Below are 50,292 nucleotides of genomic sequence, written 5' to 3'. Positions count from 1 at the left end.
CTTCAACAACCTGCTTTTTGAATTCATAACTGTATTTTGCCATAAAAATACCGACCTCCAATCGTTAGATTTTTAGGTCTAACTTTTGGGGGTCGGTACATGATGGGAGGCTTTATTTTTGTTTTCCTTTTGGTTCAGCTATATTCGGTAATTACAGGTCAGGGTTGGTATGTGAAGAATTATGGCGAAGGTGCCATGAGCCTTTTATATTTTGGAATAGATATGTTTGGACTTGCGCAGTTTTTCCATACACCAACATTCCTTGCAACTTTTTGGTATATGTCATTAGCGCAAATAATAGTATTTATTATTCCACTAATGATAATGGTATATAGAAAATTTGGAACAGTGACAGTTCTTGCATTATCAATTATGGTGTCAATGCTGTTCCCTGTGGATACGCCATCTAATAAAACATACGCATATCTTCCTGTATACATAGTATGTATTGCAGTGGGAATTCTGGCATCTGATAAAAATTTGTTAGTTAAAATGAAAGAATTTTCTCTAACAAATAATAAGTTTGTTGGAAAGATAATAAAGTTTTTAGTTTACATAATTTTATTGGTGGCAATTTGGTATTACAGAAAAGAAATGCTTGGTACAACTATTTTAAGCGTATTTGAAGGTTTAATGACAATAACACTAATTGGATTTATGTTTGAATTCATCAATCCAATACCTGTTGTTGGGAGAGTGCTGAAGTTCCTAGGAGTATACTCAATGAATATATTTTTAATTCATAATTTCATTAGGGTATGCTGGTATTACGACTTTACATACAGCTTCAAATATCCTGTTTTAATTGTAGGCGTATTATTAGTGGTATCATTGGTAGTTGCCATTGTAATTGACTTAATTAAGAAACTGGTAAGATGGGATAAGTTGATTTCAGTATTACAAAAAAAATTAATTGGAATGGTATCAGAATAATACATAGTAATGTTGATTTTTTAGGTAATATATATTAAAATTATTTGGTTAGTGGGCTTATGTCTGCTAACCAAATTTTATTGTTAGGAGAAAAAAGATGAAATTATCAAAATTAGTGGGAGACAGATTTAAGGAAAGACCTGCGGGCTGCTTAATTGACAGTCATGCATTAATGGTTAGAGGAGGATATATTAAAAACGTAGCAAACGGTATTTACTCACAGTTCCCGCCGATGAAAAGAATTTCACAGAAAATAGAGGCAATTATCAGAGATGAAATGGACAAAATTGACGGACAGGAAGTTTTGTTCCCTGTTGCACTTCCAGGTTCACTTTGGGAAGAGTCAGGAAGATATGAAAGCGTCGGCTCAGAATTGTTAAGATTCACAGACAGAACAGGAAGCAAGATGGTTCTTGGTATGACTCATGAAGAGGCATCAGTTCAGTTAGTAAGAGAATATGCCAACAGTTATGCAAAATATCCATTTATGATTTACCAGATTCAGACAAAGTTTAGAGATGAAGCAAGACCTCGTGCAGGACTTATTCGTGTACGTGAATTTACAATGAAGGATGCTTATTCATTCCATACATCACAGGAAGATTTGGAACAGTATTATCAGAAGTGCTATGATGCATATAACAGAATTTTTGCAAGATGTGGTATTCCTGAAGTAGCTGTTGTAGCTTCAGATTCAGGTATGATGGGTGGTAGCCTTTCACATGAATATATGTTATTAACACCAGCTGGTGAAGATTCAATTGCTATTTGTCCTGAATGTGGATACAGTGCCAATGTTGAAGCAGCACCAAGTATCGTTCATAACGAAAACAAGCTTCCAAAAGAAGAAATGAGAGAAGTTGAGACACCGGGTGTGGGAACTATTGAAGATTTATGTGAATTCTTAAATATTCCTGCTGAAAATACATGTAAAGCAGTTGTATATCAGAGAAATGAAGATGACAGCTACATTGTTGCATTTATTCGTGGAGATTTAGATATTAACGAAACAAAATTGGTTAATGCATTGGGATGTGACATTCACCCTGCTGAAATCACAGCAGATTGTGAATTAACTGCTGGATTTATCGGACCTGTTGGTTTATCAGATAAGATTACAGTTTTATTTGACAATTCATTAAATGGTGTTGATAATTTTGCAACAGGTGCAAACAAAGTTGATAAGCATTATGTTGGATTTAACATTGAAAGAGATTATGGTGAAGTTGAATATTTAGACCTTGCAAAAATTACAGAAGGTGGAACTTGTCCTGAATGTGGCAAGCACACAATTACAATTTCAAGAGGTATTGAAGTTGGTAATATTTTCCAGCTGGGAACAAAGTATTCAAAGGCAATGAATTTCAAATATACAGATGAAAATGGTGAAGAAAAATATCCTATTATGGGATGTTATGGAATTGGTGTAGGTCGTATGGCAGCTTCAATTTGTGAAGTAAGACATGATGATTACGGTCCAATTTGGCCAATTACAATTGCCCCATGGCAGGTTCACCTTTGCTGCTTACGTTCAGATGATGCTGAATGTAAAGAATACGCTGATAAGTTATATGAAACATTACAGAACAAGGGAATTGAAGTAATCTATGATGATAGAAAAGCAAGACCTGGTGCAATGTTCGCTGATGCAGATTTACTTGGCGTACCTGTAAGAGTTGTTGTCAGCCCACGTAACTTAAAAGAAAATGCTGTTGAAATCTCAACAAGAGATAAGCAGATTGACAAGCAGAAGACACCAATGGACGATGCAGTTGCAGAAGTTGAAAGAATTATTAAGAAATTAACAGACGATATTTACGAGCACGTAAAATAATCGAAATGCTAAATAAATTAAACTTCAAAAAAATTAATTTTGGAATAAGATTCAAAACAGAATCTAAAACAAAGTTTTATAACGAAAATTAAAATAGAATTTAAAAAAGAACTTAAATTAAAAATCCTTAGGATTAATGTTTCATTTATAAGAAGTATTTAATCTTAAGGATTTTTCACTGTTATAAGTGAAAATGAGCTACTTATATCGGGCTTTTTAGAGGAATAATTTGTTGCTAAAATCTGTGATAAAATTGTATAATTATAAAAGAATGTACAGAAAGGAGCAAACAATTATGAGTAAATATAAAATGATAGCCTTTGATATGGACGGCACGCTTCTTAACTCACAAAAGAAAGTACGAAAAGAAACTTTAGATGCAATCAATAAGGCTTTTGATGGGGGAAAAGAAGTTATTTTATGTACAGGTAGAGCGTTAGCTGAACTGGAAGAGTATATAGAATTAATTCCAAGAATGAGATATATGGTTATGACAAGTGGAGCATTTGTCTATGACATAAAAGAAAAGAAATATATTTATGCAAATGAAATTTCAGTTGAGATAATGGACGAAATTTTAAATTACATTAAGGATAAAGACATTATGCCACATATGATTACAAAAGAATCCATTGTTCAGAAAAAAGATTATGAGCATATGGAAGATTTCCACATGGGAATATACAAGCCAATGTTCAATGAAGTGGCGGTGAAAGTAGAGAATATGCTTGATTTTTACAATGACAATAAACAACCGGTTGCAAAACTGAATCTTTACCATACAAGTAGTGAAGACAGAGAAGAAACAAGAAAAGCCATAGAAGGGTTGGACGTTGTGTTAGCAAATGCAGAGACAACTTCCCTTGAAGTTTCAGCTAAGAATACAACAAAAGGCTTGGGATTGCAGAAATTGTGCGAGCATCTTGGCATATCAATAGATGAAGCAATTGCTGTAGGCGATGCTGATAATGATTTAGATGTTTTAAAAAGAGCCGGCCTCTCAGTGGCAATGGGAAATGCTAATGACAATGTGAAAAAAATAGCAGATGTAGTAGTTGAAGACTGTGACCATGATGGTTGTGTGCAGGCAATTGAAAAATATCTGCTCCTTTAAGCTCTTTAATGCTTAGTAAAAATTGCGTGAGTGCTGAGAAACAAAGATTTGGAAATATAAAACCCCGTTAGTTGGATTTTTAATCTAACCATCGGGGCTTTATTTGAATTTGAAAAAAATCAAAGATAAATTTTTTCTAATAATGCTTGCCGGCCCATTTACCTTTTTTCTTGTTAGGGTTTGCCTTTTTGATTTTTTGAGTACCGGTTGTAATGGAACCTAAAAACATTGCTATTTTTGTCATGTTGTCTCTGTAAGCTTTTTTGGCATACATAAAATAAACGACAAATACGCAAGCAATGACTGCTATATTGGCACGTTGGTCTTTAAGACCGATAAATAAACCGATGATGGCAATGTAGCAAAGAATAATAGTAATATTAAAAATAGGAGACATACGAATAACTCCTTTAACAGATGTTTTGCCATCCTTTTCTACAATCTTTCCTGTAAAAACTTCTGTAATTGGTGCAAAAAAGTTTTTGTGCTCTACGCCATCTTCATGATATGCAACAATTTTTTTCTTATCACTGTTGTAGGATAAATGGATTCCTAACTGGTTTTTATCAAAATCACCCACATCCCATATGGTATAAGCTTCATCGCCATCTTTGTAATAATTAGCTTTTTTCAAATTATTTTCCACTTTAGTAACAGGAAAATTTGAACTTAACCTTACAAATTTCATAGTTGTTGTCCTAGAATACTATTTTTAGTATTATTGTCCTTTCGTAAAATATAACAATATTATATTACAATATAAATCAAAATACAAAATGAAAATCTTTTTCAAATTCATTGACTTTTTATAGACTCAAGAGTAAAATAAAGAGGCTAAAATGAAAATAGTTTTCAAATTGGTAAAGGAGTGTTAATATGGCAGGAAAATATAAAACAAAACAACAATCTGCTATTTTAGATTGCTTGAAATTACAGGAAAAAGAATACGTAACAGTTACAGATATAGAAAAATATTTAAAAGATAAAGGTTGTGCTGTAGGGCTGACGACCATTTACCGACACTTGGACAAAATGGAAAAGGATGGCATTGTTGCAAGGATTAATGTGGAGAAGCAGCAGGGAGCCTGTTATCAGTATGTAGAAGAGGGCAAAAATCAGGATTGCTTCTATATTGAATGTGAGAAGTGTGGACAGGTTACGAAGATGTCATGTCATTATTTGGCAGAGTTATATAATCATGTGAATGCTGACCATCATTTTAATATTAATCCAAGAAAGACAGTGTTTTATGGTAAGTGCGACAAGTGCTGTATGAAGGATGGGGAAAACTAAATTGTATGAAAATCAAGAAGGAGCATATATGAAGTTAGTAAAAAAAATCGTGGACGTGGCTTTGATTTTTGTTTTGATGGTATCTATGGTTGGTTGCAACACCACAACTAATACTAAAGAAAACAAAAAGAATACCAAGTTAACAATAATGACTACATTGTTTCCGTATTATGACTTTGCAAGAGCCGTAATCGGAGATGTCAAAGATATTGATTTGGAACTTTTGGTTTCACCGGGGCAGGACGACCATTCTTTTGAACCTACGCCAAAAGATGTTGTGGCAATTAATAAGGCGGATTTGTTTATTTATAACGGTGGCTCAATAGAAAACTGGGTGGAAGAGGTGCTTAAATCTCTTGACAACAAGAATCAGACAGCGATGCGAATGATGGACTATATAGATGACCACAAGCTTTTAACAGAGGAAGAAAGTGAAGGAGTTTTTGCTGTAAATGAGCATGATCATGATGAACATTCTCATAGTGAAGAGGAGCATAACCACAGCGAAGATAACGGAGCTAATCATGATGAAGATGAACACAGCGAAGATGAACATAGCGAGGAATATGACGAGCATATTTGGACTTCACCTGTTCAGGCAGCTTTGCTTGTTCAGGCGATTTCTGATGAAATATGCAAGCTAGTGCCGGAGCATAAAGCTGAATTTCAGAATAATACGAAAGCTTACATTAAGAAGATTGAAAAAATAGATAAGGAATTTAGAGAAGTTGTTGCCGGTGCCAAGCATAAGGAAATAATTTTTGCAGATAAATTTCCACTGAAATATTTTGCCAAAGAATATGGTCTTAAATATTATGCAGCTTTTGCCGGCTGTAGTGGAGATACTGAACCTAGTGCTAAAACAGTAGCTTTTTTAATTGACAAGGTTAAGGCGGCAGATGTGAAAGGAATTTTTTATTTGGAACTAAGTAGTACTGCTATGGCAGATACTATTTGCGATGATACGGGAACTAAGAAATACCAGTTTAATTCATGCCACAATGTTACCTTTAATCAGTTTAAGAATGGCGTAACTTATGTAAGCTTAATGGAAGAAAATGTTAAGGTGCTTAAAAAAGCGTTGAATTAAGTAAAAATAAGCAGTTCAGGAAAACATTGAGTTAAGCAAATGTAAAGGTAGCAAAGAAACTATTGAATTAATTAACCTTTATTCATATCAAAATGGAGAGAAACAATGATTTTACAGTTTAAAGATGTAGTGTTAGGCTACGAAAACAAAACAGTGGCAAAGGACATTAATTTTGAAATAAAGAAAGGGGACTACCTATGTATTGTTGGTGAAAACGGTGCAGGAAAGAGTACCCTTGTAAAAACTTTACTAGGATTAATTAAGCCGTTGTCAGGAAAGATTACAATTAATTTGGACAAGAGTAAAAAAGGAATAGGATATTTACCACAGCAGACTGTAGCCCAAAAAGATTTCCCGGCAAGTGTTATGGAAGTTGTGTTGTCAGGCTTTTTAAATAGCGGGCATAAAAGTCCTTTTTATTCAAAGAAGGAAAAGGCAGAAGCGCTGTCTAACATGGACAAATTAGGAATCGCTCATTTGAAAAAAAGATGCTACAGAGAATTGTCAGGTGGTCAGCAGCAAAGAGTATTGTTGGCAAGAGCATTGTGCGCAACAGACAATCTTTTAATATTGGATGAGCCGGTGACAGGTCTTGATCCAAGTGCGTCAATTGATTTGTACGATGAAATCAAGAAGTTGAACAATGAAGGCGTAACTATTATAATGGTTACTCATGACATAAAAAATGCTCTTAGTTATGCATCACATATTTTGCATTTAGAACAGGGCAAGGACTTTTTTGGAACCGTCAAAGAATACAAAAAGTCAAAAATATCGGATTCTTTTTTAGGAGGTGGACAGAATGATTAGTGAAATGTTATCTTATGATTTTATTCAGAGAGCATTTTTAGGTGGCGTTTTAGTTTCATTATGTGCAGCTCTTTTGGGAGTTAGTCTGGTGTTGAAAAGATATTCAATGATTGGTGACGGCTTATCTCATGTATCTTTTGGAGCATTATCAATTGCCATTGCCTGTGGGATTGCACCACTTAAATTTGCTATACCGGTAGTAATTGTTGCAGCATTTTTGCTCTTAAGATTAGCAGAAAACGGCAAAATGAGAAGTGATGCGGCAATTGCCATGGTATCGGCTTCGTCACTTGCAATTGGTGTAATTGTAACATCACTTACAACAGGATTAAGCACAGATATTTACAGTTATATGTTTGGTAGCATTTTAGCAATGTCAAAAGATGATGTTGTAGTAAGCGGCTTATTATCAGTAATCGTAATAATAATGTTTGTGGTATGCTATCACAAGATTTTTGCCGTAACCTTTGATGAAAACTTTTCAAAAGCCACAGGTGTAAAAGTTGGAATGTATAATACATTGATTTCTGTATTCACAGCTATTACTATAGTAGTAGGAATTAAAATGATGGGGGCAATGCTTATATCAAGTTTAATTGTATTTCCATCATTAACATCAATGAGAATTTTTAAAAGTTTTAAATCAGTAACTATCTGTTCGGCAATTTTGTCAGTAGTGAATTTTACAATTGGACTTATATGTTCCTACGGATTTTCAATACCGGCAGGTGCAAGCGTTGTAGTTGCTAATTTGATTATGTATATTATTTTTGCAATAGTTGCAAAAGTGAAAACAATGTAGTTGGAGGAAAACAAATGGATATTAATAGATTTCTTGAAGAACTTGACCGACTATTTGAAGAAAAAAATATAAATGATGTTGAGCCTTTTTTGCGCATAAGCATGGACAAGGCTACAGAAGAAGAAGATAAGTCAGCTCAGTTTACTATTTTAAATGAAATGATGGGATTTTATAGGGATACAAGTGAATATGACAAGTCCATAAAGGCGTGCCAGCAATGCATTGGTCTTATGAAAGAAATGAATATTGAGGGAACAGTGGATTATGCCACAGCTCTTCAAAATATTGCAAACGCTCATAGGGCAGCAGGTTTGCTTGAAGAGTCTCTTAATTATTACATGGAGACTTTTGCAATTTATGAAGAAAATATTGAGCCTGGAGATTATCGTTTTGCAAGTTTAAATAACAATATAGCACTGCTTTATCAGGAAATGGGAAACTACGAGAAGGCCGCCCAGCATTTGAAAAAGGCATTAGCCATTATAGAAAAAATTCCAGGAGCAGAAATCGAAGTTGCCACAACATTGTCTAATCTTGGGGCTTCATTGCTTGAAATAGAAGAAATACAGGAAGCTGAAGAATGTTTAAATAAGGCGTTGGAGATTTTTAAGAAAGACACAGTTAAGAATTTTCATTATAGTGCCGCATTATCTGCAATGGCAGCAGTCAAATGTAAGAAGGAAGATTATGCCGGCGCAATTAAGTTGTATGAAGAAGCATTGCCTGAAATAGAAATAAATATGGGCCAGGGCAGTGCCTATGAAATAACAAAGGATAACCTTGAAAAAGCAAAAGAAGCTTACGAAAAACAGCAGGCAGAAAAAACAGAAAAGTTGCAGGAAAATCCTGAGGAAATAAAACAGGAAGAAATTAATGATAAAAAAGAAAAAATAGAGAAAGAAAATCTTTCAGGTCTGCAGCTGGCGAAAAAGTTTTATGAAGAAGTGGGAGCTAAAATGATACACGAAAAGTTCCCTGAATATGAGGATAAAATAGCAGTTGGTTTTGTTGGCGAAGGCTCAGAAAGATTCGGCTTTGATGACCAATATTCAATTGACCATGATTTTGGACCGGGCTTTTGTATGTGGGTTACAAAAACTGTTTATAGTGAAATTGGTGAGCAGTTACAGGAAGAATATGATAAGTTACCAACAACATATATGGGAATTACTAGAATTAACACTCTTATGGCACAGGGAAGAGTGGGCGTACAGTTAATCGGTGATTTCTATGAAAAGTACACAGGCTTTAGACAAAGCCCTGAAAAGGTAGAAGATTGGATTGACATAGACGATTATAAGCTTGCCACAGTAACAAACGGCGAAGTGTTTAGAGATGATTTAGGAATTTTTACAGATATAAGAAATCATTTTATGATGCAACCTGAAAAAGCAAGACTTGTAAAACTTGCAAGAGAAATATCTGCAATGGCACAGACAGGTCAGGTAAATTATGGTAGGTCTATGGGACGAAAGGACTATGTAACTGCGACTTTGTGCATTGGACAGTTTATGGAGCATACAATGAAGTGCCTTTATATTCTTAATAAAAAGTATGCACCATACTACAAATGGCTCTTTAAGGGAATAGAAAAGTTGCCTATTTTACCGGAACTTGCAATAATGATTAATGATTTGGCAAGACTGCCGGATCAAAGGGAAATGTGGAATGAATATCAATACAACAATACTTCAGTAAATGAAAATGATCAGAAGGCTGTTGTAATTGAACAGATAGCAAGACTTATTATTAACGAACTGAAATCTCAGAAAATAATAGTAAGTGTTAATTCAAATTTCCTAAATGATTATGTTTCATTAATAATGGAAAAAGCAAATTACAACAGAGGAGAATTAATTGACGAAATAATTCATCTGGAATTTGAGGCTTTTGACAAAGTTCAAAATGTGGGTGGAAGAGCAGAATGTCAGAATAATTGGCCATATTTTTATTTGATGAGAAAAAGCCAGTATTTAACATGGACTGATGACATGCTTTTGTGTATTAGAGATTTGTGGCTGGAAAACAAGCAAAAAGGTTGGAACATGATTACCGAGAAATATGGCAGAATGATGGAAAGCACAAGCCCTGAAGAATACAAGGAGCTTGCTAAATACTTTCCTGAAAAGTCAGACAAAACAAGAGCCATAGTAGCCCAAATTGCTGAAATACAGGTTCAGTGGATGGAAGATTTTGCGAAAGAATATCCAAAACTTGCATCACAGGCAAGAAACATTACAAGTGAGACAGACTCTGTATATGACACAAGTTATGAAACATATTTAAAAGGAGAATTACTCACATATTCAGATACGCTACTTAAGATGTACGCTGAGTTTATAATTGACTTGTATAACAGAAATGAAAACCTTGCAAAATTAACCATAGAGAATACAGCTAAATTGCAAGGCTATGATAGTTTAAAAAAGGCTGAAGAAAGCCTTAACTAAATTTAATTTTTTTATGGAATTATAGAGAAATACTGAGGACAAAAATAACGAAAATCATGTCAGTTTATGGCATATAGATGAATGGAGAGTATTATGGGATTTTTACCGATTTCTAAAAAGGATATGAAGGAACAGGGTATAGAGCAACTGGATTTTGTATTTGTAATTGGAGACGCTTATGTAGACCATCCTTCTTTTGGACACGCAATAATCAGTCGTGTGTTACAGGCACATGGATATACAGTTGGTATTATTTCACAGCCTGACTGGAAAGATGACGATAGCATTAATATATTGGGAGAACCAAGACTAGCCTTTTTGGTAATGGGTGGAAACATGGACTCTATGGTAAACCATTACTATGTATCGAAGAAAAGAAGAGACAGTGATGCCTACACTCCGGGCGGTGTTATAGGAAAACGTCCTGACCATGCGGTTGTGGCATACTGCAATCTTATAAGACATACCCATAAGGAGACACCTATTATTATAGGTGGTATTGAAGCCAGCCTTAGAAGAATGGCTCATTATGATTATTGGAGCAACAGTTTTAAAAGGTCTATTTTACTGGATGCACAGGCAAATCTTATTTCCTATGGTATGGGTGAAAAGTCAATCGTTGAAATAGCAGATGCATTAAATAGTGGCATGGATGTAAAAGACATAACTTATATTCCGGGAACAGTTTACAAGACAAAGGATTTGTCGCTGGCATATGATCCAATTGTACTGCCGGCTTATGAAGACATGAAAGCAGACAAGTTAAAGTATGCCGACAGCTTTAGAGTTCAAAGTGAAAACACAGATCCTTTTAACGGTAAAACATTAGTGGAACCATATCCTAACGGTATGTATGTGGTTCAGAATCCACCACAGATGCCATTAACAAAAATGGAAATGGATGATGTGTATGATTTACCATACGAAAGAACTTATCATCCATCTTATGAGAAAGACGGCGGCGTGCCGGCAATTGCGGAGATACAGTTTTCCTTAATTAGTTGTAGAGGCTGTTTTGGTGCCTGTAGTTTTTGCGCTCTTACATTTCATCAGGGACGAATTATACAAACAAGAAGTCTTGAATCAATTATAAAAGAAGCAAAGAAAATTATAGAAATGCCTAATTTTAAAGGCTACATTCATGATGTAGGCGGTCCAACAGCCAACTTCTATCATCCTGCTTGTAAAAAGCAGTTAAAGCATGGTGTATGTAAACACAAGCAGTGCCTATGGCCAAAACCATGCGAGAATTTGGATACAGATCATAGTGAATACTTAAAACTCTTGCGTAAGCTTAGAGAACTTCCAAAAGTTAAAAAAGTATTTGTACGTTCAGGTATAAGATTTGACTATATTATGGCAGACAAGGATAAGAACAGTACATTCTTTAAGGAGTTGGTTCAGTATCATATTAGTGGTCAGTTAAAAGTTGCCCCTGAACATATTTCAGACAAGGTGCTTTCATATATGGGAAAACCGGAAAATTGTGTTTATGAAAGCTTTATTGACAAGTATTATAAGCTTAATGAAAAGGCAGGCAAGAAGCAGTTTGTTGTACCTTATTTAATGAGTTCACATCCAGGTTCTGATATGAAAGAAGCTGTAAAACTTGCAGAGTACCTTAGAGATATAGGATACAATCCGCAGCAGGTACAGGATTTTTATCCAACACCGTCCACAATGTCAACAGTAATGTACTACACAGGAGTTGACCCAAGAACAATGAAACCGGTGTACACACCTAAGAATCCACACGAGAAGGCAATGCAAAGGGCATTAATGCAGTATAGAAATCCAGCCAATTACGAGTTGGTAAAAGAAGCCCTACACATTGCAGGTAGGGAAGATTTAATTGGTTTCGGACCTGAATGTTTAATTAAACCAAGACAGTTTAAGAAAGATAAAGACAGATATCAAAACTACAAAGGAAAAAATAATTCAGGCAAAAAAGATAACAAGAAGAGTTCCAGCAAGAATGGCTCGGGTAAGAATGGTTCGGGTAAGAATTCAGGAAAACATCCTGAAAGAAACCAAGGCAGAAATGCAAAAACAAAGAACTCAAAGAAGCAAAATAGTAAAAATAGAAAAAGATAGTATAAAGTCTCGTAGCAGGTGAAAAAAACATTTGTTATGAGACTTTTTTACAAAAAAAGTGTCGTTCATTCCCCAAAAAGTACCGTTTATCGCAAAAGTGAAAAAATAGCTGAAATGTTTGATATAATGCATACAAGGAGGATGAAGTTATGAATACTTAGAAACAGAAAAAAATTAAAAAAGATGTAGCACGTTTATTAAGCATATTATTGGTGGTTGTTTCGTTAAGTTTTCCACAAAAAAATATATATGCAAGTTATTTAGGTGAATCATTATCGGGTGAAAACGAAAATCTTACAGAAGATGAAATAAGTAGAATAAAAGAAATGGCAAAAGACACTTCTTATATAAGAGATGAAGACGACTTTGATAGCATAGAGGCTTATAATATGTATATAAAATATTGTAAGGAAAGTAAAAACATAAAAAGTCTTTTGCAAAATGTAAATTTTACATTTTCAAACTATTTATTCTGTAAATAAAAGTTATTTCAAAGATTAAAAAGATGAAAGAAAAAATATAAAGGAGGACGACTATGATGAAAAGAATAATATCATTTTTGCTTATATGTTCATTATTATTAATTCCGAACACATATACAAAAGCAGATGGCAAAGTACAGTCGTATGGAGATTTTGAATATGAAATATCCACTAATAACAATAAAGAGAAGGAAGTTGTGATTTGTGGGTATACAGGAACAAATGAAATAGTAGATATTCCGGAAACAATAGCAGGAGAAAAGGTTGTAGGTGTATCTAAACTTGATGGCAGTAATACGAAAATTACAACTGTAAGATTAGCTAAATATGTAGAAAGAGTTAGCAGTTTACTGCCAACTGAAAAATATGAAGTAGTGGAAGATAATCCTAATTTTTCTGTAGAAAATGGCGTTTTATTTAACAAGGATAAAACAAAATTGTTAATATATCCTACAGAAAAAAAGGATGAGAAATATGTCGAACCTGCCAGTGTTATCAAAAGTGAAGGCGCAAACAACAATAAATATGTAAAACAATGGACTTTTTCAAGTAATAAGGAAAATAAAATAATAAAAGATTTTGCATATTCCGGTTGCCCTAATTTAGAGAAAATTGTAATTCCATCAAATATAGTAATTTTGGGAGAATTTAGTTTTGCTCAGTGTAAAAAATTAAAAACAATTGTTTGGAACAAAACATTACAACAAATAGGTGACACAGCTTTTTTTGAGTGCAGTAGTCTTGAGAACATAAAAATTCCAAATACTGTTTTTAACATCGGTAAGAGCGCATTTTCAAAATGTAATATCAAAAACTTAAAACTTTCTAAACGATTAAAGTATATTGAATCTTTTGCATTTTCGGATAACAGTATGCTGAAGAAAGTTGAAATTCCGAATACAGTTGTAAAGATGAGAAAAAATGCATTTCCTAAAACAACAAAAATTAAGAAGGCTTCATACTTAAGTCCTGTTGCAGATAAGGATTATTATTGTGCAAAAGCCATAGTGACAACCACAGTAAAGAATAAAAAGAAAAAGAGAGTCTACAAAGAAGAAAAGATTACCAAAATAAAAGGAAAGAAGAAACAGACTTTACAAAAAGGAAAGTCTGTCAGCTTAAAAACTCAAGTGTACATTAACAAGAAACTAATAAAGAATGGAGCGTTAGGCACAAACATATTAAGTTTTAAGTCTTCTAATCCTAAAGTCGCAACGGTTTCTTCTAAAGGAAAGGTAAAAGCCAAAAAGAGAGGTGCCGCAACAATTTATGTAACACTTATGACAAAGCCTGAAAGTTACGAATATAAAGGGATTAGTGAAGAGGGCACTATCATAGTAGAAAAAATAAAAGAAGCAAAAAAATCATATAAAGTTGTGATAAAAGTAAAATAAGAATATTAAAAAGCAAAGAATAAGTGATGTAGCTGTAAGTTCAAAAAATGAGCTTGCAGCTATTTCTTATTACATAAAAAACGTTCCACAAATGGACTTTTCTAACTAAATATAGTACACTTAAAGGTGGAAATTTTAAAATTATCAAGGAGGATTAGAAAATGGATATTAAGACATTACAAAAAGATATGATCGCAGCAATGAAGGCAAGAGATAAGGCTAGAAAAGAATCAATATCAGCACTTATTCAGGCAGTAAAGAAAACAGCAATTGATGCAGGTTGTAGAGATGATATTCCTGAAGAAATGGTCAATAAAGTAATTTTAAAAGAATTAAAAACAGTTAGAGAACAGATAGATAGCTGCCCTGCTGACAGAACAGACTTAAAGGAAGAATATCAGGCAAGATATGATGTGTTCAATGAATACGCACCAAAGTTAATGAGTGAAGCAGAAGTTGAAGCAGAATTAAAGGAAAAATATGCAGAAGTTTTAGCAACAAAGAATAAAGGACAGATTATGAAAACAGTTATGCCTGCATTTAAAGGACGTGCAGACGGAAAAGTTATTAATCAGTTAGTAGCAAAACTTTGCCAGTAATTGATTTTTCGGAGAAATAATTAGGTAGATACTTATGTAAAAAGCAATGATAAAAAAAGTAACAGCTTTTTTTATCGCAGGAACTATGCTAATCATAGTAGTACCAAGTCATAATAAAGTAACTGCAGAGGCGAAAGTTAATTCAATCAATTATGATTTTTTAAATAATGAACCGGGAATGGCTAGTGGAAAAATCACAATATCCACAACCACTCCGGGAGATTATCAACCATATTGGGCTGATGACAAGGGCAAACCACAGGAAATAATAAAAATAAACAAAACAAAAATTACCAAAATTGGAAAGTCTAAAAAGATTTCCAAAAAGTCTAAAAAATATAAAACACAAATAAAATATAAAAAAATACCAAATGCTTATAAATATGAAATTCAGTATGGAACAAACAGAAAATTTAAAACAGCAAAAACAAAAAGAACAAAAAATACTAAATACACAATAAGCAAGTTGAAAAATAAGAAAACTTATTATATTCGTATAAGAGCATATGGATATCAGTTTGGTGAAAGAGTATATGGTAAGTGGTCCATAACAAAGAAACTAAAGATCAAAAGGAAAAAATAAAAATGAATGATAAAACAACAAAGATACCAAAAGAAGATATATTAGAATTGCTTAATGAATTGGAAAATGAAGAAAAAAATAATGAACCAATTCTTCGTGAAAAAGAAAAAACTCCAAAGAAATCTAACAGAAAAATTAGTACACCTAAGAAGCAGATATCTTTTGAGGGTATTTCATTATTAAAGAATTCTAATAAGAAAAAAGAAAATAGTGACAGCTTAAATATAAAAACAGGGGAAGCAGGTAGGGAAGAACAAAGACGAAAAGGTATGGACAATAGAAAGAAAAAAGTAAAACGTCAAAGAATAATAATCATTGATGTAGTTGTGTTAGTGATTATATTAGGAATGTTTTTGTTTGTTAAGTGCAGAAACAGAGATGCTTTTTCAGATAAAGGTGATTACAAAAACATATCTTTAAATGGTACATGGTACAAAGTTGATATTGATGACATGTATGTTGTGAAATTCACTGATGAAAAATTTCAGGAAGAAGATGTGTTCCATGAAAAATCAAACAAAGGAACCTATGAGGTTGGAAATCATGCAATGAAGATTAACAACAAAGTATACTCAATGAAATATGTTAATGAAAAATCAGACTATGAAGACATGCTGGATGAAAATGAAGGCAACTACGATTTAAAGAATTATTTTTATGTAATTGATAATCAGGGTAATAAAATTTATTACTTTAAGAAAGAAGATGATGCAGCAAATCAGTTGGATTACAATTATCAGACAAATGCTTATTATGAAAAGTCGGGCATGTTTGATGAAAACGGATTTGCAATTGATGAAGACGGTGTGCTTCTTGCATATAACGGTGATTTAAAAGAAGTAACAATTCCAAGTTCAGTAAAGGCAATTGGCGAAAATGCTTTTTCAGCAGATTTTAGTAGAGGCTTAAATACAGAAAAAGTCATTGTGCCGGCAAGTGTCAAAACTATTGAAACCGGAGCGTTCTCTTTTTCAAAAGTTAAAAACGTCGTGCTACAGGGCGGAAGCCAAAATGTAAAACAGGGAGCATACGACGAAAGTGAAATAACGGTGGAGAAAAATTAGAAAATCCTGGATATGTTTATTTGTGGGACAGGGATATTATTGGTGGAAGTTCTCACGAGGATAAGATAGCAGGTAAGTTTAAAATTAAATAAGGTAGTTAAATATAAAGAAGTTCACATTGTGATGTATGGTTCTTTAGAGTCAGATAATGGTATCTGCAAAAGGAAAAATATCACAATGTGGACTTTTTTTGATTTTACATTGGTTTAACATTTCTAAGACTTTTGATTTTACATTAAAGAAATAGTATATAGGTGTGTTGGGGAGAACATCCACACAGAGTAAGTAATTATTAGAGAGAAGAAGGAGTAAAAAGATGAGAAAGAAAATTTTAGCAGTAGTAGCTGCAACAGTAATTACAACATTAGCATTTACAGGATGCGGAAAGTCAAATGAAAGTAAAAGTGGTTCAGATAAAGGAGTAACCGGAGAAATCAATGTTATCTCCAGAGAAGAAAATTCAGGAACTAGAGGAGCTTTTGTAGAGTTGATGGGAATTGTTGATGGTAATGATAACGACATTACAACACAGACAGCAGAAGTAACAAACTCAACATCAGTAATGCTTAGTACAGTAGCACAGAATGAAAAAGCAATCGGTTATGTTTCACTTGGTTCATTATCAACAGATGTTAAGGCTTTAAAGGTAGACGGAGTTGATGCAACAACAGAAAACATTAAGTCAGGTCAGTACAAAGTAGCAAGACCATTTAACTTAGCTTATCAGGATGGTAAATTAACAAAGCTTGATGAAGACTTCATTAAATACATAATGAGTGATGAAGGTCAGAAGATTGTAGATAAGGAAGGCTACATTAGTGTTGATTCAGAAGGTTCATACAAAGCAAGCAAGCTTAAAGGCAAAATTACTTTAGCAGGTTCAACATCAGTAGCACCACTTATGGATGTACTTAAAGATGAATACATCAAGATGAATCCGGATGTATCAATTGAAATTCAGGAATCAGGTTCATCAGCAGGTATCCAGTCAGCAATTGAAGGTGCAACAGAAATCGGAATGTCATCAAGAGAATTAAAAGATGAAGAAGTTTCTAAGCTAGTATCAAAGCAAATTGCAATGGATGGTATCGCAGTAATCGTAAACAAAGCAAACACATTAGATAACATCACAAGCGACCAGGTTAAGTCAATCTACACAGGTGAAACAACAACTTGGGATAAACTTAAATAGTAAATGAACTGAAGATAAAATAAACTCCAGGATATTAATCAAAATTTAGTATCCTGGATTATTTAAAAGTTAGATTAGTCAAAATCAATAGAATATATTGTTAATATTTTAAAGGAGAAAACTTTGAATAAAGCATCAGAAGTAATAATGAAGATAGTATTTTTGCTATGCGCATGTATTTCAATTGCGGCAGTAATTATGATTTGCGTGTTCATGTTTGCCAATGGTGTTCCTGCAATAAAGGAGATAGGTTTCTTTAAATTCATATTTGGTACAGAATGGAGACCAACTCAGGGAATTTTTGGAATTGGTCCTATGATTATAGGTAGTATCTATGTTACAGCAGGAGCAATGGTAGTAGGAGTTCCAATTGGCTTACTTACAGCAGTTTTTTTAGCAAAATATTGTCCTGAAAAAATTTATAAATTAGTAAAACCAATTATAAATCTTATGGCTGGGATCCCATCAATTATCTACGGATTCTTTGGTTTAGTAGTAATTATACCAGCCATTCAAGATATATTTGGCACCTCTGGCAAGGGGATTCTGGCAGCATCACTTCTTCTTGGAATGATGATTCTTCCTACAATTATTAATACAGCAGAATCTTCAATTACTGCAGTGCCGGAGAGTTATTATGAAGGCGCTCTGGCACTAGGTGCTACAAAAGAAAGAAGTATTTTTAAGACTGTTATTCCAGCAGCAAAGTCCGGTGTAATGTCAGGAATTATCCTTGGCATGGGAAGAGCCATAGGTGAAACAATGGCGGTAGTTATGGTTGCAGGTAACCAGGCAATGATACCGGATAGTATTTTAAGTGGTACAAGAACATTAACATCTAACATTGTTTTGGAAATGGCTTATGCCCCACAGGGAATTCATAGAAACGCATTAATAGCAACAGCAGTTGTGTTGTTTGTATTTATTTTGATAATAAATGTATGCTTTTCACTTATAAATAGAAGGGGGACTGAATAATGAATAATAGTGATTTCAGAGAAAAATTAAGAAAATCAAAGTCCTACATAATGAAAGCATTGGTTTATTTGGCAACAGCAATTACTTTAGTATCCATGTTATACCTGATAATTTATATATTAATTAATGGTATACCATACATTAATGGAGACTTGTTTGCATGGAAATATAATTCCCAGAATGTGTCAATGACACCAGCAATAATAAATACAATAATTGTAGTTGCATTAACATTAGTTATAGCAGTGCCGGTAGGAATTGCAGCAGCAATTTATTTAGTAGAGTATGCAAAAAGAGGTTCTAAACTTGTAAAAGTAATTAGAGTAACTACAGAAACTTTGGCGGGAATTCCATCAATTGTTTTTGGTTTGTTTGGATTTTTATCATTTGTAATTGCTTTTAAATGGGGCTACTCAATGCTTGCAGGAATTTTAACTTTGGCAATGATGGTTCTTCCAACAATTATAAGAACAACAGAAGAATCACTAATAGCAGTACCTGATTTATTTAGAGAAGGAAGCTATGGATTAGGTGCCGGAAAATTAAGAACAATATTCTTAATTGTTTTGCCGTCAGCTATACCGGGAATTTTGTCAGGTGTAATTTTGGCAATAGGTAGAATTGTAGGCGAAAGTGCAGCTTTAATATTTACTGCAGGTTCAATGGCAGCAGTGCCTGACAGTTTATTTGCATCAACAAGAACTTTGGCAGTTCACATGTATTGTTTATTGTCAGAAGGTTTGTACATAAATCAGGCTTATGCAACAGCAGTAATATTACTTTTAATAATTTTAATAATCAACGGATTATCACAAATTGCGGCTAAAAAAGTTAGCAAGGGAAAACAGTAGAAATTAAAGTAAAAATAATACGTGAAACAGGTAACTTTAGTTTTCTGCATGAAAAGTTACTTAGTATAATCCGGAAAGGAAAAAAGATGGGAAAATTTGATATAGAAAATATGGATCTCTATTACGGAGATTTCCATGCAATTAAAAATGTAAATTTAAGTGTTCCACCTAATGAAATTACAGCGTTTATTGGACCTTCAGGTTGTGGAAAATCTACAGTGCTTAAATCTTTAAACAGAATGAATGATTTAGTACCTGAATGTAAAATAACAGGTAACATTACATTAGATGGTGTGAATATTTACAAGGATATAGATGTAAATAAATTAAGAAAAAGAGTTGGTATGGTTTTCCAGAAACCAAATCTTTTTCCAATGAGTATTTACGATAACATTGCTTATGGACCAAGAACTCATGGGATTCACTCAAAAGCAAAGCTTGATGAGATAGTTGAGAGAACTTTAAAGCAGGCTGCAATTTGGGATGAAACAAAGGATAAATTAAAGAAAAGTGCTTTGGCAATGTCAGGTGGTCAGCAGCAGAGACTTTGTATTGCAAGAGCTTTGGCAGTTAATCCGGAAGTAATATTAATGGATGAACCTACATCAGCCCTTGATCCTATTTCAACCTCAAAAATAGAAGACCTGGCAGTAGAGTTAAAGAAAGATTATACAGTAATTATGGTTACACATAATATGCAGCAGGCAGCAAGAATTTCTGACAAAACAGCATTTTTCCTTTTGGGAGAAATTATTGAATTCAGTGATACAGAGCAGATGTTCTCTATGCCTAAGGATAAGAGAACTGAGGATTATATTACAGGAAGGTTTGGTTAAAGTATGAGAAATAAATTTGATGAACAATTAGATTATCTAAATAAGGAAATGGTAGAAATGGGCAACCTTTGTGAAAAAGTAATCAGCGGAGCAATTGAAGTTACCATGTCAGATAAAGATGGAAAACTTGCCCATGAAGTTTTGGAAACTGATTCAGAAATTGACAGAAAAGAAAGAGAAATTGAAAATATCTGTATGAAACTTTTGCTTAGACAACAGCCGGTTGCAAGAGACTTAAGAGTAATATCATCAGCTCTTAAAATGATTTCCGACATGGAAAGAATAGGCGACCAGGCAGCAGATATAGTTGAATTATCTAAATATGTGGAAGGTAGCAAAATTAAAAACGAAATTCATTTAGATGAAATGTCCAAGGAAGTTATCAAAATGGTAACAGGTAGTGTTGACTCTTTTGTAAGCAAAGATCTTTATTTAGCAAGGACTGTGATAATATCTGACGATATTGTTGATAACTATTTTGATGATATTAAGAAAAAGTTAATAGCTTTAATAGCCAAAACAGATGGTGAAGGTGAAGAGTTTATTGACTTACTTATGATTGCAAAATACTTAGAAAGAATTGGCGACCATGCCACAAATATTGCCGAGTGGGTTGAATATTCAATTCTTGGAAAACACGATGAAGAAATCCACAAAGATTTAGATGAGAATAAGTAGTAAATAGTATTTATATTATAAGATTTTTATTATTCTAATGAATAGTAAATTTATTATTTAGATAAATAAGATTTGTGAGTTAAACATTCAGATTCTATTTATAGGAAATACTATGTGATTAACCCCATAACAATTATAGAAGACTTAAACAAATTAGTTTTTTAAAAACAGTTTGTTTAAGTTCTTTTTTTGTTTTAAAATATAATTCGGAATAAGAAGTAATAAATAAATGAAAATAATTAAAAGTAGAAAAAATTAAGATTAGTAAGAATTAAAATAATTGAAGATAGCAGGGATAAAGAAAAAATTAAAAGTATTAAAAATAAAAAATAATTGAGAATAGCAGGAATTAAAAGGAAAAATAATGGAGTGTAATAAGTTTAGTATTAGTAATGAAAAAATAAATATTAAGGCTAAAGAATTAATAGACAGACTGGCAGCAACACATAATTTGTCAGTTTCGGAATATAAGTTCCTAATAGAAAATCAAAATCAGGAGCTTGCAGATTATGCAGCAGGGCTTGCTGATAAGGTGAGACGTGAAATATATGGCAATGAAATTTATGTAAGAGGTTTAATTGAGATTGGTAATTATTGTACTAATGACTGCTATTACTGTGGAATAAGAAAGTCGAACAATAATTGTGACAGATACCAGCTTACAAAGAAACAGATTATGGAATGTTGTCAGGAAGGCTATGAACTGGGCTTTAGGACTTTTGTATTGCAAGGGGGCGAGGGCATTGTAAAGGTAGATGATGTGTGTCAGCTTGTGAAAGAAATAAAAGAAAAACACAGTGATGTAGCTGTAACTTTATCTTTAGGCGAATGCTCGAAAGAAGATTATTTGAAAATGTATGAGGCGGGTGCAGACAGATATTTGCTTCGCCACGAAACAGCTAATAGGGAACATTATGAAAAACTTCATCCCAAGGAAATGTCTTTTGATAACAGAATGGAATGTTTACAGAATTTAAAAGAAATTGGCTATCAGGTTGGTTGCGGCTTTATGGTTGGTTCCCCTTATCAAACGTCAGAATGTCTTGCAGAAGATTTGAAATTCATTGAAGAATTCAGCCCCCACATGTGTGGAATTGGTCCTTTTATTTCTCAGAAGGATACGGAGTTTAAAGACCAGCCATCAGGAACAATGGAACAGACGGTGTATTTATTATCACTTATCCGTTTGATAAAAAACAATATTTTATTGCCGGCAACAACGGCACTTGGTACAATTCATCCGTTAGGAAGAGAAATGGGAATTAAGGCAGGGGCTAATGTGGTAATGCCTAATTTGTCTCCGGTTTCTGAAAGAAAAAAATATGCCTTGTATGATAATAAAATTTGCACAGGGGACGAATCAGCGCAATGCAAACAATGTTTAAGTGGACGAATGGCGTCAATGGGGTATAAAATTGTTACTGACCCAGGAGACATGAAATCGCTTTAGTAAGAAGATTAATATACAGCATTTAAGAAAGAAGGTAGAAAATGGCTATTTATAACAAAGAGTCAATGATTGCAGATGAATTTATTAATCATCAGGAAATATTAGATACAATAAAGTATGCAGAAGAGAACAAGAGAAATGTGGAGTTAATTGACAGTATTTTAAAAAAGGCAAAGCCGGTTAAGTCTGCAGATGGAAAGCAGACTCACTGCAAAGGTCTTACACACCGAGAGGCATCGGTTTTGCTTGCTTGTGACATACCGGAAAAAAATGAGGAAATGTACAGGTTGGCAGAAGAAATTAAGCAGGCTTTTTATGGCAATAGAATTGTAATGTTTGCTCCACTTTATTTATCAAATTATTGTGTAAACGGATGTGTTTATTGTCCTTATCACATGAAGAACAAACATATTTCAAGAATTAAACTTTCTCAGGAGGACATTAAGAGAGAGGTTATTGCACTTCAGGACATGGGACATAAACGTCTTGCCATTGAAGCAGGAGAAGATCCGGTAAATAATCCAATTGAGTATATTTTGGATTCAATCAAAACTATATATTCAGTGCATCACAAAAATGGAGATATACGTCGTGTTAATGTAAACATTGCGGCAACTACAGTTGAAAATTACAGAAAGTTAAAAGATGCAGGAATTGGAACTTATATTCTTTTTCAGGAAACATACAACAAAAAAAGTTATTTAGAACTTCATCCAACAGGGCCAAAGCATGACTACAATTATCACACAGAAGCTATGGATAGAGCAATGGAAGGTGGAATTGATGACGTTGGACTTGGTGTTTTGTTTGGACTTGAAGGCTATCAATATGAGTTTGCAGGACTGCTTATGCATGCAGAACATTTGGAGGCAGTGCATGGTGTAGGTCCGCATACAATCAGTGTTCCAAGAGTAAAAAAAGCCGATGACATTGATCCGGATGAATTTGATAACGGCTTGGAAGATGAAATATTTGAAAAAATTGCTGCATGTATTCGAATTGCAGTTCCATACACAGGCATGATAATTTCTACAAGAGAAAATCAGAAAGTTAGAGAAAAAATGTTATCTCTTGGAGTATCACAGATTAGTGGTGGCTCAAGAACTTCTGTTGGTGGATATTGCGAAGAAGAACGTCCACACGATTCAGAGCAGTTTGACGTTTCAGACCAGCGAACTTTGGACGAAGTAGTTAAATGGCTGATGGAAAAAGGTTTTATACCATCATTTTGTACTGCATGTTACAGAGAAGGCAGAACAGGAGACAGATTTATGTCACTTTGCAAAAACGGACAAATCTTAAACTGTTGTCATCCAAATGCATTAATGACATTAGCAGAATATCTTGTAGACTATGCATCAGAGGAAACAAAAGAAATAGGTTTCAAATTAATAGAAGATGAACTTAAAAAGATTCCAAACGAAAAGGTTCACAGCATAGCAGTAGAAAATATTAAGAATATCAAAGAGTCAAACAGACGAGACTTTAGATTTTAGTTTTTTAAATAGGAAAGTTAGTTTAACACAGACAGATTAAAAAGGCAGTCAAAAAACAGTAAGGCATCAAAAAAGACAGAGAGGTAGATAATTAATATGGGATTAAATGACAGACCGGCAAGTGAGAGAGTTCATATAGGATTTTTCGGGTTAAGGAATGCAGGAAAATCCAGCGTTGTAAACAGAGTGACAGGTCAGGAATTATCTTTGGTTTCAGACAACAAGGGAACTACAACAGATCCTGTGAAAAAAACAATGGAGCTTCTTCCAATTGGTCCTGTAGTAATTATTGACACACCGGGAATTGACGACGAAGGCGAACTTGGCAAAATGCGTGTTGAAAGGGCAAAAGATGTTTTAGGCGAAACGGACATTGCCGTTTTAGTTGTTGATGCAACATCCAGTTTAAAAGAAAAGGACAATGAGCTAATAGCTTCATTTAAAGAAAAAAGTATCCCATATATTATTGCCTATAACAAAAGCGATTTGATTGATGAAACAGACAAAGAAGTAATAAGAAACAGCCAGTTGAATGATGAATCCTTTAAGGACAGTAAAAAGAATAGCCAGCTGCTTAATGAAGCTTTTAAGAATGGCGAAAGATGCAAAAATGGCACAGACGAATTGGCTAATGAAATATTCGTTAGTGCATTAACAGATAAGGGCATTTATGAATTAAAAGAATTAATTGGTAAAGTCTCTAAAGCCACACTAAACAAAGACAAAAAAATTCTTGAAGGTTTAGTTGAGGAAGGTGACATGGTTGTTCTAGTTGTGCCAATTGATTCTGCAGCTCCAAAGGGAAGATTAATTTTGCCACAACAGATGGTAATAAGAGAAATTCTTGATACACAAGCAATTTCAATTGTAACTCAGGTTGAGCAGTTGGAGGCAACATTGAATTCAATTAATCAAAAGCCTAAGCTTATAATTACAGATTCTCAGGCATTCAATCAGGTTGCAAAAATTGTGCCTGAAAATATTTCCCTCACATCTTTTTCGATTTTGCTTGCCAGATACAAAGGCACATTGCAAGATGCTCTTGAAGGTGCAAGTATGCTTGAAAAATTGAAGGATGGTGACAAGGTTTTAATTTCAGAAGGTTGTACCCATCATAGACAATGTGACGACATAGGAACTGTTAAACTTCCTAATTGGATATTAAAGTACACCGGCAGGAAAATTGACTTTCAATTTACGTCAGGGGGCGAATTTCCCAAAGATTTGTTAAAATATAAATTGATAATTCATTGTGGAGGTTGCATGTTAAATGAAAAGACAATGCAATCAAGACTTGCTCAGGCAAAAGCTCAGGGTATCCCAATGACAAACTACGGAATCATTATTTCACATCTAAACGGCATACTTGAACGCTGTACAGAAATGCTGTAGTTAAATACTGTAGTAAATTGCTGTGTGATAAATTTAGAGTAGAAATAAATAATGTAAGCAAGATAAAAGAATATGCATTTTCAGAATGCAACTATCCAAACACTATCTAACAAAATCTACAATGTGTTAGAAAACGGTATTGCTCAAGATAAAAATTAAATGGTGGTAGGGCATCCAAATCAAACTTAATCTTATCAAAAGGGATGCCCCAAAAGTAAATTCCCACAAGAACAAATCTCCCACAAACAATTAAAACTCAGCGAATCTTTTACCCATATTTTACCCGAATTTTACTTTAGGATAACTTGAATATTACATTGTGAAATTATTATGAAGATGTAGGAGGGATAATCATGATTTATGTAGTAGAAGATGATAGCAGTATTAGAGAGTTAATTGTATATACTCTAAACAGCATGAATCTGAAAACTGTAGGCTTTGAGAAACCATCTGACTTTTGGGATCAGTTAGATAGTGAAATACCTACATTGGTTATGCTGGACATAATGCTTCCTGAAGAAAATGGAATTGATATTCTAAAAAAATTAAGGAAAAGAGTAGATACAAAAGCATTACCTATAATAATGGTAACAGCAAAAACAAGTGAATATGACAGAATTGCAGGATTGGATAATGGTGCAGATGATTATATTCCAAAGCCATTTAGTATGCTTGAAATGGTGGCAAGAGTCAAAGCACTATTAAGACGTACTGAACATACTAAAAATCAGGAAGATTATTCTTTGGAACATTTGTATGTTTGTCCAGCCAAACATGTTGTAAAAGTTGATGGAGAAGATGTGACATTAACATTAAAGGAATTCGAAATGTTATGCATTCTTTTACAAAATCAGGGCATTGTTCTAACAAGAGACCAGCTATTAAATAAAGTATGGGGATACTCATTTGATGGCGAAAGCAGAACAGTAGATGTTCACATTAGAACTTTACGACAGAAATTAGGCGTAGCAGCAGAGGCAATTAAAACAATTCGAGGCGTGGGCTACAAGATTTAATATTATACGAGGAGGAACTGCAATGAGCATATTCAATGTTTTATCATTAATAGGGGGCTTAGCATTATTCCTATTTGGAATGAATGTTATGGGAGAAGCCCTAGAGAAAAGAGCAGGCAGTAGTTTAAAAGGAATACTGGAAAAATTAACAGCAAGTAGATTTAAAGGATTTTTGTTAGGCGCAGCAGTAACAGCGGTAATTCAAAGTTCTTCAGCAACAACAGTAATGGTTGTAGGTTTTGTAAATTCAGGCATTATGAATTTAAAACAGGCAATTGGAATCATAATGGGTGCCAATGTAGGAACAACAATTACATCATGGATACTTAGTTTAACAGGAATTCAAAGTTCAAATATTTTAGTAAGTTTATTAAAGCCATCATCTTTCACACCAATATTAGCCTTAATAGGAATTATTTTATTGATGAGAAAGAAAAGTGGAAAAAGTGTTGATACAGGAATGATTTTATTAGGTTTCGCAGTATTGATGTTTGGAATGGAAGCAATGTCAGACGCTGTGTCACCACTTAGAGACGTACCTGAATTTCAGCACATTTTAACAATGTTTAGCAACCCTATTTTAGGTGTTTTGGCAGGAGCATTTTTAACAGCAGTAATTCAAAGTTCATCAGCATCTGTAGGTATTTTACAGGCATTAGCTTCAACAGGCGTGGTTACTTATGGCAGTGCCATTCCAATTATTATGGGACAGAACATTGGTACATGTGTAACAGCAATCATTTCTTCATTTGGAGCAAACAAAAACGCAAAACGAACAGCAGTAGTGCATTTAACATTTAACATTATCGGTACAGCAGTATGGCTTACAGTATTCTGTGTTGTAAATGGATTAGTACATTTATCATTTATAAATGACAGTGCAAGTTTAATGGGAATTGCAATTATACATTCAGTATTCAATATTCTTTGCACAATAATCTTATTCCCATTTGCAAATCAGTTGGAAAAATTGGCATGCTTCATTATAAGAGATGCAAAAGTTGGAGATGCAGAAGAAATTTTGGATACAAGACTTATGGCAACACCTTCAATTGCATTGGAACAGTGTAAGAAGGTTGTGAAATCCATGTTTGAAAAAACAGAGTTAGGAGTAGTTGAAGCCTGCAATATGCTTATCAATTATTCAGATAAGACAATGGAAGAAGTTGTTTCATTAGAAAAGAAAGTAGATAAGTACGAAGACCAGCTTGGAACATATTTAGTACAGATTAGTAAGCAGAATTTAAGCGAACAGGACAGTAGAGAAGTAAGTGAAATTCTCCATATAATTGGTGATGTAGAAAGAATTTCCGACCACTCAGTGGCTATTGCAAAGTCAGCCCAGGAGATTAGCGGGAAGAAGTTAAAGTTTTCTAATCAGGCAGAGGGGGAAATTACAGTTATGATTAAAGCTGTAAAAGAAATCCTTCAGGAATCAAAAAATGCTTTCTTAGAAGACGATGCAAATCTGGCAATGGATGTTGAGGCAATGGAACGTGTTATTGATAAATTGAAACATCAGTTGAAGAAGCGCCATGTTGACAGATTGAAAAAAGGCGAGTGTACAATCGAGCATGGCTTTGTGATGACAGACATTATAACTTCATTGGAAAGAATTTCTGACCATTGTTCTAACATAGCAAGTTGTGTGGAAGAAATCGGGCATGGAAGCTTGGACATTCACGCATACAATAGAGACATTCGTAGAGACGAAACTAATGAATTTAGAAGTATTTATGAAAAATACAAAGAGAAATATAGTTTGGAAAAAAGAATAATCTAGTTTGAATTTTAATTTACAAAAGAAGGTGAGAATATGCATGAAGTATATAAAAAAATTTGGAATGTGGCAGACAAAACAGGTAGAGTTTTTCCATTTACAAACAGATCATGGTTCCTGTTTTACAGCACAGCATTGTGGGCAGTTATAGGGCTGATAGCAGGTGGTGTTATTTCGGGAATCCTCTGTTTGGCGAACAGTGGCATGAGCCTTGTTAAGTGGCAGATTGTTATTGCAGCCTATACTGCAATGATAATCGGTTTTGCAGGCGGCATAATGTATATTCTTAGGAATACAGAACCTAAAGATATAAAATAGTTCTCCACGTTAATAATTACATTTTTTTAGGACACAATACTAAAAATGGAGGACTTAACATGGAAAAAAATATTTTAAGAAAAATGTCTTATGGAATTTATATTGTGTCAACAATGGACAGTGGGAGAGCGACAGGTTGTGCTGTAAATTCGGCAATGCAAATAACTGTATCGCCGGAAACAGTGGCAATTAGTATTAATAGAAAAAATTTCACACACCAGTGCATAGCAGAGTGTGGCTTGTTTGCAATAAATTTAATTGCAGAGGACTCAAATCCAATATTGATTGGTAGATTTGGGTTCTGTTCAGGAAGAGATGTAAATAAATTTCAGGATGTGGATTTTAAAATTGTAAAAGAGATTCCTGTATTGACAGATACTTGTGGATACGCAGTTTGCAAAGTAATAAATAAATTTGAAACAGAAACCCATACAGTATTTTTAGGCGAAGTAATAGAAAGTAAAATGTTTGGGAACAACAGAATCCCGATGACATATAGTTACTATCAAAAGGTAGTAAAAGGTGTTTAAAATAATAAATTTTGAGAAATCATTCTTTAGAAAGAAAATGCGCTAAATATTATCAATGCATTTGAAATCTGAAGGATGATTTTTTCCTTCATGTAATAGAATAGGAAAATTTAACGTTATACATATATAACAACAATTAGGTAGAGAGAAAGGCAGGAAGAAAGTCTATACAAAATGGGGCAAGAGCGTAAACATTATACGTTTTGATTTGCTCTGATAAAATAAAGAAATGTTTTAAAAATTGAGTCTGTGAAATAATGTATGTAAATAGAAATTATTTCACAGACTCACAACTTTTACTTTTTAAATAAGTTATTTCGTTGTTGAAGGAAGATATGGCATCAACGCACCTGCAATATTTGAAATAGGCATAGTCTGTAACCACACTCTACCAGGTCCTGTAACCACTGTATTAAATACGCCTTCGCCACTGAAAAATATATTCTTAACGCCGGGAACAGTTTTGACATCCATTTGGCATGTTCCTGACATGGCAGCTAAATGACCTGTATCAATGACAATCTGCTGTCCGGGTTGTAAATTGTATTCAATTACGTGACCGTCAAACTCTGCAAAAGCTATACCGTTGCCTGAAAGTTTTTGCATAATAAAACCTTCTCCACCAAATAGCCCTGAACCAAGTTTTTTTCTAAAATGCATTGAAAGTTCAACGCCGGCCTCAGATGCAAGAAAAGCAGATTTCTGCAAAATAATTTCATTTCCCGGTGAAATTTCGAAAGCTTTAATTGATCCCGGAAAACATGAAGCAATTGAAATCATGCCGTTTGTATGTTCAGCAGTATAAATATTTTGAAAAATTGTATCGCCTGATAAAGCTCTGCCAAACATTTTTCCAATGCCACCACCAGTTGTTTCCATTTTCATATTTGGTGACATCCATGCCATGCCACCACCTTCAGTAATAATTTTTTCACCCTCATCAAGCTCACAAATTACTACAGGTAAAGTATCACCTTTAATCGAGTATCTCATAAATTTTCTCCTTTTAAATAAATAGTAGTCATTATATCATTATGTTGATAAACAGTTACATATGCAGTATAACATACAATGGTGTATAATAGGTGCATAAGAAGTAATAAAATACAAAAGGAAAAACTAAAATGAAAACAAAAAGAAATAATAAAAGGATGACAGCAAAAGCTAGAAGAAGAAAACAGATAAGAAATAGAATTTTACTTGTAATATTAATTGTAGCTGTAATTATATTAGGGGCAATAGGGTGGCAGTACCTTGCTAATCAACGACAGATTTCTAATTTGAAAAATGCCAAGAAGCCGCACTGGATTAGTAAGCAGATAATTCCTGTAGACGGGGGTTCCAGAAACGGTGAGAAAATAATCAAAGTAAACGACATAGTAATACATTATGTTGGCAATCCAGGAAGCACTGCACAACAAAATAGGGATTTTTATGCAGGAAGTCAGTCAAATGTAAGTTCTCATTTTGTTGTGGGAATAGAGGGAGAAATTATTCAGTGCATTCCTTTAAATGAAATGTCTGCTGCAAGTAACTGGAGAAACAATGACACTATCTCAATAGAAACATGCCATCCTGATTCAACAGGTAAATTTACGAAAAAAACTTACAAGTCTTTAGTTAAATTAGTGGCATGGCTTGAGGATAAATGTGGTTTAACAGAGAAACATGTTATTAGGCATTATGATATTACAGGAAAAGAATGTCCAAGATATTTTGTGAAAAATAATGATGCATGGGAAACATTTAAGAAGAAAGTAAAGAAACAAAGATTGAAAATACAGGAGGAGTAAAATGATTACAAAAATAGGTGTACCATTTAAAGGTTTAGCAGGAGACGGTTTTTCAGGAAGTTATAAGGGAATGAGATTTTTCATGAAGACCTATGACAAGGAAAATATAACTGTGTATGTTTATCCGGAACCTTACAGTTTTGAACATACTAAGGAAGAATTGAAAGAAACAATTACCTTTCCGTATACTGAGGAAGGGGTAGATCAATGTATTAATTGGCTTAACGAAAAATATGAAAAAGACAAAGAAAAATGGGATGAAGCACTAAATGCCTCATGGAAATAAAAATAATAGAGTGTATAAAGCGTCAATATTAGCCGTAATTATGACTGCCGTTATGTTTGCAAATATTTTGGAGAATCCTAAAATAAGCGACCAAAGTGCTAACGAAAAAGGAAAAATGGAAAAAATAAGTAATAAAACAAAAACAGACGGAATAAATAATAAAAAAAATAAAGAGAAAAGAATGATTAATAAAAACGACTGGAAGCTTGTTTTAGTGAATGGAAAACATAAAATAAAGAAAAACTATGATATTACCGTAACACCTGTTGGGTATACTCAGGCAATTGATGAGAGATGCTATGACAATCTTAAGAATATGATTAATGATTGCAGGAATGCAGGGTATAATCCGGTAATATGCTCCTCCTACAGAAGTCATGAAAAGCAGGTTCTTTTGTTTGAAAACAAAATCAAAGATTTTATCGGGCAAGGCTATACAAGAAAAGAGGCAAAGAAAAAAGCAGGAACAGTTGTGGCGATTCCCGGAACAAGTGAGCATGAAATAGGTCTTGCAGTTGATATTGTAGATGTGAAGTATCAGCTACTTGAAGAAAATCAGGAGAAAACTGAAACACAAAAATGGTTAATGAAAAACTGTTGGAAATACGGTTTTATTCTCAGATATCCAAAGGACAAACAGGAAATAACCGGGGTAATTTACGAACCATGGCATTACAGGTTTGTAGGAAAAGAAAATGCCAAAATGATAATGAAAAACAATTTGTGTCTGGAGGAATATTTGGAATAAAAAAATGGGCTGTTACTTTTACAATTCGTAATCGTTAAAGTAATAGCCCATTATCAGCTTGCAATCTATTTCTTATCACTTACCTGACTGCCGTCATGTTCTATATGGAAATTATCTTTATAAATCAACTTGGAAATAGGTACGATTTCGTAGCCTTTTTCTTTTAGCCCTTCAATAACCTTCGGTAGTGCCTGGGCGGTATATTTGGCACCATTATGCATCAGGATAATAGAGCCATTCTTTAAGTCCTTGTGATTTAGGACAGTGTTTACAATAGAGTCTACACCGTAATTTTTCCAGTCAAGGCTGTCAACATTCCATTGAATTGTATAGTAGCCACAGTTTTTTGCCTGAATAATCAAATTGTTGTCATAGTCTCCGTAAGGTGGACGGAAAAGGCACATAGTAGTACCTGTAAGTTTTTTTACTTTATCAGTTACTTTGGTTAATTCATTACACATTTCGGAAGTGCTAAGTGTAGGCATGTGTTTATGGTTTTCACTGTGATTACCCAAATCGTGCCCGGCTTTCTTTATGGCCTTTACGTCATCAGGATAGCTTTCAACCCAACCACCGGTCATAAAGAAAGTTACATTGATTTTGTACTTTTTTAGAATATCAAGTATTTTTCGTGTGTCTTCATTTCCCCATGGAGGTTGTAGATAACGCAAGTGATGAAAACAACGAAAATACAAGGAGAAAGGCAACTGTTGTACCTATTAAAATAGAATATGTGTGAGAGGACAAGCCTTTCAGTAATGTAGACGTTCAGAAATGAGCGTCTATTTTTATACCCAAAATGAAAGGAGCATTAGATTTATGAAAAAGACATGGAAACGATTGTGTACGGGCTTCTTAGCTCTTGCAACTGTCGTTACTGCTTTACCGACTACACCCGTTCATGCAGAAAGCAAGCAATACTGGACAGAAAGTGCCGAGCGTGTCGGTATCATTGAAAAAGTAATGAATGACGGTTCTATCGGTTCGACATTCAATGAGGGCTATATGAAAGTCGAGGGCGAAACTGCCTATTGTATTGACATCAATACAGATTTTAAGAATGGCTACAAGACCAGAGCTGACGCAAGCTCACGCATGAGTGCAGACCAGATTTCAGATGTGGCGTTATCCTTAGAGTATGTCAAACAGTATGGCGAAGCTCACAAGGAATTGAACTACAAACAAGTCTATCTGTTGGAACAATGTGTAGTCTGGCAGAGATTGAGCGTACATCTTGGCTGGCAATGTGATAACGTGCGAGCTTCTTATAATGAAATTCCAAAGGCTACGCAGGACGAAGTTTTCTCTGGTGCAAAAGCCTTTGTCAAAGAGAATAAAGGACGCTATGAATGTGGCGGTTATATCTACTCTGGCGAGGGGCAGGAATTAGGGCAATTCTGGGCGAAACTGAATGTTGGAAATGCGAAACTGCAAAAGACTTCCAGTAATACCAGCATTACAGACGGTAACGGGAATTACTCTGTTGCTGGTGCAACATACGGTGTCTTTTCTGATAAGGACTGCACGAAACAGCTTGCCACCCTTACGACTGATGAAAACGGAAATACAGATGTTGCAGAGGTAACGGCTGGCACAGTCTATATCAAGGAATTATCCGCACCAGCAGGATATAAAGTGGATAAAACAATCTATTCATTGACAATCAAAGCTGGCGAAACAGCAACCTTGAAAGTATCAGATACACCAAAAGTAACAGACACTTTGATTGAGCTTTTCAAAATAGATATGGAAACACAGAAAGACAATCCGCAGGGGAACGCTTCTTTAGCAGGTGCGGAATTTACATGGAAGTATTATGCTGGCTTCTATAATAAAGACAATCTCCCTGCCGAAGCTAATCGTACATGGGTTACAAAGACAATCGCTGAAACAGACAGCGACGGGACAACTCACTACATCACAAAATTAGCGGACGCATACAAGGTGTCTGGCGACAGCTTCTATATGCAGGAGGGCAAAGCCGTTCTTCCACTTGGGACACTAACCGTTGAGGAAACAAAAGCTCCAAACGGCTACTTGTTAGACGGTGCATATATGCAGGCTGGCGATAAGTCCGAACAGATAAAAGGCTTATATGTAACACAGATTACCGAGGACGGCGACCTTGCCGTACTATCTGGAAGTAACCAGTTTTCCGTATCTGACAAGGTTATCCGTGGCGGTGTGAAAATTCAGAAACGAGATTTAGAAACGGGCAATACAAAGCCACAAGGAAGTGCTACCTTGAAAGATACTGCTTTTGACATCATTTCCTTAAATGATAATGCGGTATTGGTTGAGGGCAAGTTATACAAGAAAAATGAAGTGGTAAAGACAATTCGTACCGATATTGAGGGTGTCGCTTCTACTTCTTCCGACCTTTTACCTTACGGAAATTTCCGTATCGTTGAAAGTGAAGCTCCCGACGGTTACTTAACTGACGGTGCAAAACCGATTGATTTTACAATCACAGAAAATGGAAAAATCGTGGACTTAACCGACGAAGCCCATTCTATCTACAATCAGATTAAGCGTGGGGATATTGAGGGTGTAAAAATCGGTGCAGGCACACACAAGCGTCTTGCTGATATTCCCTTTAGGATCACAAGCAAGACAACGGGCGAAAATCATGTAGTGGTAACTGATGATAACGGGCAATTCTCCACTTCTGCTGACTGGGCTTCTCATAAGCACAATACCAACGCAGGAAAGACCAGCGAGGACGGTGTGTGGTTTGGAACTTCTGAACCAGACGACAGCAAGGGTGCATTACCTTATGATACCTATATCATTGAAGAATTACGCTCTGATAGTAACAAAGGCTTTGAACTTATCCCACCTTTTGAAATCGTGGTATCAAGAAATAATCTTGTGATTGATTTAGGAACGCTGACTGATGAATACGAAAAAAAAATCTCTATTTATACCACAGCGGCCAGTAAGGACGGCAAAAAGACTATCCTTGCAGGAAAAGAGGTAACAATCGTTGATACTGTCAAATTAGACGGACTTACAAAAGGCACAAAGTATCAGTTGAAAGGCTGGCAGATGTTAAAAGAAGAAAATGCCGAGCTTATCATTGACGGAAAACGTGTGGAAAATGACTATACTTTTGTCGCTGATGATAAAGAAATGAAAGTAGAAATTTCTTATACATTCAATGCGTCTGCTTTAGGTGGCAAAAACCTTGTTACTTTTGAAGAATTGTATGATTTCAGCAATCCAGACGAACCCGTGAAAGTTGCAGAACACAAGGACATTGAGGACGACGGGCAAACCGTACTTATCACAGAGCGTATCATCAAAATTCATACGACTGCTACCGACAAGGACGGCAACAAAGAGATTGAAGCTGGAAAAGAGGTAACAATCATTGATACCGTAACTTTAGAGGGCTTAGAAGTCGGTACACAGTACAAACTTGTGGGCTGGCAGATGTTGAAAGAAGAAAACGCCGAGCTTCTTATCAATGGAAAACGTGTGGAAAGTGATTATACCTTTACTGCTGACAGCGAAACTATGAAAGTGGAAGTTGCTTTTACCTTTGACGCTACTTCCCTTGACGGCAAACAGCTTGTAACTTTTGAAGAATTGTACGATTTAAGCAATCCAGACGAGCCGAAGAAAGTTACCGAGCATAAGGACATTGAGGACAAGGGACAGACGATTACCTTTAAGGAAAAACCAGAAGTCCCAGAAGAACCCGAAACACCACAGACACCAGAAAAGCCTAGCAGACCGAGCGACAGTCCCAAAACGGGCGATAACACCAACCTTTACGGACTGCTTGCACTTCTTATGACTTCTGGTGCTGGACTGGCAGGTATCTTCTTCTACAAACGCCGTAAAATGAAGAAATCATAAGGCGGTAACGGTATGAGGAAAGAAAAATCACGCTCTCCGCCGAAGCTGTCAAACGGCAGACTTTTGCTTATTCTGGCTTGTCTGCTTACGACCTGCAAGAACACGGATAGTCAAGGGTGCGAAGCATTGATTTTACCCTTTACTATCTGTGGGATTGCTGGTACTTCCCAAACTGCCAGAATAAGAAATCACAATCAATTTATCAAAAATAGAAAGAAACGAGGTAAAACAATATGGAAATGAAATATGTCGTGCCAGATATGGCACAGTCTTTTGGAACTCTTGAATTTGCAGGCGAAAGCGAGCCTGTCTTTGAAAGAGATAAAAATAACCGCAGGGTCTTAGCCAGACGAAGCTATAACCTTTATTCTGACGTACAGAAAGGCGAAAATGTTGTCGTAGAAATTCCCGTGCAGGCTGGCGAAAAGAAGTTCAAGTATGAACAGAAAGTAAAACTTGTCAATCCGAAGTTATACGGCAGAGGTTACGCAATCGGGGATATGGGACATACCGATTATGTGTTAGTTGCTGATGATATTGTAGCAGTTGAAGAAAAGTAAAGGAGTGAAGAATTTATGAGATTATCAAACGGGTTTGTTATTGACAAAGAGAAAACATTTGGAGAATTAAAATTTACAGCGGTGCGTGATGTGTTCTTGCAGAATGAGGACGGGACACCGAGTACCCAGCTTAAAAAGCGTATCTATGATTTGAAGTGCAGTCTGCATGGTGGAATTATCCCCGTGTCTGTACCGCCAGAAGTACCGTTAAGGGAATTTCCGTACAATGCAGTTGTGGAGCTTGTCAATCCAGTAGCCGATACGGTATCACGAAAGACTTATACGGGTGCAGATGTGGACTGGTATGTAAAGGCAGAGAATATTGTGTTGAAAAATAAAGGCAATCAGAACGCAGGCAGTCCACAGAACCATACACCGCAGGGACAGCCGAAAAAATAGGCTTACTGAATAGATTTTCATTGTAGCGGATATATGGAACTGTTATAATATGGGTATGAAGAAACGGACAAATAATAAGGTGTAAAGGAGACCAGCTATGAAAGATAAAAACATTTTAATTTGTGTGGGAATAATTATTTATATTGCTATGTCTGGAATTGATAGATTTGTTTATCATATACCTAATATTATTTATATACCAGTTGCAATTCTTGGTATTGCTTTAATTTTAATTGGCTTTTTCAAAGATAAATTTAAACAAGAAAATTTCGATTTATAGAACTGAAAATTAAAGATTTAGAAAAGGTGGTAAATATGATAGGGCTAATACTAGGTAATATAATGGTGGTTTTAGGGGTATTCAGTATTATCAAAGGTAAATTGCCCCTTATCAAAAGATATAATGGGGTAAAAAACATAAAGCTACATTCAAGAATTGAGGGAACAGCTATATTATTAGTAGGAATTATGCTGATTTTTCAATGTTTTATATCACTAGGAAATGTTGAAATAGTTATCATTATTTTATCAATTTGTATTTTTTCGTTGATACTAGAAATTGCATTAAAAGTAATATAAAATTCCCATTTGCAAAACTTCATATCCATACACACAAAGCAGTTAGTCTTAGGATTGACTGCTTTTTTCGTACCCAGAAAGGAGTGATTGATTTATGCGTAAGATTTGGAATAAAGGACACCGTATCAGAGCCAGCGACAAGCACCTTGTCTACCACTTTTCCATAGGGATGCTTCTGGTGGTATTCGTGGCGGTTCTTTTGCTACTCAATATCAAACAGCTTATGCGTACTGATTGGGAGCATTTCAGCTTGTTAGAAAACGGCTTGACGCTCTCCCCTTACAACTTCATAACCATATTGATAGCGACGGGTGTTTGTGCATTGGTCGCTTTTCTATATTACCGCTTCTGTTACGACAGTTTCAAGAAGCTCCTGCACCGTCAAAAGCTGGCAAGAATGGTACTGGAAAATAAGTGGTATGAAGCCGATACCGTACAAGACAGCGGTTTTTTTACTGACCGGCAAAGCAGATCAAGGGAAAAAATCGTCTGGTTTCCAAAGATTTATTATCAAATGGAAAAGGGACTGCTTCATATCCGCTGTGAAATTACGCTGGGGAAATATCAAGACCAGCTTTTACGGTTAGAGGATAAATTGGAAAGTGGCTTGTATTGTGAACTGACCGACAAGACCCTGCACGACGGCTATATCGAATATACCCTGCTTTATGATATGATAGCGAACCGTATTACCATTGATGAAGTACGGGCAGAAAACGGCAGTCTTAGGCTGATGAAAAATCTTGTCTGGGAATATGACGCACTCCCTCACGCTCTTATCGCTGGTGGGACGGGTGGCGGTAAAACTTATTTTCTGCTGACGCTCATTGAAGCCCTACTGCATACCAACGCTGTCCTTTACGTCTTAGACCCGAAAAATGCGGACTTAGCAGACTTGGGGACAGTTATGGGAAATGTGTATCACACCAAAGAAGAAATGATTGATTGCGTCAATGCCTTTTATGAGGGCATGGTACAGCGAAGCGAGGAAATGAAGCGACACCCGAACTATAAGACGGGCGAAAACTACGCCTATTTGGGACTGCCACCCTGCTTTCTTATCTTTGATGAATATGTGGCATTTTTTGAAATGCTGGGGACAAAAGAAAGCGTGAGCCTACTTAGCCAGTTAAAGAAAATCGTCATGTTAGGACGACAAGCAGGTTATTTCCTTATCGTTGCCTGTCAGCGTCCAGACGCAAAATATTTCTCGGACGGTATCAGAGATAACTTCAATTTCCGTGTGGGATTGGGGCGTATCAGCGAATTAGGTTACGGTATGCTGTTCGGTTCAGATGTGAAAAAGCAGTTTTTTCAGAAGCGTATCAAGGGGCGTGGCTATTGTGATGTGGGAACAAGTGTTATAAGTGAATTTTACACGCCTTTAGTCCCGAAAGGACATGATTTTCTACAAGAAATCGGCAGGCTGGAAGAAAAAAGGACTGCAAGCAACGAAAGCTGACAGTCCTACTTCAATTTCAATATGTCGTTTGGGGAACATTCCAGAAAATCACAGAGCTTTGCAAGGATTGTAAGGTCAATTCTGGAAACTTTGTTCTTGCAATAGTTATTAAGCTGTGTCCGCTGTAATTTACACGCTTCACAGACTTTGTTTTTGCTGATATTCTTCTCTTTCAAAAGATTTTCTAAATCAATATATACCTGCATACGCTGTACCTCGTCTTTTCTTTGAATTATAAGATACAACTGTATTGATAAATAAGATGTATTACCGTAGACTGTATTATAATACACCCTACAAGAAAGGACAGTAACAGTATGTGCAAAAAGAGAAAAATAATAACAATCACGGTACTTTTTGTGCTGGGAGTGGCGGTTTCCTATCTGCAATGGGGACGTGAGATTGATGTAGTAGGAAGTATGGGGACTTCATCAGAAAATTTCCATGAAGAACACGTTACCTTTACGCTCAACCGTCTTATCATTACAGATAAAGAAAAGTGTGCAGAGGAAATCATCAAAAAATGCAGGGAGAATGATTTTGCTTCTACTCTGTTCAGCTATGATGTGGCAAAGCCCAACGCTTTATATGGTACGGTGTACCGTTCCCGTTTTTCCATGAAAGGACAAAAGCCTTTGTTTCATTTCCGATATACACAGACAGCGGACACGCTCGGTTCATACAACATTGTTGATGATCCAGAAGCGTTCACGCTGGTAATCGAATAACGCAAGGCAGGACGGGACGGCGACGTGCGAAGCGAAAGGCGACGGCACGGACTAGCCGTTGCTGGTGTGGCGTAAGCCACGCCAGCAGGTAAAACCCCTCGGTATCTAACAGAGGGGTACGTTTGCAAATAGACAATAGACAAAAAACATAGGAAACATAAGGCTTCTGGCATGGTTTCCTAGTAAAAATCGGCTGTGAAGTCGCCTTAAAAAACTTCACACTTTACAGATTGGGGGTATGGTTCTGAATGAAGAACAATGGATAAAAGAATTACGGGAGAAACGGATTGCTTACGGTATCTCACAAGGCAGGCTGGCGGTGGCTTCTGGTATCACAAGGGAATATCTCAACAAGATAGAAAGTGGAAAAATGAAGCCGTCAAAGGAGCTTTTGGAAACTCTACATAAAGAACTGGCAAGGTTCAATCCAGAAGCACCGCTTACCATGCTGTTTGATTATGTGAAAATTCGTTTTCCCACGCTGGATATACAGCACATCATCAAAGATATATTAAAATTGAATATCAATTATATGCTCCATGAAGATTACGGACATTACAGTTATACGGAGCATTATTCTTTAGGGGACATCTTTATCTATACGTCGGCTGACGAAGAAAAGGGTGTCCTTTTAGAGTTAAAGGGGCGAGGTTGCCGACAGTTTGAAAGTTACTTGCTGGCACAGGAAAGAAGCTGGTATGACTTTCTCATGGACGCACTCGTAGACGGTGGTGTTATGAAGCGTATCGACCTTGCTATCAACGACCATATGGGCATTTTGGATATTCCAGAGCTTGCGGAAAAATGCAGGAAACGGGAATATATCGGAAAGTCCAGAAGTTACAAGTTTTACTTGTCGGGCGAGCTTATCAAGCATAGAGAGGACGACAGAGAATATATGGGGCGTACCCTTTATCTTGGTTCGCTGAAATCCGATGTGTATTTCTGTATCTATGAAAAGGACTATGAGCAGTACGTCAAGTTCGGGATACCGCTGGAAGAAGCCGATATTATCAACCGTTTTGAGATACGGCTACGGAATGAACGTGCCTATTATGCAGTACGAGATTTGCTGACGTATTATGACGCAGAGCAGACCGCCTTTTCTATCATCAACCAGTATGTGCGGTTTGTTGATGAAGAACCCGACAAACGAAAAAGCGACTGGAAACTCAATGACCGCTGGGCTTGGTTTATCGGCGATAACAGACAGAGCTTGAAGCTGACGACAAAGCCAGAGCCGTACACCTTAGACCGCACGTTGCGTTGGGTACAACGGCAGGTAGCACCGACCTTGAAAATGCTGAAAAAGATTGATAAGGGAAATGGTACAGATTACATGGAAACAATCGAACAGCAGGCAAAGCTCACAGAAAAGCATGAAATGATAATCAAACAGCAGACGACCCCTGCAAAAGATTTAGTAGAAAGTTAGGAGTGATAAAAATGTGGGTATTATTAAAAGATTTCCTGCTGGTATCTATGGGAATGGGTATCGGTGTAGTCTTGATGTGTATTTTGAATGTCGGCAAAGAAGCTGACTATGAAATGAAACAATTAAAAGAAAGCGAGGACAATTAAATGAATTTCGGACAAAATTTGTATCAATGGTTTTTATCAAACGCACAGAGCTTAGTGCTTATGGCGATTGTGGTTATCGGTATCTACTTAGGGTTCAAGCGTGAGTTTTCCAAACTTATCGGCTTTTTGGTAGTTGCCTTGATTGCTGTCGGCTTGGTATTCAATGCTGGCGGTGTGAAAGATGTACTGTTAGAGCTGTTCAATAAGATTATCGGTGCATAAAATTTTATTGTGGGGCTGATGTATGGGTGCTATAATGTGAAAAAAGAAGTAATCGAGGTGTTCTATTTTGAATGAGAGAGAAAAAATTATTCGTTTATGGTTTGATATGTGGTTGAAACAGCAAGACTTAGGAATGGATAAAATTTTTACAGAAGATGTTGTTTATACGGAAAGCTGGTGTCCTAAATATGAAAATCTTAAAACAGTAAAACATTGGTTTAATGAATGGAATACTCGTGGTAAAGTCATTATTTGGGATATTAAACAGTTCTTTCATAAAGAAAATCAAACTGTCGTAGAATGGTATTTTAAAAATGAAATGAATACGGGAAGCGTTGAAGAATTTGACGGTATTTCCTTAATTGAATGGACAGAAGATAACAAAATCAAATCATTAAAAGAATATGGTTGCAATCTGAATAACTATAATCCATATCAACACAGCGATAACCCTCAATTTAGAGATGAAAAAACAAACTGGTTTTAAAACTTAATCAAATTATATCCATATACATAAAGCAGTTAGTCTTAGGATTGACTGCTTTTTTCTTACCTAAAATCAGATTGGAGTGATGACATGAACGATATTTTTAAGGATATGCAGGCAAAAGTCGGCTGTGAATACATTTCCGACCTGCCCTCTTACAAGCGTAAGGTGTGGCAGGAAATGAAACGACTGAACCCTGCCGACTATGAAGAAAAACAGTTAGAAGATTTTTCAAAGTATGTGTTTGGTATGTCGTACCAGACCTTACAAGATGTGATGAAACAACAGAAAGGACGTGAGGAACAATGCAGGAAACAAGGGTGCTGGTGGAAACGAAAGGAACAACTGGCGAAGAAACAATATCATACTGGTTCGACCTGCCGATAGATGTTGCAGAGTTTGAAGAAAAGTTAGGTATCGGTGCAGAAAGTGGGGATTACCGCATTATCGAAAAGGTGTTGCCTTTTGCTGATGAAGTCCACGAACATACAAGCGTGTATCAGCTCAACGAATTAGATTTTATGTACCGCCAGCTTTCAAGTGATATGCAGGAAGAATATGTATCACTACTTACGGTGTTTGAGAATTTAGAAGCACTTTATATTTGCAGGAACGTGATTACGGTTTATCCCGACTGCAAAAGCATGATAGATGTTGCAAGGCAAAAGCTGATGAATGACCCGACATTCAAGCATCTGTCCGAGGACTGTCAAGAATATTACTTTGATTTTGAAGCCTACGCTTTTCACTTGCAGGAACACGGGAAATTTTTAGTAACGGAACACGGTATCTTTGAACTGCCAGAGTAGGAAATGAGGTGGTGCTTATGATTGATGATATGGCGGTTTACATTGCTAATCTTGGCAAATACAATGAGGGCTATTTAGTCGGTGCTTGGTTCACGTTTCCCATTGACGAGGAAGATGTAAAAGAAAAAATCGGCTTGAATGAACAGTACGAGGAATACGCAATCCATGATACCGATAACTTCCCTATTGCGATTGGCGAGTATGTTTCCATTGAAGAACTCAATGAGATGTATGAAATGATAGAGGAACTTCCCGACTATATCGTAGAATGTCTGGACGAATTTATCAGCCACTACGGGACGCTGGAAGAAGTCGTGGAACACAAGGACGACATTTATTATTATCCCGACTGTGAAACCATGACAGACGTTGCCTACTACTACATAGACGAATTGCAGGCACTTGGCGATATTCCACCCAGCTTACAGAACTACATTGACTATGAAGCCTACGGGCGAGATTTGGATATGGGCGGTTGCTTTATTGAAACAAGCCGAGGTATGTGCGAGATACCATATTAACGCTGGAAGATCAGCGACAAGCATTGTTGCTACTGACAGCGTATTTCTCTTTTAAGGGACAGTCTGAAAATGGCTGTCCTTTTCTATTTTGAAAGGAGCTGAAAGAACTTGAAAAAGATTAAAAGCTACACGGGTATCTGGAACGTGGAAAAAGTCTTATATGCAATCAATGACTTTAACTTACCCTTTCCCGTTACTTTTACACAGATTACATGGTTTGTGATTACGGAATTTCTCATCATTTTGTTTGGGGATATTCCCCCACTTTCCATGATTGAGGGAGCATTTCTCAAATACTTTGGTATTCCCGTTGCTCTCACTTGGTTCATGTCGCAGAAAACCTTTGACGGAAAGAAGCCGTACAGCTTTTTGAAATCACAGATAACCTATGCCCTGCGACCAAAAATCACTTATGCAGGAAAAGCCGTAAAACTGCATAAGCAGATATTGAATGAAACAATCACGGCAGTAAGGAGTGTGAACTATGTTCCCGATAAAATATATTGACAATAACCTTGTCTGGAACAAGGACAATGAGGTGTTCGCCTACTATGAGCTGATACCATACAACTATTCTTTTCTATCCGCAGAGCAGAAATTTATCGTGCATGACAGTTTCCGACAGCTTATCGCACAGTCCCGTGAGGGTAAAATTCATGCGTTGCAGATTGCCACAGAAAGCTCAATCCGCAGTATGCAGGAACAGTCAAAGAAACTGGTAACTGGAAAATTAAAGGAAGTTGCCTGCCAGAAGATAGACGAACAGACCGAAGCGTTAGTATCTATGATTGGGGACAATCAAGTGGACTACCGCTTTTTTCTTGGCTTTAAGCTCATGGTTACGGAAGAACAGCTCAATCTGAAGAACATCAAAAAATCGGCGTGGCTGACGTTCACGGAATTTCTCCATGAAGTGAACCACACGCTGATGAATGATTTTGTTTCCATGCCGAATGATGAAATCAACCGTTACATGAAAATGGAAAAGTTACTGGAAAATAAAATCTCCCGTCGCTTTAAGGTGCGTCGCTTGGAAATCAATGATTTTGGGTATCTCATGGAACATCTTTACGGCAGGGACGGTATCGCTTATGAAGATTATGAGTACCAGCTACCAAAAAAAAAATTGAACAAAGAAACGCTGATAAAATACTACGACCTTATCCGTCCGACAAGGTGTGTGATTGAAGAAAGCCAGCGGTATTTACGCTTGGAACATGAGGACAAGGAAAGTTATGTGTCCTATTTTACCGTCAATGCGATTGTCGGCGAGCTTGATTTTCCGTCGTCTGAAATCTTCTATTTCCAGCAACAGCAATTCACATTCCCCGTCGATACTTCTATGAATGTAGAAATCGTGGAGAACCGAAAAGCATTAACAACCGTCCGCAATAAGAAAAAGGAATTGAAAGACCTTGACAATCACGCTTATCAAGCAGGAAGTGAAACCAGCTCAAATGTGGTGGACGCATTAGACAGCGTGGACGAGCTGGAAACCGATTTAGACCAGAGCAAAGAAAGTATGTATAAGTTAAGCTACGTTATACGGGTGTCTGCACCCGATCTTGACGAGCTGAAACGCCGTTGTGATGAAGTCAAGGACTTTTACGACGACCTCAATGTAAAGCTGGTGCGTCCTGCTGGGGATATGCTGGGGCTTCATTCTGAATTTTTACCAGCCAGCAAGCGATATATCAATGACTATGTGCAGTATGTAAAATCAGATTTTCTAGCAGGGCTTGGTTTTGGTGCGACACAGCAGTTAGGAGAAACTACGGGTATCTATATGGGCTATTCTGTTGATACGGGAAGAAATGTGTACCTGCAACCGTCCCTTGCCAGTCAAGGTGTAAAAGGTACAGTTACCAACGCTTTAGCGTCTGCTTTTGTCGGTTCGCTTGGCGGTGGGAAATCGTTCTGTAACAATCTTCTGGTATATTACGCGGTGCTGTTTGGCGGTCAAGCACTTCTGTTAGACCCTAAAAGTGAGCGTGGAAACTGGAAAGAAACACTTCCAGAGATAGCCCATGAAATCAATATCGTAAATCTTACCAGCGACAAGGACAATGCAGGACTTCTTGACCCATTCGTGATTATGAAGAATGTAAAAGACGCTGAAAGTCTGGCAATCGACATCTTGACATTCCTTACGGGTATTTCCTCTAGGGACGGTGAAAAATTCCCCGTACTTCGTAAGGCGGTACGCTCCGTTACCCAGAGCGACCGTCGGGGCTTGCTCCATGTGATAGACGAGCTACGCCGTGAAGATACGCCCATATCAAGAAATATCGCAGACCATATCGACAGCTTCACAGACTATGACTTTGCACACCTGCTGTTTTCGGACGGTACGGTGGAAAATGCTATCAGCCTTGACAACCAGCTCAATATCATTCAAGTAGCGGACTTAGTATTGCCAGATAAAGATACCACTTTTGAGGAATACACGACTATTGAATTGTTGTCGGTATCTATGCTGATTGTGATTAGTACCTTTGCCCTTGATTTTATCCATTCGGACAGAAGCATTTTTAAGATTGTCGATTTAGACGAAGCGTGGGCGTTCTTAAATGTGGCACAAGGAGAAACCTTATCAAATAAGCTGGTTCGTGCTGGGCGAGCTATGCAGGCAGGCGTTTATTTCGTTACACAATCTTCTGGCGACGTGTCAAAGGAAAGTCTGAAAAACAATATCGGCTTGAAATTTGCCTTTCGTTCTACTGACGTCAACGAGATAAAACAGACCTTAGAATTTTTCGGTATCGACAAGGACGACGAAAACAACCAGAAACGGCTTCGTGATTTGGAGAACGGACAATGCTTATTGCAGGACTTATACGGACGTGTCGGTGTGGTACAGATACACCCCGTCTTTGAAGAACTGCTACACGCCTTTGATACCAGACCGCCCGTACAGAGAAATGAGGTGGAGTGATGAAAGAAAGGGTAAAAGGTGCGTTCACAAAAAAGAAGATTTTCCACTTTCTCAAAATGGCTCTGTTCGTGGTGGCACTCTCCCTTATCCTGCTTTCACTTCTGGGGACGGTAGCTCATGCAACGGGGCTTGTGGACGATACCATAAACGCAGAAAATCTGTATTCAAAATATCCGTTGTCGAATTACCAGCTTGATTTTTATGTAGATAATAGCTGGTCGTGGCTTCCGTGGAACTGGCTGGACGGTATCGGAAAATCGGTGCAGTATGGACTTTACTGTATTACCAACTTTGTCTGGACGATAAGCCTTTATTTAAGTAATGCAACGGGCTATGTGGTGCAGGAAGCCTATAAACTTGATTTTATTAACGATATGGCAGACAGTATCGGAAAGAGCATACAGACCCTTGCAGGCGTTACTTCAAACGGCTTTTCCAGCTCTGGCTTCTATGTTGGCTTTCTGCTTCTCATTATCTTGGTGGTGGGACTTTATGTTGCTTATACGGGACTGATTAAACGGGAAACCAGCAAGGCACTTCACGCTGTTATCAACTTTGTGGTGGTGTTCGTGCTGTCCGCTTCATTTATTGCCTATGCTCCCGACTACATTAAGAAGATAAATGAATTTTCATCAGACATCAGTACCGCTTCTTTAGACTTGGGAACGAAAATCATGCTCCCTAATTCTGACAGTGAGGGCAAGGATAGCGTGGACTTGATACGGGACAGCTTATTTTCTATTCAAGTGGAACAGCCGTGGTTACTCTTGCAATTCGGGAACAGCAACGCAGAAGAAATCGGGGCAGACCGTGTAGAAGCTCTTGTATCGGCAAGCCCAGAGGACGAGGATGGGAAAACTAGAGAGGAAGTCGTGAAAACAGAAATCGAAGATAACGACAACAACAATCTGACGATACCGCAGGTCGTGAACCGTTTAGGCATGGTGTTCTTCCTCTTGTTCTTCAACTTAGGTATCACGATATTTGTATTCTTGCTTACGGGCATGATGTTGTTCAGCCAGATACTTTTTATTATCTTTGCAATGTTTTTACCTATCAGTTTTCTACTTTCCATGATACCGAGCTATGAAAGCATGGTAAAACAGGCAATCGTGAGGGTGTTTAATACCATTATGACACGGGCAGGAATAACGCTCATTGTAACGGTGGCGTTCAGCATTTCCAGTATGTTTTATAACATTTCCACGGACTATCCGTTCTTCATGGTGGCGTTCTTGCAGATAGTATGTTTTGCTGGTATCTATATGAAGCTGGGCGATTTAATGAGTATGTTCTCTTTGAACGCTAATGATAGTCAAAGCATGGGACGAAGAATTTTCCGCAGACCGTATCTGTTTATGCGACATAGAGCTAGGCGTATGGAACACCGTATTGCAAGGGCGGTAAGTGCTGGCGGTATTTCGGGCGGTGTGGCTGGTGCGGTGGCTGGAAGTGCCGTTGCTGGCAAGAGGGCTGAAAGAAAAAATACAGCTTCTAAAGAAAATCGGGGCAATATCACTTCCAGCATGGGACAGCGTGCAGGCTCAAAGGTGGGTGCTGTCTTAGATACGAAAAATAAAGTGAAAGATAAGGCAAACGCTGTCAAAGAGAATATCAAGGATATACCGACACAGACTGCTTATGCGGTATATTCCGCAAAGGAAAAGGCAAAGTCCAGCGTGTCCGACTTCAAGCGTGGCATGGTGCAGGAACAGCAGTCCAGACAGTCGGGACGATTGGAAAAGCAGGAACAGCGTAAGAAAAATATCGCTGACAAACGTATGGAGCTTCAAAAGGCACAAGAAGCAAGGCAGGCACGAAAGACGGACGGATCAGCGACAACGGGAGCTACCCGTCCCCATGAGCGACCAGCCACAACTTCAATCATTCCAAAACCGAGTGCGGAAAAAACGCAGGAAGTGAAACGTCCTGCCACAGCGACCACTTCAAAAGCAAGTGAGCCAGTCAAGACAAATGTTATCAAAGAGCGTCCGTTATCTTCTGGTGCTTCTGATAGAAAAGCGACCCAGTCGGCACAGCCAGCACATAGGCAGAATGTAGAAAAAGTAGTATCGCAGGAAACACGCCAGAATTACACCAAAGACCGCAGGACAAAGGTTCAGCAGACGCAGAGCGTCCAGAAGAACCAGCAGACCACAGAGAAAACTCGTAACCTTGTAACGAAGAAAGGACAGAAGAAAAAATGAAACTGAAACATATCGCTCTCATTGGCAGTCTGTTTCCTATCCTCTTTTCCGTAGTTCTTTTCTTTGGTGTCTTGATTAGTGCGGACAGCGACGACGAGAACAGCAACTTTTCTTCTGGCATTACGGGTATGAACCTATCCGCAGAAGTTTTGAAACATCAGCCTATGGTGGAAAAATACGCCAGAGAAAACGGTATCTCCGAGTATGTCAATGTACTGCTTGCTATCATTCAAGTAGAAAGTGGCGGTACGGCAGAAGATGTTATGCAGAGTTCGGAAAGTCTTGGTTTACCACCTAACTCTTTAGATACAGAAAGTTCAATCAAGCAGGGGTGTAAGTATTTTGCGTCCCTGCTTTCTTCCTGCAAAAATCAAGGTATCGACGATTTGAATGTAGCGATACAGTCCTATAACTATGGCGGTGGCTATGTGGGATATGTGGCAGGAAAAGGAAAGAAACACACTTTTAATCTTGCAGAGAGCTTCGCTCGTGAGAAATCGGGTGGAAAGAAAATAACCTACACCAACCCGATAGCTGTTGCGAAGAACGGGGGCTGGCGGTATGGCTATGGAAATATGTTCTATGTGGAATTAGTCAATCAGTATTTAACTGTTTCGCAGGTATCGGGAGAGCTGGCACAAAAGGTAATGAATGAAGCGTTGAAATATCAAGGCTGGAAATATGTGTATGGCGGTAGCAATCCCAACACTTCTTTTGACTGTTCGGGACTGACGCAATGGTGTTATGGAAAAGCTGGTATCTCCTTACCGAGAACGGCACAAGCACAGTATGACGCTACCCAACATCTTCCACTTTCGCAGGCAAAGGCTGGGGACTTGGTGTTTTTTCATTCTACCTATAATGCTGGAAGTTATGTAACACACGTTGGTATTCTCGTTTCGCCGACACAGATGTACCATGCAGGCAACCCGATAGGATATGCAGACCTAAGTAGTAGTTACTGGCAACAGCACTTAATCGGTGCAGGACGAGTAAAACAATAGAAAGGACTTGAAAATATGTTTAAGAAGAATAAGAAACAGACAGAAACTATCAAAGAACCAAAAGAAAAAAAGGTGCGTACTGTTAAGGTAGGCACACATAAGAAAGCCGTGATTGCGTTGTGGGTGGTACTTATTGCAAGCGTGAGCTTCGGGGTGTATAAGAATTTTACGGCTATCGACCAGCACACGACCCATGAAAAAGAAATCATTGAACTTCGCTTGCAGGACACCAACGGGATAGAAAATTTCGTGAAGAACTTTGCGAAGTCCTATTACACATGGAATAACAGCAAAGAAGCGATTGAAGCAAGAACGCAGGCAATCAACGGTTATCTGACAAAGGAATTGCAGGACTTGAATGTGGATACCATTAGAACCGATATACCGACCAGTTCCACGGTTACAGATGTGATTGTGTGGAATATCGAACAGTCGGGAACGGACACTTTTTCTGCCACCTACGAAGTAGATCAGCAGATAAAAGAGGGAGAACAGACAACAGCAATTAAAGCAACCTATACCGTGAAAGTCCATGTGGACGCTGACGGGGATATGGTAATCGTTCAGAACCCTACCCTTGCACCAGCAATCGAAAAATCAGACTATGAGCCAAAGACACCAGAAGCAGACGCAAGCGTGGACGCTGATACCGTAAATGACGCTACCTCATTTTTGGAAACATTCTTTAAGCTCTACCCGACAGCTACAGAAAAAGAACTTGCTTACTATGTATCGGGAAATGTGCTTGAACCTATCGGCAGGGACTACTTTTATTCTGAATTGGTAAACCCTATCTTTATAAAGGACGGCGACAATGTGAAAGTCAAGGTTGCGGTAAAATTCATTGATAATCAGACAAAGTCTACGCAGGTATCGCAGTATGAGCTTGTGCTACATAAGGATAGTAACTGGAAGATTGTAGGATAAATGATATAGCGTGCATTTCTTATCAGATTTGCACGCTTTTACAAAACGACAAGAAAACTGTGCAAAAATATTGACTTGTAATGACCGAATGCTATAATATAAATGACAAGTGTACTTGGTA

General features: G+C 36.7%; 52 protein-coding genes. 48 read left to right on the top strand and 4 right to left on the bottom strand.

Features of this window, described 5'->3' with window-relative positions; translation table 11 throughout:
* Positions 1 to 99 precede the first annotated feature (99 nt).
* The 3 genes from ACZM4J_RS08280 (at position 100) to ACZM4J_RS08270 (ending at position 3,881) form a co-directional block, all read left to right on the top strand.
* Complete coding sequence (locus tag ACZM4J_RS08280; RefSeq protein ID WP_489485965.1) at positions 100 to 933, top strand: hypothetical protein; 834 nt, start codon at positions 100 to 102, stop codon at positions 931 to 933.
* A 97-nt stretch (positions 934 to 1,030) separates the two neighbouring features.
* Complete coding sequence (locus tag ACZM4J_RS08275; protein ID WP_022165853.1) at positions 1,031 to 2,767, top strand: proline--tRNA ligase; 1,737 nt, start codon at positions 1,031 to 1,033, stop codon at positions 2,765 to 2,767.
* A gap of 295 nt (positions 2,768 to 3,062) precedes the next feature.
* Complete coding sequence (locus ACZM4J_RS08270; protein WP_489485963.1) at positions 3,063 to 3,881, top strand: Cof-type HAD-IIB family hydrolase; 819 nt, start codon at positions 3,063 to 3,065, stop codon at positions 3,879 to 3,881.
* Between the two features lie 136 nt (positions 3,882 to 4,017).
* Here the strand turns inward: ACZM4J_RS08270 and ACZM4J_RS08265 are convergent, their stop codons facing one another.
* Entirely contained in the window at positions 4,018 to 4,569 is a 552-nt protein-coding gene (locus ACZM4J_RS08265; RefSeq protein WP_022165855.1) for a hypothetical protein, read from the bottom strand.
* 188 nt (positions 4,570 to 4,757) lie between these two features.
* Between ACZM4J_RS08265 and ACZM4J_RS08260 the strand changes: the two genes are divergently transcribed.
* The 23 genes from ACZM4J_RS08260 (at position 4,758) to ACZM4J_RS08150 (ending at position 29,059) form a co-directional block, all read left to right on the top strand.
* Positions 4,758 to 5,174 (top strand): Fur family transcriptional regulator, encoded by a 417-nt coding sequence (locus ACZM4J_RS08260; RefSeq protein WP_428244920.1) that lies wholly within the window; start codon positions 4,758 to 4,760, stop codon positions 5,172 to 5,174.
* 28 nt (positions 5,175 to 5,202) lie between these two features.
* The gene (locus ACZM4J_RS08255; RefSeq protein WP_022165857.1) at positions 5,203 to 6,264 is read left to right on the top strand and encodes a metal ABC transporter solute-binding protein, Zn/Mn family; all 1,062 of its coding nucleotides are present in this window, start codon (positions 5,203 to 5,205) and stop codon (positions 6,262 to 6,264) included.
* A gap of 105 nt (positions 6,265 to 6,369) precedes the next feature.
* Positions 6,370 to 7,074: a metal ABC transporter ATP-binding protein gene (locus ACZM4J_RS08250; protein ID WP_022165858.1), complete on the top strand. Its 705-nt coding sequence runs from the start codon at positions 6,370 to 6,372 to the stop codon at positions 7,072 to 7,074.
* Entirely contained in the window at positions 7,067 to 7,876 is an 810-nt protein-coding gene (locus ACZM4J_RS08245; protein WP_022165859.1) for a metal ABC transporter permease, read from the top strand. Before ACZM4J_RS08250 ends, ACZM4J_RS08245 begins: the two co-directional genes overlap by 8 nt.
* Positions 7,877 to 7,890: 14 nt before the next feature.
* On the top strand, positions 7,891 to 10,326 hold the full coding sequence (locus ACZM4J_RS08240) for a DUF4125 family protein (RefSeq protein WP_022165860.1): 2,436 nt from the start codon (positions 7,891 to 7,893) through the stop codon (positions 10,324 to 10,326).
* 93 nt (positions 10,327 to 10,419) lie between these two features.
* A complete protein-coding gene (locus ACZM4J_RS08235) occupies positions 10,420 to 12,420 on the top strand; it encodes a YgiQ family radical SAM protein (RefSeq protein WP_489485960.1) in 2,001 nt (666 codons plus the stop codon).
* A gap of 212 nt (positions 12,421 to 12,632) precedes the next feature.
* Positions 12,633 to 12,902, top strand: a complete 270-nt coding sequence (locus ACZM4J_RS08230; protein WP_489485958.1) for a hypothetical protein — start codon at positions 12,633 to 12,635, stop codon at positions 12,900 to 12,902.
* Between the two features lie 53 nt (positions 12,903 to 12,955).
* Entirely contained in the window at positions 12,956 to 14,296 is a 1,341-nt protein-coding gene (locus ACZM4J_RS08225; RefSeq protein ID WP_489485957.1) for a leucine-rich repeat protein, read from the top strand.
* Between the two features lie 161 nt (positions 14,297 to 14,457).
* Positions 14,458 to 14,895, top strand: a complete 438-nt coding sequence (locus ACZM4J_RS08220) for a GatB/YqeY domain-containing protein (protein ID WP_022165864.1) — start codon at positions 14,458 to 14,460, stop codon at positions 14,893 to 14,895.
* 85 nt (positions 14,896 to 14,980) lie between these two features.
* On the top strand, positions 14,981 to 15,478 hold the full coding sequence (locus ACZM4J_RS08215) for a hypothetical protein (protein ID WP_489485955.1): 498 nt from the start codon (positions 14,981 to 14,983) through the stop codon (positions 15,476 to 15,478).
* Positions 15,479 to 15,480: 2 nt separating this feature from the next.
* Positions 15,481 to 16,542, top strand: coding sequence for a leucine-rich repeat protein (locus ACZM4J_RS08210; RefSeq protein ID WP_022165866.1), 1,062 nt, complete (start codon positions 15,481 to 15,483; stop codon positions 16,540 to 16,542).
* Between the two features lie 316 nt (positions 16,543 to 16,858).
* Positions 16,859 to 17,734 carry a substrate-binding domain-containing protein gene (locus ACZM4J_RS08205; protein ID WP_022165867.1) on the top strand — a complete coding sequence of 292 codons (876 nt, stop codon included), beginning with the start codon at positions 16,859 to 16,861 and terminating at the stop codon, positions 17,732 to 17,734.
* A 147-nt stretch (positions 17,735 to 17,881) separates the two neighbouring features.
* A complete protein-coding gene (pstC, locus tag ACZM4J_RS08200) occupies positions 17,882 to 18,712 on the top strand; it encodes a phosphate ABC transporter permease subunit PstC (protein WP_118436199.1) in 831 nt (276 codons plus the stop codon).
* Positions 18,712 to 19,563, top strand: coding sequence for a phosphate ABC transporter permease PstA (pstA, locus tag ACZM4J_RS08195; RefSeq protein WP_022165869.1), 852 nt, complete (start codon positions 18,712 to 18,714; stop codon positions 19,561 to 19,563). The genes pstC and pstA overlap by 1 nt, the downstream gene beginning before the upstream one ends.
* Before the next feature lie 86 nt (positions 19,564 to 19,649).
* The gene (gene pstB, locus ACZM4J_RS08190; protein WP_022165870.1) at positions 19,650 to 20,399 is read left to right on the top strand and encodes a phosphate ABC transporter ATP-binding protein PstB; all 750 of its coding nucleotides are present in this window, start codon (positions 19,650 to 19,652) and stop codon (positions 20,397 to 20,399) included.
* A 3-nt stretch (positions 20,400 to 20,402) separates the two neighbouring features.
* Positions 20,403 to 21,077 (top strand): phosphate signaling complex protein PhoU, encoded by a 675-nt coding sequence (gene phoU / locus ACZM4J_RS08185; protein ID WP_022165871.1) that lies wholly within the window; start codon positions 20,403 to 20,405, stop codon positions 21,075 to 21,077.
* Positions 21,078 to 21,441: 364 nt separating this feature from the next.
* The gene (hydE, locus tag ACZM4J_RS08180) at positions 21,442 to 22,527 is read left to right on the top strand and encodes a [FeFe] hydrogenase H-cluster radical SAM maturase HydE (protein ID WP_022165872.1); all 1,086 of its coding nucleotides are present in this window, start codon (positions 21,442 to 21,444) and stop codon (positions 22,525 to 22,527) included.
* Positions 22,528 to 22,568: 41 nt separating this feature from the next.
* Positions 22,569 to 24,023: a [FeFe] hydrogenase H-cluster radical SAM maturase HydG gene (gene hydG, locus ACZM4J_RS08175; protein WP_302689309.1), complete on the top strand. Its 1,455-nt coding sequence runs from the start codon at positions 22,569 to 22,571 to the stop codon at positions 24,021 to 24,023.
* A gap of 96 nt (positions 24,024 to 24,119) precedes the next feature.
* Positions 24,120 to 25,415 carry a [FeFe] hydrogenase H-cluster maturation GTPase HydF gene (hydF, locus tag ACZM4J_RS08170; RefSeq protein WP_022165874.1) on the top strand — a complete coding sequence of 432 codons (1,296 nt, stop codon included), beginning with the start codon at positions 24,120 to 24,122 and terminating at the stop codon, positions 25,413 to 25,415.
* Positions 25,416 to 25,768: 353 nt separating this feature from the next.
* Positions 25,769 to 26,431 (top strand): response regulator transcription factor, encoded by a 663-nt coding sequence (locus ACZM4J_RS08165; RefSeq protein WP_022165875.1) that lies wholly within the window; start codon positions 25,769 to 25,771, stop codon positions 26,429 to 26,431.
* 22 nt (positions 26,432 to 26,453) lie between these two features.
* On the top strand, positions 26,454 to 28,214 hold the full coding sequence (locus ACZM4J_RS08160) for a Na/Pi cotransporter family protein (protein ID WP_022165876.1): 1,761 nt from the start codon (positions 26,454 to 26,456) through the stop codon (positions 28,212 to 28,214).
* 33 nt (positions 28,215 to 28,247) lie between these two features.
* The gene (locus ACZM4J_RS08155; RefSeq protein ID WP_022165877.1) at positions 28,248 to 28,529 is read left to right on the top strand and encodes a hypothetical protein; all 282 of its coding nucleotides are present in this window, start codon (positions 28,248 to 28,250) and stop codon (positions 28,527 to 28,529) included.
* Between the two features lie 59 nt (positions 28,530 to 28,588).
* Positions 28,589 to 29,059: a flavin reductase family protein gene (locus ACZM4J_RS08150; protein WP_022165878.1), complete on the top strand. Its 471-nt coding sequence runs from the start codon at positions 28,589 to 28,591 to the stop codon at positions 29,057 to 29,059.
* Positions 29,060 to 29,371: 312 nt separating this feature from the next.
* Here ACZM4J_RS08150 and ACZM4J_RS08145 read toward each other — a convergent pair whose 3' ends face one another.
* On the bottom strand, positions 29,372 to 30,052 hold the full coding sequence (locus ACZM4J_RS08145) for a TIGR00266 family protein (protein WP_302689313.1): 681 nt from the start codon (positions 30,050 to 30,052) through the stop codon (positions 29,372 to 29,374).
* A gap of 131 nt (positions 30,053 to 30,183) precedes the next feature.
* On the opposite strand from ACZM4J_RS08145, the gene ACZM4J_RS08140 reads away from it, so the two are divergent.
* From ACZM4J_RS08140 to ACZM4J_RS08130, 3 genes are read left to right on the top strand one after another with little or no spacing between them, the layout of a single operon-like run.
* Positions 30,184 to 30,852: a peptidoglycan recognition protein family protein gene (locus ACZM4J_RS08140; RefSeq protein ID WP_022165880.1), complete on the top strand. Its 669-nt coding sequence runs from the start codon at positions 30,184 to 30,186 to the stop codon at positions 30,850 to 30,852.
* 1 nt (position 30,853) lies between these two features.
* Positions 30,854 to 31,138, top strand: a complete 285-nt coding sequence (locus tag ACZM4J_RS08135; RefSeq protein WP_022165881.1) for a hypothetical protein — start codon at positions 30,854 to 30,856, stop codon at positions 31,136 to 31,138.
* The gene (locus ACZM4J_RS08130) at positions 31,122 to 31,886 is read left to right on the top strand and encodes a M15 family metallopeptidase (protein WP_022165882.1); all 765 of its coding nucleotides are present in this window, start codon (positions 31,122 to 31,124) and stop codon (positions 31,884 to 31,886) included. Before ACZM4J_RS08135 ends, ACZM4J_RS08130 begins: the two co-directional genes overlap by 17 nt.
* Before the next feature lie 65 nt (positions 31,887 to 31,951).
* Here ACZM4J_RS08130 and ACZM4J_RS08125 read toward each other — a convergent pair whose 3' ends face one another.
* Positions 31,952 to 32,557 carry a polysaccharide deacetylase family protein gene (locus ACZM4J_RS08125; protein ID WP_489485953.1) on the bottom strand — a complete coding sequence of 202 codons (606 nt, stop codon included), beginning with the start codon at positions 32,555 to 32,557 and terminating at the stop codon, positions 31,952 to 31,954.
* A gap of 148 nt (positions 32,558 to 32,705) precedes the next feature.
* Between ACZM4J_RS08125 and ACZM4J_RS08120 the strand changes: the two genes are divergently transcribed.
* The 6 genes from ACZM4J_RS08120 (at position 32,706) to ACZM4J_RS08095 (ending at position 38,750) form a co-directional block, all read left to right on the top strand.
* Positions 32,706 to 35,750, top strand: a complete 3,045-nt coding sequence (locus ACZM4J_RS08120; RefSeq protein WP_005428603.1) for an SrtB-anchored collagen-binding adhesin — start codon at positions 32,706 to 32,708, stop codon at positions 35,748 to 35,750.
* 233 nt (positions 35,751 to 35,983) lie between these two features.
* Positions 35,984 to 36,310: a YdcP family protein gene (locus ACZM4J_RS08115; RefSeq protein ID WP_005339720.1), complete on the top strand. Its 327-nt coding sequence runs from the start codon at positions 35,984 to 35,986 to the stop codon at positions 36,308 to 36,310.
* Between the two features lie 15 nt (positions 36,311 to 36,325).
* Complete coding sequence (locus tag ACZM4J_RS08110) at positions 36,326 to 36,709, top strand: YdcP family protein (protein WP_005428605.1); 384 nt, start codon at positions 36,326 to 36,328, stop codon at positions 36,707 to 36,709.
* 97 nt (positions 36,710 to 36,806) lie between these two features.
* Positions 36,807 to 36,989, top strand: coding sequence for a hypothetical protein (locus tag ACZM4J_RS08105; RefSeq protein WP_005428606.1), 183 nt, complete (start codon positions 36,807 to 36,809; stop codon positions 36,987 to 36,989).
* A 35-nt stretch (positions 36,990 to 37,024) separates the two neighbouring features.
* On the top strand, positions 37,025 to 37,288 hold the full coding sequence (locus ACZM4J_RS08100; RefSeq protein WP_005428607.1) for a hypothetical protein: 264 nt from the start codon (positions 37,025 to 37,027) through the stop codon (positions 37,286 to 37,288).
* Between the two features lie 94 nt (positions 37,289 to 37,382).
* On the top strand, positions 37,383 to 38,750 hold the full coding sequence (locus ACZM4J_RS08095; protein WP_005428608.1) for an FtsK/SpoIIIE domain-containing protein: 1,368 nt from the start codon (positions 37,383 to 37,385) through the stop codon (positions 38,748 to 38,750).
* 5 nt (positions 38,751 to 38,755) lie between these two features.
* Here the strand turns inward: ACZM4J_RS08095 and ACZM4J_RS08090 are convergent, their stop codons facing one another.
* Entirely contained in the window at positions 38,756 to 38,956 is a 201-nt protein-coding gene (locus ACZM4J_RS08090) for a helix-turn-helix domain-containing protein (protein WP_004612745.1), read from the bottom strand.
* 111 nt (positions 38,957 to 39,067) lie between these two features.
* On the opposite strand from ACZM4J_RS08090, the gene ACZM4J_RS08085 reads away from it, so the two are divergent.
* The 13 genes from ACZM4J_RS08085 to ACZM4J_RS08025 all read left to right on the top strand — a co-directional run bounded on the left by ACZM4J_RS08085 (position 39,068) and on the right by ACZM4J_RS08025 (position 50,171).
* Positions 39,068 to 39,478: a hypothetical protein gene (locus tag ACZM4J_RS08085; RefSeq protein ID WP_005428610.1), complete on the top strand. Its 411-nt coding sequence runs from the start codon at positions 39,068 to 39,070 to the stop codon at positions 39,476 to 39,478.
* 238 nt (positions 39,479 to 39,716) lie between these two features.
* Positions 39,717 to 40,913 (top strand): MobT family relaxase, encoded by a 1,197-nt coding sequence (gene mobT / locus ACZM4J_RS08080; RefSeq protein WP_009243010.1) that lies wholly within the window; start codon positions 39,717 to 39,719, stop codon positions 40,911 to 40,913.
* Between the two features lie 11 nt (positions 40,914 to 40,924).
* Positions 40,925 to 41,059, top strand: a complete 135-nt coding sequence (locus tag ACZM4J_RS08075) for a DUF3789 domain-containing protein (protein WP_009243011.1) — start codon at positions 40,925 to 40,927, stop codon at positions 41,057 to 41,059.
* Complete coding sequence (locus ACZM4J_RS08070) at positions 41,060 to 41,281, top strand: hypothetical protein (RefSeq protein ID WP_002323342.1); 222 nt, start codon at positions 41,060 to 41,062, stop codon at positions 41,279 to 41,281.
* Positions 41,282 to 41,348: 67 nt separating this feature from the next.
* Complete coding sequence (locus ACZM4J_RS08065; RefSeq protein ID WP_009243012.1) at positions 41,349 to 41,768, top strand: nuclear transport factor 2 family protein; 420 nt, start codon at positions 41,349 to 41,351, stop codon at positions 41,766 to 41,768.
* 90 nt (positions 41,769 to 41,858) lie between these two features.
* Positions 41,859 to 42,155, top strand: a complete 297-nt coding sequence (locus ACZM4J_RS08060) for a conjugal transfer protein (RefSeq protein ID WP_118235679.1) — start codon at positions 41,859 to 41,861, stop codon at positions 42,153 to 42,155.
* On the top strand, positions 42,074 to 42,577 hold the full coding sequence (locus ACZM4J_RS08055; protein WP_489485948.1) for an antirestriction protein ArdA: 504 nt from the start codon (positions 42,074 to 42,076) through the stop codon (positions 42,575 to 42,577). The genes ACZM4J_RS08060 and ACZM4J_RS08055 overlap by 82 nt, the downstream gene beginning before the upstream one ends.
* A 17-nt stretch (positions 42,578 to 42,594) precedes the next feature.
* Positions 42,595 to 43,098: an antirestriction protein ArdA gene (locus tag ACZM4J_RS08050; RefSeq protein WP_002323345.1), complete on the top strand. Its 504-nt coding sequence runs from the start codon at positions 42,595 to 42,597 to the stop codon at positions 43,096 to 43,098.
* A gap of 108 nt (positions 43,099 to 43,206) precedes the next feature.
* Positions 43,207 to 43,605 carry a conjugal transfer protein gene (locus ACZM4J_RS08045; protein ID WP_009243016.1) on the top strand — a complete coding sequence of 133 codons (399 nt, stop codon included), beginning with the start codon at positions 43,207 to 43,209 and terminating at the stop codon, positions 43,603 to 43,605.
* A complete protein-coding gene (gene tcpF, locus ACZM4J_RS08040) occupies positions 43,583 to 46,033 on the top strand; it encodes a conjugal transfer ATPase TcpF (protein ID WP_489485946.1) in 2,451 nt (816 codons plus the stop codon). Before ACZM4J_RS08045 ends, tcpF begins: the two co-directional genes overlap by 23 nt.
* Complete coding sequence (locus ACZM4J_RS08035; protein WP_009321452.1) at positions 46,033 to 48,240, top strand: CD3337/EF1877 family mobilome membrane protein; 2,208 nt, start codon at positions 46,033 to 46,035, stop codon at positions 48,238 to 48,240. Before tcpF ends, ACZM4J_RS08035 begins: the two co-directional genes overlap by 1 nt.
* Positions 48,237 to 49,244, top strand: coding sequence for a bifunctional lytic transglycosylase/C40 family peptidase (locus ACZM4J_RS08030; RefSeq protein WP_489485945.1), 1,008 nt, complete (start codon positions 48,237 to 48,239; stop codon positions 49,242 to 49,244). The genes ACZM4J_RS08035 and ACZM4J_RS08030 overlap by 4 nt, the downstream gene beginning before the upstream one ends.
* Before the next feature lie 15 nt (positions 49,245 to 49,259).
* Positions 49,260 to 50,171: a conjugal transfer protein gene (locus tag ACZM4J_RS08025; protein ID WP_009243021.1), complete on the top strand. Its 912-nt coding sequence runs from the start codon at positions 49,260 to 49,262 to the stop codon at positions 50,169 to 50,171.
* Positions 50,172 to 50,292: the final 121 nt, after the last annotated feature.

The organism is Eubacterium sp., from assembly GCF_057858645.1.
The sequence above is the reverse complement of the archived record's forward strand: the minus strand, read 5'-3'. Positions and strand labels throughout refer to the sequence as shown.

What these genes read in the sequence shown, in the direction of transcription:
- ACZM4J_RS08130 (WP_022165882.1), top strand. Translation starts at nt 31,122, where the DNA reads ATGCCTCATGGAAATAAAAATAATAGAGTGTATAAAGCGTCAATATTA.
- mobT (WP_009243010.1), top strand. Translation starts at nt 39,717, where the DNA reads ATGGTTCTGAATGAAGAACAATGGATAAAAGAATTACGGGAGAAACGG.
- ACZM4J_RS08070 (WP_002323342.1), top strand. Translation starts at nt 41,060, where the DNA reads ATGAATTTCGGACAAAATTTGTATCAATGGTTTTTATCAAACGCACAG.
- ACZM4J_RS08160 (WP_022165876.1), top strand. Translation starts at nt 26,454, where the DNA reads ATGAGCATATTCAATGTTTTATCATTAATAGGGGGCTTAGCATTATTC.
- hydE (WP_022165872.1), top strand. Translation starts at nt 21,442, where the DNA reads ATGGAGTGTAATAAGTTTAGTATTAGTAATGAAAAAATAAATATTAAG.
- ACZM4J_RS08245 (WP_022165859.1), top strand. Translation starts at nt 7,067, where the DNA reads ATGATTAGTGAAATGTTATCTTATGATTTTATTCAGAGAGCATTTTTA.
- ACZM4J_RS08215 (WP_489485955.1), top strand. Translation starts at nt 14,981, where the DNA reads ATGCTAATCATAGTAGTACCAAGTCATAATAAAGTAACTGCAGAGGCG.
- ACZM4J_RS08095 (WP_005428608.1), top strand. Translation starts at nt 37,383, where the DNA reads ATGCGTAAGATTTGGAATAAAGGACACCGTATCAGAGCCAGCGACAAG.
- pstB (WP_022165870.1), top strand. Translation starts at nt 19,650, where the DNA reads ATGGGAAAATTTGATATAGAAAATATGGATCTCTATTACGGAGATTTC.
- ACZM4J_RS08115 (WP_005339720.1), top strand. Translation starts at nt 35,984, where the DNA reads ATGGAAATGAAATATGTCGTGCCAGATATGGCACAGTCTTTTGGAACT.
- ACZM4J_RS08250 (WP_022165858.1), top strand. Translation starts at nt 6,370, where the DNA reads ATGATTTTACAGTTTAAAGATGTAGTGTTAGGCTACGAAAACAAAACA.
- pstA (WP_022165869.1), top strand. Translation starts at nt 18,712, where the DNA reads ATGAATAATAGTGATTTCAGAGAAAAATTAAGAAAATCAAAGTCCTAC.
- hydF (WP_022165874.1), top strand. Translation starts at nt 24,120, where the DNA reads ATGGGATTAAATGACAGACCGGCAAGTGAGAGAGTTCATATAGGATTT.
- ACZM4J_RS08145 (WP_302689313.1), bottom strand. Translation starts at nt 30,052, where the DNA reads ATGAGATACTCGATTAAAGGTGATACTTTACCTGTAGTAATTTGTGAG.
- ACZM4J_RS08150 (WP_022165878.1), top strand. Translation starts at nt 28,589, where the DNA reads ATGGAAAAAAATATTTTAAGAAAAATGTCTTATGGAATTTATATTGTG.
- ACZM4J_RS08105 (WP_005428606.1), top strand. Translation starts at nt 36,807, where the DNA reads ATGAAAGATAAAAACATTTTAATTTGTGTGGGAATAATTATTTATATT.
- ACZM4J_RS08235 (WP_489485960.1), top strand. Translation starts at nt 10,420, where the DNA reads ATGGGATTTTTACCGATTTCTAAAAAGGATATGAAGGAACAGGGTATA.
- ACZM4J_RS08255 (WP_022165857.1), top strand. Translation starts at nt 5,203, where the DNA reads ATGAAGTTAGTAAAAAAAATCGTGGACGTGGCTTTGATTTTTGTTTTG.
- ACZM4J_RS08280 (WP_489485965.1), top strand. Translation starts at nt 100, where the DNA reads ATGATGGGAGGCTTTATTTTTGTTTTCCTTTTGGTTCAGCTATATTCG.
- tcpF (WP_489485946.1), top strand. Translation starts at nt 43,583, where the DNA reads ATGTTCCCGATAAAATATATTGACAATAACCTTGTCTGGAACAAGGAC.
- ACZM4J_RS08270 (WP_489485963.1), top strand. Translation starts at nt 3,063, where the DNA reads ATGAGTAAATATAAAATGATAGCCTTTGATATGGACGGCACGCTTCTT.
- ACZM4J_RS08220 (WP_022165864.1), top strand. Translation starts at nt 14,458, where the DNA reads ATGGATATTAAGACATTACAAAAAGATATGATCGCAGCAATGAAGGCA.
- ACZM4J_RS08120 (WP_005428603.1), top strand. Translation starts at nt 32,706, where the DNA reads ATGAAAAAGACATGGAAACGATTGTGTACGGGCTTCTTAGCTCTTGCA.
- ACZM4J_RS08155 (WP_022165877.1), top strand. Translation starts at nt 28,248, where the DNA reads ATGCATGAAGTATATAAAAAAATTTGGAATGTGGCAGACAAAACAGGT.
- ACZM4J_RS08165 (WP_022165875.1), top strand. Translation starts at nt 25,769, where the DNA reads ATGATTTATGTAGTAGAAGATGATAGCAGTATTAGAGAGTTAATTGTA.
- ACZM4J_RS08110 (WP_005428605.1), top strand. Translation starts at nt 36,326, where the DNA reads ATGAGATTATCAAACGGGTTTGTTATTGACAAAGAGAAAACATTTGGA.
- ACZM4J_RS08075 (WP_009243011.1), top strand. Translation starts at nt 40,925, where the DNA reads ATGTGGGTATTATTAAAAGATTTCCTGCTGGTATCTATGGGAATGGGT.
- ACZM4J_RS08100 (WP_005428607.1), top strand. Translation starts at nt 37,025, where the DNA reads ATGATAGGGCTAATACTAGGTAATATAATGGTGGTTTTAGGGGTATTC.
- ACZM4J_RS08265 (WP_022165855.1), bottom strand. Translation starts at nt 4,569, where the DNA reads ATGAAATTTGTAAGGTTAAGTTCAAATTTTCCTGTTACTAAAGTGGAA.
- ACZM4J_RS08025 (WP_009243021.1), top strand. Translation starts at nt 49,260, where the DNA reads ATGTTTAAGAAGAATAAGAAACAGACAGAAACTATCAAAGAACCAAAA.
- ACZM4J_RS08275 (WP_022165853.1), top strand. Translation starts at nt 1,031, where the DNA reads ATGAAATTATCAAAATTAGTGGGAGACAGATTTAAGGAAAGACCTGCG.
- ACZM4J_RS08205 (WP_022165867.1), top strand. Translation starts at nt 16,859, where the DNA reads ATGAGAAAGAAAATTTTAGCAGTAGTAGCTGCAACAGTAATTACAACA.
- ACZM4J_RS08085 (WP_005428610.1), top strand. Translation starts at nt 39,068, where the DNA reads ATGTGCAAAAAGAGAAAAATAATAACAATCACGGTACTTTTTGTGCTG.
- ACZM4J_RS08090 (WP_004612745.1), bottom strand. Translation starts at nt 38,956, where the DNA reads ATGCAGGTATATATTGATTTAGAAAATCTTTTGAAAGAGAAGAATATC.
- ACZM4J_RS08240 (WP_022165860.1), top strand. Translation starts at nt 7,891, where the DNA reads ATGGATATTAATAGATTTCTTGAAGAACTTGACCGACTATTTGAAGAA.
- pstC (WP_118436199.1), top strand. Translation starts at nt 17,882, where the DNA reads ATGAAGATAGTATTTTTGCTATGCGCATGTATTTCAATTGCGGCAGTA.
- ACZM4J_RS08140 (WP_022165880.1), top strand. Translation starts at nt 30,184, where the DNA reads ATGAAAACAAAAAGAAATAATAAAAGGATGACAGCAAAAGCTAGAAGA.
- ACZM4J_RS08030 (WP_489485945.1), top strand. Translation starts at nt 48,237, where the DNA reads ATGAAACTGAAACATATCGCTCTCATTGGCAGTCTGTTTCCTATCCTC.
- ACZM4J_RS08225 (WP_489485957.1), top strand. Translation starts at nt 12,956, where the DNA reads ATGATGAAAAGAATAATATCATTTTTGCTTATATGTTCATTATTATTA.
- ACZM4J_RS08050 (WP_002323345.1), top strand. Translation starts at nt 42,595, where the DNA reads ATGATTGATGATATGGCGGTTTACATTGCTAATCTTGGCAAATACAAT.
- ACZM4J_RS08055 (WP_489485948.1), top strand. Translation starts at nt 42,074, where the DNA reads ATGCAGGAAACAAGGGTGCTGGTGGAAACGAAAGGAACAACTGGCGAA.
- ACZM4J_RS08260 (WP_428244920.1), top strand. Translation starts at nt 4,758, where the DNA reads ATGGCAGGAAAATATAAAACAAAACAACAATCTGCTATTTTAGATTGC.
- ACZM4J_RS08210 (WP_022165866.1), top strand. Translation starts at nt 15,481, where the DNA reads ATGAATGATAAAACAACAAAGATACCAAAAGAAGATATATTAGAATTG.
- ACZM4J_RS08035 (WP_009321452.1), top strand. Translation starts at nt 46,033, where the DNA reads ATGAAAGAAAGGGTAAAAGGTGCGTTCACAAAAAAGAAGATTTTCCAC.
- phoU (WP_022165871.1), top strand. Translation starts at nt 20,403, where the DNA reads ATGAGAAATAAATTTGATGAACAATTAGATTATCTAAATAAGGAAATG.
- ACZM4J_RS08135 (WP_022165881.1), top strand. Translation starts at nt 30,854, where the DNA reads ATGATTACAAAAATAGGTGTACCATTTAAAGGTTTAGCAGGAGACGGT.
- ACZM4J_RS08060 (WP_118235679.1), top strand. Translation starts at nt 41,859, where the DNA reads ATGAACGATATTTTTAAGGATATGCAGGCAAAAGTCGGCTGTGAATAC.
- hydG (WP_302689309.1), top strand. Translation starts at nt 22,569, where the DNA reads ATGGCTATTTATAACAAAGAGTCAATGATTGCAGATGAATTTATTAAT.